The organism is Caballeronia sp. LZ065 (assembly GCF_031450975.1).
Taxonomy (GTDB): domain Bacteria; phylum Pseudomonadota; class Gammaproteobacteria; order Burkholderiales; family Burkholderiaceae; genus Caballeronia.
On the sequence record NZ_JARUXV010000003.1, the window covers coordinates 111696 to 160544 of the forward strand.

Genomic DNA, 48849 nt, shown 5'->3' on the forward strand with positions numbered 1-48849 from the left:
CGGCAGGTTGATCATCCAAGCGCCGATGAACGCGGCCATCAGGAAGCCGGTCATGATGAGCCACTTCTTGTGCTTGATGCGTGCGGAATAGCGGAAGTAGATCACGGCCATGCCGAGCGACACCATCGAAGTCAGTCCGACGAGCCGCCCCGCGTTCTCCACCGGATAACGCAAGCCGCTTTCCAGCAGACGCGAAACGAGAAAGCTCATCGCGTTGTTGATGTAATAGAACCCGATGTACAGCACGATGCCCACTTGAAACGTCTTCTCGCGCAATGCCTGGAGCCGCAGCAGCGGACGCGGATGATGCCACTGGTGCCAGACGAACCAGCCGAGCGCGAGCACGCCGGTGGCCGTCAGCACGATGAGTTCGGGCGAGCCGCTGAACAACTCGAAGCGCACTTGCTGCATGACGATCTGCAACGCGCCCTGCGCGAACGCGAAGATGATGTAAGGCCAGAAATGGGTGTCGCCGCGTTCTTCGGGCTGTACGCGTCCCGTCGAAGGCACGGCGATGAACGCTAGCAGCGCAAGCGCGACGCCGCCGACTGCCGTGCACGTGAACAACGCACGCCAGCCGAGCCACGCGACGAGATAGCCGCCGCACAGCGGTGCAAGCGCGGTGCCGAGCAGAATCATGTTGAGGAAGCGGCGCGTCGCGGGCGGACGCAGTTGCGGTGTGAAGCGTGTTTGAATCAGGATGCGCGCCGCGCTCATCATCGGGCCGATGAAATAGCCCTGGAAGCCGCGCACGAGCGCCAGTTCGAGCGCGGACTCGGCGAACGTGGCTGCGACCGCGCCCGCCGCGAACAGCAGCAGACAACCCGCGATGTACCGACGGTTGCCGATCCGTTCTATCCACCATTGCTGCTGCAGGATGCCGAGCACCGAGGCGACCGCATACGCGCTGGAAGCCCAGACGAGTTCATCGGACGATGCGTTGATGCCGCCCGCGATCGTAGTCGTGAAGAACGAGAAGACGGCGTTGTCGAAGTAGTCCAGGCCGGTTGCCAGCGCGATGGCCCACGCGAAGGAATCCGCGCGCAGGCGCTCCGCAATCCTTCCCGGCAAGCTGAACGATGCCGCACTCATGCGTCATCGTCTCCGCCGCTCGCTGTTTTGCGCGGCTTGCGCGCGGCCAGCCGCTCCTGCAACAGCGCTTCCTTGCTTTCGCCCGCGATGCGCCGCCGCAGATAGTCGAGGTCGTCGGCGAGATCCTTGCGCACCGCCTGCGCTTCCTTCAGTTCGCGCCGCACGTTCGCGATGCGCGCGTCCACCGCTTCGATCTGCTGCGACAGCGCCTGCTCGATCTCGCGCAGCGACGCGCTTGAATAACCTGTACGGCCTTCGCCGAGCGTTTCCATCGGCCGCTTGAGCATTTCGACAATGCCCTGCAACGAAAAGCCCAGCGACCGCAGCCGCAGGATGCGTGCAAAGCGTTCCAGATCCTCGTCACTGTAAAGCCGGTAACGGCCTTCGCTGCGGCTCGGCGTGACGAGCCCGCGTTCCTCGTAGTACTTGAGCGTGCGCGGGGTGACTTGCAGGCGTTCGGCGGCGTCGCGGATGGTGAGGAGCGCGGAGGGCGTAGACATGGCGAATGACAAGAAGCGATGCCTCGCAGTATAACGCAAACCTGTACGTTCACGTACAGGTTTGCCGGGCATGAGGCATGCTCGCCATCTGCCACGCGTTGAACCGGAACGCAGTGATAGACTCCAACGGCCTTCCACCGGGCCACGCGGCGCCTGCATCGGACGCTGCCCGAACGTCACGAACGTCACGAACAACCGATACGAATGAAACGATTCTCGATGATCCGCGATTTCCACCTGGCCGACTGGTTCACGCTGGGGAACGCGGTATGCGGTACGGGCGCGCTGTTCTCGGCGATGTCCTACCTCGACGACTCCGATGTCCTGCACATCTATCTCGCCTGCGCGCTGGTGTTCGCGGCGCTCGTCTTCGACGTGCTCGACGGACGCATCGCGCGGTGGCGTCAGAAGGCGTCGCTGCTCGGCAAGGAACTGGATTCGCTCGCGGACGTGATCTCGTTCGGCGTCGCGCCGGCGATCATCGCGTATGGCTTCGGCATGCGCGGCCTGTATGACCGCGTGATCCTGGCTTATTTCGTGGCGTGCGGCGTGTCACGTCTCGCACGCTATAACGTGACGACGGAAGAGATGTCGGGCGCCGCCGGCAAGGTCACGCACTTCGAAGGCACGCCCATTCCCACATCTTTCGTGATCGTGCTGCTGTTGACGGTCGGAGCGGCGCTGGGCGCGATCGGCGAGAACATGTGGTTCGGCTCGGCGCGCATCGGCGGTTTCGTGCTGCATCCGCTCGTGCTGGTCTACGCCATCTCCGGTTCGCTGATGATCAGCCGGATTCGCATTCCCAAGCCTTGAGCGCCCGACAGGCGGCGTCAGTGATGCGACGCGTGATGCCGCCCGACCAGCAGGAAATGCACGAGCGCCAGCAGCGGAAACACCGTCGCGCAGACTGCGACGAGCCGCCAGCCGCCATGTTCGTAGATCTGGCTGGCGAACGCCGAGCCGATTGCTCCGCCCACGAAGATGCTCGTCATATAGACCGCGTTCAGCCGGTTGCGGCTCGACGCATGCAGCGCATAGATCTCGCGCTGGCCGAGCACCATGTTCATCTGCACCGCGAAGTCGAGCAAGACGCCCGTCACGACCAGCGCGCCCACACCCCATGCAGGGTGAATCAGAACCGGCAGATACGCGAGCGCGGCCAGGATCAGCGCGGTGAAGGTGGCGCGCACGGTATGTCCGGCATCGGCGAGACGCCCGGCGATGGGCGCCGAGGTCGCGCCCATTGCGCCGATCAGCGCAAAGATGCCGATGGCCGTCTGCGAAAGCCCGTAATGCCGCGTGAGTTCGATGGGAATCGCGGTCCAGAACAGGCTGAACGACGCGAACATCAGCGCCTGATACAGCGAGCGATGACGCAGCACCGGCATCGTGCGGACGAGATGGCCAAGTGAGCCGATCAACTGGAAGTAGGTTGCCTGATGATTCGGCTGACGGCGCGGAATCGTGAGCGCGAGAACGATCGTGATGACGACCATCAGCACGGCGGCCGCGGCGAACATCGCGCGCCAGCCGAAGTGACCCGCGACGATGCTCGACACCGGCCGCGACAGCAGGATGCCGAGCAGCAGACCGCTCATGATGGTGCCGACCACCTTGCCACGCGATTCGTCCGGCGCGAGGTGCGCCGCGAGCGGAATCAGGATCTGCACCGCGACCGAGGAAAAGCCGATCAGCAGCGAAATCACGAGGAACCAGCCGGGCGTGTGGGTGAACGCGGCGGCCATCAGGCTCGCGATGGAGACAAGCGCCGTCGCGATCATCAGCTTGCGGTTCTCGAGCAGATCGCCGAGCGGCACGATGAAGAAGAGGCCGAGCGCATAGCCGATCTGCGTGAGCGAGACGATCAGGCTCGCCGTGCCGCCGGCCATGTGCAGGTCGGGCGCGATGAGTTCGGTGATCGGCTGCGCGTAATAGAGATTCGCGACGATGGCGCCGCAGCAGAACGCGAACAGCGCGATCAGGCCGCGCGTGAGTTCGATGTGCCGGGTGCCGTCGAGCGGGGTCGATGTGGGTGTCGACATGAATGTTCCTTGAATGGCAGAGAGGGACTATACGGTGTTGCGGCGCAACCTGCTTGAGGCGCCCAAGGCCTGAGACGAAGCGTAGTCGTTGCGCCATGACGATGGAATCCCTCTAGAATGCAAGCTTGCGTTGCGTGCGATGCAACGAGAAAAGGCGCGGAATGGACAAGCTTCAGGCACTCAATACGCTTCTCGAAGTAGCGCAATCGGGCGGCTTTGCCAAGGCCTCGCGGCGTCTGGGCGTCGCCACTTCGTCGGTGACGCGGTTGATGGACGCGCTCGAAGCATCGCTCGGCGCGGCCCTGCTCACGCGCACGCCGCGCAAGGTAAGCCTGACCGACGCGGGCGTCGCCTACGTGGAGCAGGTCGGCCGGCTGCTCGACGATCTCGCCGAAGCCGACGAAAGCGTCTTCGACAGCAGTGCTGCACCAGTCGGCGTCCTGCGCGTCGCGGTGCCTTCAACCTTCGGACGGCTGCGGCTGGCCCCGCATCTGGCCGCGTTCATGGTGGAGCATCCGCGCGTGGTCCTCGACCTCGTCGTCGCGGATCATTACGCCGACCTCGTGACCGAGCGTATCGACGTCGCTGTGCGCATCGGCGTGCCGGACCGCGACGGGACGCTCATCGTGCGCAAGCTCGCGGACAATCCGCGCATGGTCGTCGCGAGCGGCGACTATCTTCAGCAGCGCGGCACACCGGCGTCACCCGCCGACCTCGGCGCGCACGAATGTCTTCGTTTCGCGTATGGCGGCGGCCATCGCGCGCGGCAGGAATGGACCTTTCGTGCGAAAGGTGCCGAGACACGCGTGGAAGTACACGGACATCTGTTGTCGAACAACCTGGACATGCTGCTTCAAGCGGCGCTCGCCGGACGCGGCATCGCGCTGTTGCCCGCCTGGCTCGTGGATGCCGACGTGCGCGCCGGACGGCTCGTGCGGCTGTTCGACAACCATGAAGCCAGTCCGCACGAGAAGGGCGTCGTGATTCATGCCGCGTATCTGCCGAACCGGCGGCAGTCGAGCAAGGTCCGGGCGCTCGTGCGTTTCCTGGAAGCGCGCCTCGCGGGTCCGAAACTGACCTGAACCTACGTAGCGGCATCCTATACAAGCATATGATTTGCCGGCGTCCGACCGCTGCGTAAGATGGATTACATCGAGGCGGTGGCCGGTCCAGTGCCCGCCGCTCTCTTTCGCACGATTCAGGATCACGCCCTTGTCATTCCCTTCCAGAGTCTCCGTGATCGACGACGACGAATCCGTTCGCGTCGCTTCCTCCAGTCTGCTTCGGTCGCTCGGGTGGGAGGTGAGTCTGTATGCATCGGCGGAAGCGTTCATCGACACGGATCCGCTCGACGGCCTCGCCTGCGTCATCACCGATCTCAACATGCCCGGCATGTCCGGCCTGCAGTTGCAGCAACGCCTGCATGCACTCGCGCCCAACGTGCCGGTGATGTTCATCACCGCATTCGCATCCGAGGCCGCGCGGCGGCAGGCGCTCGACGGCGGCGCGGTCTGCTTCCTCAGCAAGCCTGTCGATGGAACCACCGTCGCCGATTGCCTGGATCGCATCAGGCAAGCTTTTTGAAGGGTTAGAATCGGCCGATGGTCCGGCGGCGGCTCGCCCGGATCCTTCTCAACGAACGCCTCCCCGAACGCTCATGACCATGCCAGTCGCTCCGTTCGTCGTTCGCTTCAACCCGCCGGCGCTCGCCCGGCCATGATGGAGACACTTCAGGCCGCGCCGCCCACGCTGCGTCACGACACCCGCATCGTGTCCATGCTCGCGGCGGCCATCGCGCTCGCCGTCTTTCTGATCGACGCGCTCACGCCGCTCGATATCGCCATCGCGGTGCTGTATGTCGTGGTGGTGCTGCTCGTCAGTTCCACGGGCAAGCGCCGGGCGACCATCGGCACCGCCTGGGGTTGCGTGCTGCTGACGCTCATCGGCTTCATCCTCTCGCACGATCAGACGGTTTCCGGCAGCGCGCTCGCGCGATGCGTCGTGAGCCTGCTCGCGATTTCCACGACCGCCGTGCTCGCGCTGCGCAACCAGACCGCGATCACGCAGCGCCAGCGCATGGAAGCGGAACTGGAGCGTCAGCGCGAAGAACTGCGCAATACCATCGATGCGATTCCCGGCATGGTATGGAGTTCATCGCCGGAAGGTCGGCTGATCTTCGTCAACCGGCGCTGGAACGATCTCGGCGTCTCGCTGGGAAACCCCGCAGGGGGCGACGATGTCTGGCGAACCATCGTGCATCCCGCCGACTTCGAACCGATGCAGCGCGACTGGCAAGCCGCCATCGCGACGGGCGCGCCGTTCGAAAACGTTTCGCGGATTCGCGGCAGCGACGGCGTGTACCGGTGGATGCATATCGGCGCCGAGCCGTTGCGCGACGCGTCGGGCGCGATCCGGCGCTGGTACGGCGTCAACACGGATATCGAGGCGCGCAAGCAGGCCGAGCACGCGCTGCGCCGCAGCGAAGCGTTCCTGCTGGATGCACAGCGGCTCTCGCGCACCGGCAGCATCGCGACGAGCCTGCCCGCCGGCACCATGTGGTGGTCCGACGAGGCGTATCGCATCTTCGACTATCCGCGCGAGGTTACGCCGTCCATCGACGCGATCCTGGCGCGCACGCATCCCGACGACCTCGCCATCGTGCGCGGCGCGCACACGGCCGCATTGAGCGGCGCGCGGGAGATCGATGTCGAGCATCGGCTGCTGCTGCCGGATGGAACGGTCAAGCATGTGCATTTCGTCGCGCACCGCTCGGCGGCGGAAGGCGAAGGCGACGAGACCGTCGGCGCGTTGATGGACGTCACCGAAACCAAGCGCGCGCAGGAGGCGCTCGCGCGCTCGACAGCGGAACTCGCGCACGTCACGCGCGTGACGATGCTGGGCGAACTGGCGGCGTCGATCGCGCATGAAGTGACGCAGCCGATGGCCGCCATCGTCACCAGCGGCGACGCGGGCCTGCGCTGGCTCGGCCGCGCGACGCCGGACATCGGGGAAGCGCGGCAGGCGATCACGCAAATGATCCGCGACGCCCGGCGCGCGAGCGAGGTCATCGCCCGGATTCGCGCGATGGCGCGCAAGCGCGACAGCCAGCCCGCGACGCTCGACGTCAACGAGATCGCCGGCGAAACCCTCGAACTCGTCGGGCGCGAACTGGCGCGTTATCGCGTGGACGTGCGCACCGAACTCGCCACGCCCGCGCCTACGGTGTGCTGCGACCGCGTGCAGTTGCAGCAGGTGCTCATCAATCTTTTCATGAACGCCGCGCACGCCATGTCCGGCGTGGACGGTCCGCGGATCCTGCACATCGCGACGAGCGCCAGCACGGACGCGCCGGGTCATGTCACGGTCACGGTGCAGGACACGGGCACGGGAATCAGCGACGAGAGCGCGCGCCGCCTGTTCGATGCATTTTTCACGACGAAGGCGGAAGGCATGGGCATGGGGCTGTCCATCTGCCGTTCGATCATCGAGGCACATGGCGGCAGGATCTGGGCGGAAGCGCCCGAGGAAGGCGGCGCGCGTCTGCGCTTCGAGCTGCCCGGACACGAAGGGGACGACAATGAACACTAGCGGCAACGCGGACGGCGCAATGGTCTATGTGGTCGACGACGACGAATCAATGCGCGAGGCGCTCGGCACGTTGTTGCGTTCGGTCGATCTGAACGTGACGAGCTTCGCATCGGCGCACGAGTTTCTTGCGCACGACATGCCCGACGTGCCGAGCTGCCTGATTCTCGACGTGCGCCTGAAAGGGCAAAGCGGCCTCGCGGTGCAGGAGCAGATGGCGGCGAGCCAGCTCGGCCTGCCGATCGTCTTCATGACGGCGCATGGCGATATCGCGATGACCGTGAAGGCGATGAAGGCCGGCGCCAAGGATTTTCTGGCGAAGCCGTTTCGCGATCAGGACATGCTGGACGCCGTAGCCCAGGCGCTGGAAAGCGACGCAGCGCGGCGCACCGCGAACCGTTCAGTAGCCGACTTGCGGCGGGCCTATGACCTGCTCACGCCGCGCGAGCGCGAGGTGCTGGCGTTCGTCGTGTCGGGGCTGATGAACAAGCAGATCGCGGCGGAAATGAATCTGAGCGAGATCACGGTGAAAATCCATCGCGGCCAGGCGATGAAGAAAATGGCGGCGCGTTCGCTCGCTGATCTCGTGTTGAAGGCCGAAGCGCTCGGTGTGGAGCGGCCGCAGGGCGCGGCGGCGGCATCGCGGGCGCAACGCCTCTGAGCGACGCGGCCACGCCGTTGCGTTACAACAGGCGATCGCGTTCCGCCAGCCCCGTGACGGCCTGCTGGCCATCCGGCGAGGCGAACCGGTACTCGCCTCGCGCGCACGTCTTCGCTTCGAAGAGCGCGGCGTCGGCGCGCTTCAACGCGCTCTCGAACAGCTCGCCCGGTCCGGCAAGCGCAATGCCGGCGCTCACGCTCACTTGCTCGATGATCCCGTCCATCAGGTCATAAGGCTCCGAGAGTTCGCGCAGGATCTTCTGCACGAACGCCTCGCCGGAGCGGCTCGCGATATAGGTCGCGACGATCGCGAACTCGTCGCCGCCCAGCCGCGCGGCCAGCTCGGCGCGCCGCATCGCATTGCGCAGGCGGTCGGCGACCTGGCGCAGCAATTCATCGCCGGTGTTGTGGCCGTGTGCGTCGTTGATGCGCCGGAAGCCGTCCAGATCCACATACATGACGAAGACTTTCTCGCGTCCGGCCCCGCCCGTCATCAGGCGTTCGGCGTGATCGGACAGATAGCGGCGGTTCGGCAGACCGGTCAGCGAATCGTGATGTGCCCAGTGCAGGATTTTCGCCTCGTTCCGGCGGCGCTCCGTCACGTCCTCGATGATGATAACCGTGCTGCCGTCCGGCACCGGATTGCGGATCAACTGGAGCTGGCGGCCGTCGCTGAGCGGCAAGTCGAGCGGCGCGTGGCCGTCCTTCAGCCATTGGGCACAGCGCGTGGCGAACTCGCGGCGCAAGGTCTCGCCAAACTTCGCGATGCCCACATGGCCGATGAAATCCGGCAACGACACGTTCAGGCGCAGCGTGTCGCCGCTCACACCGAACAGGTCCGCCGCCCGTCGATTCGCGATGATCACCTTGCCCGCTGCATCCACCGTGCACAGGCCGTGCGGCATATGGGCGAGCGCGGCGTCGAAGCGCGCGGCGATCTCGGCATGGCGATGCTCGGCGGTCATCATCGCGACGAGACCGCGATAGTGGCGGCGCACGACCGCGGACATCGCGGCGAGATAGAGGAAGAGCGGCGGCACCAGAATGCCGTAGCCGGCCGGCGCCAGCAGCGCGCCGATGCCGATCGGCGCGGCGCCCAGGCTGACCTGCGCGAGCGCCAGTTGCGGCGTGCCCGCATTGCGGGAACCGATACCGCCGAGCGAGCCGGCCGTCACCATGATCGCGAGTGCGGTCAGGACGGCGTCGCCGGACGCGACGCACGCCATCGTGCCGAGACCGGTCGCGAAGCACGCCGCCAGCGCGAACGGCGCATAGCGCCGGGCCCACGGAGCGGGATGCGGCGTCGCCGATCCGCGCAAGGCGCGATACCGGCACACGATCCCCAGGCGCACGGCAAGCAGCAGGACATCGCTGGCCAGCCAGACGACGTTCCAGAGCGCATGGAGCCGCATGCAGGCGATGACCGCGACGAATGTGCTCGACAGCCCGGACAGCAGCAGCGGACGCACATCGACGACGAGCGTCGACAGCAGCGCCGCGCGCATCGCAGGCGTGATCGTGCCGTCCTCTGTCGCCGGGGTGGCGAGAATCGCATCGATCAGGGACGGGGTACGTGGCATACGAAGGACCGGCGTGCCGGGAAGAGGGAAAAAAAACAGCACCGGCGGTGAGAGCACCGCCGGTGCGCGTATTTACGGCAGTGCCTGCAGAAATCTTGAGCGATGCCCGCCGCCCGGAATCGGGCGTCGCCCGCGCATTGTGCCCGTTCCGCATGATCGTTTGACGACCGCGCGCTGCAAAGCCGGCGCGGCGCGGGTTTTGCCTCATCGAAAGCTTTCGGTTCACGGACGATGATGGAAGGCGGTTCGCAGCGTGCCGGCCGGTTGCGCGCCACGCGCACTGTGATATCGATGTGAAGACAGCGTCATGAAGAAGGCCTGGGAGCCGTCAGGCGATCGATAACAAGGAGACGTCATGAACACGAATTCACGCTCATCCAGCGCACCGGACGCGTCGCACGCCGAACACCGCAAGCAGACGAGGAAGGCTACCGCGAGCGGCTGGATTGGCTCGGCGCTCGAATACTATGACTTCTTCATCTATGCGCAGGCCGCGGCGCTGATCTTCCCGCAACTGTTCTTTCCGTCCGGCAATCCGAAGGTGGCGATCGTCGCGTCGCTGGCCACTTATGGCGTCGGCTATGTCGCGCGGCCGATCGGCGCCTTCGTGCTCGGCCATTTCGGCGATACCCACGGCCGCAAGACCGTACTCGTGCTGTGCATGTTCCTGATGGGCTTCTCGACCATGGCCGTCGGCCTGCTGCCGACTTATCACAGCGTCGGCATGCTGGCGCCCGCGCTGCTCGTGATCCTGCGTCTGGTGCAGGGCTTCGCGGTGGCGGGCGAGATTTCGGGCGCGAGCTCGATGATTCTCGAACACTCGCCGTTCGGCCGGCGCGGCTATTTCGCGAGTTTCACGTTGCAGGGCGTGCAGGCCGGCCAGATTCTCGCCGCCGCCGTGTTCCTGCCGCTCGCGTACTACATGCCGGAGGACGCCTTCAATTCATGGGGCTGGCGCATCCCGTTCCTGCTCTCGGCGGTCGTGCTGATCGCGGGCTACATCATCCGGCGTGAAGTGCATGAAACGCCGGCCTTCGAGAAGGAAGGCGAGCGGGGCGCGGTGCCGCGTTCGCCGATCGTCGATGCCTTTCGCTACAACCTCGCCGACATGTTCCGCGTGGTCTGCATGGCGCTGATGAACGTGATCCCCGTCGTTGCCACCATTTTCGGCGCGGCGTATGCGGTGCAGGCGGCGTATGGCGTCGGCTTTCACAAGAGCGTGTACCTGTGGATTCCGGTGGTCGGCAACATCCTCGCGGTGGTCGTGATTCCGCTGGTCGGCAATCTCTCCGACAAGATTGGGCGCAGGCCGCCGATCATCGTCGGGGCGATTGCCTCGGGGCTGCTGTCGTACCTGTATCTGTATGCCATCAGCATTCATAGCGTCGGCATGGCGATCATCGCGTCGCTGCTGATGTGGGGCGTCGTGTACCAGGGCTATAACGCGATCTTCCCGAGTTTCTATCCGGAACTTTTCCCCACCCGCACGCGCGTTTCGGCCATGGCCATCGCGCAGAATGTCGGCACGACCATCACGGCGCTGCTGCCCGCGCTGTTCGCGACCGTCGCGCCGCCGGGATCGACCAACATCCCGCTGACCATCGGCTCGATCACGCTGGTGGTGACGATCATCGCGGCCATCGCCGCATGGAGCGCGCGCGAAACCTACCGCATTCCGCTCAACCAACTTGGCGAGGCAGATGCACGGGAAGTCGAGAAGACCGAATACGACCGGCTGCGCGCGGAGTCGGTCGCGAATGCGCGTGCTTCGTGAGCCTGCTTCATCAGACAGGTGACCTCCGATGAGTCCAGCAGCAGGCAGGACACGCATTGCCGTGGCGGGCGCGGGGTATATCGGCCAGGCGCACATGGGCGTCGCGCAGCGCAGCACGACCTGCACGCTCACCGCGATCGTCGATCCGGCGCCCGCCGCCGCAGCGATCGCGGCGCAGGCGCAGGTGCCGCTCTACGCGACGCTCGATCAACTGCTCGCCGCAGACCGTCCCGATGGCATCCTGCTCGCGACCCCCAATCAGCTTCATGTGGAGCACGCGCGCACGTGCCTGGCGGCGGGCGTGCCGGTCTTGCTGGAAAAGCCCGTCGCGCCGACGGTCGCCGAGGCGCAGGCACTCGTCCATGAAGTGGAGCGCTCGGGAGCAAGAATGCTGATCGGGCATCATCGCGCGCATAGTCCGATCATGGCGCGCGCGAAGCAGGTGATAGACGAAGGGCGGCTTGGGCCGCTCGTCGCGGTGATGGGCAGCGCCGTGTTCTTCAAGCCCGACGAGTATTACGCCGGCGCGCCGTGGCGCCGCGAGCCGGGCGGCGGTCCGATCCTGCTCAACATGATCCACGAGATCCACAACCTGCGGATGCTGTGCGGCGACATCGTCGCGGTACAGGCGTTCGCTTCGCATGCCGCCCGCGGTTTTGCCGTCGAAGACACTGTCGCGATCAATCTGCGCTTCGCCAGCGGCGCGCTCGGCAGCTTCATGCTGTCCGACACGGCGGCGTGCCCGCGCAGCTGGGAGCAGACATCGCAGGAGAACCCGGCCTATTCGACCTATCCCGACGAAGACTGTTACGTGATCGCCGGCACCTTCGGCTCGCTCTCGGTCCCGACGATGCGACTCAAGTCCTACGCCACTCTCGCCGACCGTTCCTGGTGGAAGCCCTTCGACACGGAAATCGTGACGATGCAGCGCGCCGATCCACTCGCGTTGCAGATGGAACATTTCGGCCAGGTGGCGCGCGGGGAAGCCGAGCCTATTGTCAGCGCGCGCGACGGACTGCAGAATCTGCGGATCACCGAGGCCATCGTCGAGGCCGCGCGCAGCGGCAGAATCGTCGAGACCGTCTGAATTTCCCATCCCATCGAGGACAAGTCATGGCAAAAATCCTGACGCTGCACGGCGTCAACCTCAACATGTTCGGCAAGCGCGACCCGAAGCAGTACGGCACGGCGACGCTCGCGCAGATCGATTCCGAAATGAGCGCGCTCGGCAAGAAGCTGGGCGTGGACGTGGAGGGCTATCAGACGAACATCGAGGGCGAGATGTGTTCGCGCATTCATCGCGCCTTCGAGGAAAAGGTCGACGCGATCGTCATCAACGCGGGCGCGTGGACGCATTACAGCTATGCGATCCGCGATGCGCTCGCCATTCTGACGGCGCCGGTCATCGAGGTGCACATGTCCCACGTGCATGCGCGCGAGGAGTTCCGCCACAAGTCGGTGTTCGCGGAGATCGCGAAGGGGCAGATCTCCGGCTTCGGCGTGGACAGTTATCTGCTGGGATTGCGAGCCGCTGTTTCCGCGATCGGCGCGGGGAAGTGAGGCTCAAGAAGAACGGCTTCTGAAACGTATCCGGCGTGGCGGGTGTTCAGGCCGCGCCGGTTTCGGGCCAAGGCGGCGCGGCGGGTCAGACCGTGTGGCCGAAATCCTTGTGCTTGGCGCCGGATTTGTTTTGCGTTATACGCACGCGCGCCGGTTGCTGATCGCGCCGGGTAGCGCCTCGGATGAACAGCACCGCGCACAGTGCGCTGATGGCCCAGACAGCTGCAATGATCGTCAAGTAGTTCATGTCGTTCTTCCTGATGCTTCTTTCTGCTGCCTGTGCGGTGCATCGACGCGGGCGGCGGTCCTGATGTCCAGCCCGTCCCGCGCGCTTTATCCGTCTTGTTCCAAACTCAAGCCTGCGAGGCCGGCATCGTCAGCAGACGGCCGATCAGCCGTTCCGCGATGGCGTGCTGCTCGGTGATGACGATGGCGTCGTCGTCGCTTGCAGCGTCCGGCGCGGCGCGCAGCGTGCCCGCCAGGCGCATGATGCTGTCCGACACCGACTGCAACTCTTTCAACAACTCGGCTTGCGTCGCCGACACGTTCTGCTGACTGTCCCCTGCATGCACTTCAGCCGTGCGATGCGGCCTTGCGTTACCTTCCATCGTCTGAAACATGTCGACCCCCGTGAGTGGATGATGCGATTCTCCCGCCGCCGCCCGAAAAGCAATCCTCCGAACAACACCTGATTCCAGCCTCATATCGTTTCGTGACTTGTAACGGTTGGCTTGTTGCGGTTGCAGCAGGTCCGCCCAGCAAGGCTTTGCGGCCATCGGGCGGAAACATCGCGGATTTTTCGTGGCTTCTTTTTCTGGCTGGCAGCACGAGCGTGCTGGACGGAAAGGGTGGGCCGCTCAAAAAAACAACACTTTTTACACGAAATGACGCGGCGGAGGGCGGGCGAAATGACGCAAATTTTTAGGGCTGCAAGACGTGTGCGGTAATTATTGCGTCGTTGTCAGCGCGTTGGGGGTTTCCGTGAGGCGAAGCATGGACGGAATCGGCTACTATCTCGAAACCAGAAGGCGCTCACGCACTTCGCGTCGACGGTTCTGACCCTCGCTGATCTCTCGTCCTGACACGCTCACCATGTTCGAAAAAATCGATGCCTATCCCGGCGACCCCATCTTGTCGCTGAATGAAAACTTCCAGAAGGACCCGCGCACCAGCAAGGTCAATTTGAGCATCGGCATCTACTTCGACGACGAAGGCCGTCTGCCCGTCATGAAGGCGGTCCGCGAGGCGGAACTGTCGATCTTGCAGGATCTCGGTCCCAAGCCCTATCTGCCGATGGCCGGCTTTGCCCATTACCGCGATGCCGTGCAGGCGCTCGTGTTCGGCAACGACAACCCCGCGCGCGCCGCTGGCCGTATTGCCAGCGTGCAGACGCTCGGCGGCTCGGGCGCGCTGAAAGTGGGCGCGGACTTCATCAAGCGCTATTTCCCGCAGTCGAAGGTCTGGGTGAGCGACCCGACGTGGGAGAACCACCGGTTCATCTTCGAGCGCGCGGGCTTCGACGTGAACACCTACCCGTACTACGACGAGGCCAGCGGCGGCCTGCTGTTCGACGCGATGCTCGCCGCCATCGACACGCTGCCGGCGAAAAGCGTCGTGCTGCTGCACGCGTGCTGCCACAACCCGACGGGCGTCGATCTCGACGATAGCCAGTGGGTCAAGGTCATCGACGTGTTGCAGAAGCGCGATCTGCTGCCGTTCGTCGACATGGCCTATCAGGGCTTCGGTTCCGGTCTGGACGAAGACGCCTTCGCTGTGCGCGAACTCGCGCGCCGTGGCGTGCCGGGCTTCGTCGCCAATTCGTTCTCGAAGAATTTCTCGCTGTACGGCGAGCGCTGCGGCGGCCTGCACGTGATCTGCGACGACTCCGCCGCCGCCGACCGCGTGCTCGGCCAGTTGACGAGCGCGGTGCGTTCGAACTACAGCAATCCGCCGACGCACGGCGCGAAGATCGTCACGCAGGTGCTGAACACGCCCGAGCTCAGGCAGTCGTGGCAGGACGAACTGGCGTCGATGTGCCAGCGCATCGCGCGCATGCGTCAGGCCATCCACGACGGCCTCAAGGATCACGTGCGCGGCGAGATGCTGACGCGCTACGTCAAGCAGCGCGGCATGTTCACCTACACCGGACTCGTGGCGGAACAGGCTGACCGTCTGAAAGAGGAATTCGGCGTCTATATCCTGCGTTCGGGACGCATGTGCGTCGCGGGCCTGAACGACAGCAACGTGCAGATCGTCGCCGATGCGATCGGCAAGGTGCTGGCGGCGAAGTAAGCCTTCACCACGGACCGGTCTGGCCGCTACATCGCGGGACAGGACAGCACTTTCTGCGGCGGCAGGCTGCCCGGTCCCGTGTCCACTTTCGAGCCGCGTGTCGGCGTCAGGATGAGCCGCACGCTGTTCGTGCCTTCATTCGCGAGTACGTAGGCGTCGCCGCTTCCCTCCGGCTGCCAGTACACGCGATACACCTCCCCTTCCTTGTACACATGCAGCGCGCCATGCCGCACGGCGCCGCCGCGCCAGAAGTTCACGCTTTCGCCCTCGCGCAGTGTGATCGGCGCGTCCTGCCCGCCGGTCGCGCTTTCGAGCGTGCCGCAGACGGTGTCGTCGGCGCGGGCGGACAGGCAGACGGCGAGCGCCACGAGCGCGCCAGCGCAGGTCGTCAGGGATGAGCGTTTCATCGTCGTGCGGCTCCTTTTGAAAAGCAGCGGCGCGCGTGCGCCGTGCCGCGCTGTCCGCAAGATACGCGCCGCCGTTCTTTTTCCCGTGTGCTAATTTGAATGAAGCAGGCGGACCCGGAAGCGCAATGCGGTCGGGCCGGCAGGCGGCGTTCGATCATGGAGGCCCCATGTCAGTGATCGCACCGGACGAAAGAGCGGAGTTCCTGGCCATCCTGACGCGTCATCGGCTCGACGAGCAGGATTTCCTCGTGCAAGAGGGCGGTCAGAACGACGTCGTCGATGACGTGTATCCGTTACAAGGACTCGTCACCATCACGCGGCGCTCCACGCTCAAGGAGCGCGAATATCGCGTCGGACACGGCACGCACTGGACCGCCGCGTTCGAGAAGGATCTGAACAAGGGCGTGTTCCGTTGAGCAGCACGCCTGTAGGAAGTGAGCTTGAGCAGTCTTCCATCACGCATCTTTCGACGCGGAGCTGGCGATGAGACCCACCGAATTCAAGTCGTTCAAGGCGCATGTCGCGATGATGCTGCGCGATCTGCCGCGCGGCGTGACCGCCGATCTGACCGACGTCGCCGTCGCGTACTGGAACGGGACTCAGGTCGTGGGCGTCTACCTGCGCGACCACGGCCGCCTCGACGAGGACTTCGACTTCGACGAAAACGCCTGGGGCAACTGGCGCGAAGAATTCCTGATGTGGCTGGAAGCGCCGCGCTTCACTGAGCGCGCCGATCTGAAGGCGGCCTTTGCCACTGGCGCGGTCGAAGCGGTGCCGCCCGGCGGGCGCTGGCCTGCATCGTAAGTCATCTGTAAAACGTGCCCATCACGTGCTTTCATCCGCCGAAACGGCACGTTGATTGCTCCTGACGACGACGCGACAGCGTCCGAACCACGACCGCCCGCCGGCCGTGTCTCGCCATTCATCGTCATAGAGGGAGTTCAGCATGGCTGGCAACGGAAGACTTCATTCGCTCACGTTCTTCACGGCCATTGTGTTCGTCGTCATCGGCCTGTTGCTCGGGATCGGCGGGGCATACCTCGTGGCGGTGAAAGGCTCGTGGTACTACGTCGTCACGGGCGTCGCCATCGTCCTGACGGGACTGCTGCTGCTGATCCGGCGGCGCTCGGCGCTGCTGCTGTTCGCGCTCGTACTGTTCGGTTCGACCCTGTGGGCCGTGTTCGAAGTGCATTTCGATTTCTGGCAACTGATGCCGCGGTTGTGGGTCTGGCTCGTGCTTGCCATCTGGCTGCTGATTCCGTTCGTGCATCGCGGCGCGCTGTTCGGGCCGCCCTCCACGGCGCGGGCCGCGCGCACGCCGCTGGCGGCGGCGATTGTTCTCACATTGCTGCTCGGCGCCGGCACCTGGCTCCGCGATCCGCATGACTTGTCCGGCCGGATCGACGTGGAAGCCGCCGCCGACGCCAATCAACCCGACGCCAACGCCGGCACTGGACGCAAGCCCGGCGACTGGACCGATTACGGCGGCTCGCCGCTCGCGCAGCGCTACGTGCCGCTGACGCAGATCACGCCGGAGAATGCGCATCAGCTGAAAGTGGCCTGGACCTATCGGACCGGCGACATGCCCGGCTCCGGCGATCCCACCGAGACCACCGACGAGAACACGCCGATCAAGGTCGGCGACACGATTTTCCTGTGTACGCCGCACAGCAAGGTGATCGCGCTGGATGCCGCGTCGGGCAAGGAGAAATGGCGCTTCGATCCGCAGATTCAGAGCCCGGTCGGCTTCAAGCATTGGGAGCATATGACTTGCCGGGGCGTCGCTTATTACGATCCGGCGATGCATGCCGCCGCGGCTCCTTCGGATGCGGCCGCTTCCGCGCCTTCAGACGCGGCCGCCTCCGCTCCGGCCGATGCCGCCGCAGCGTCAGTACCCGCCGCACCCGCGCCCGTCACGACGCCTGCGCAGACCACCGCGCTCGCCGAGTGTCCGCGCCGCCTGTTCCTGCCCACCGCCGACGCCCGCCTGATCGCGCTCGACGCCGACACCGGCAAGCCCTGCGCGAGTTTCGGCAAGGACGGCGCGATCGATCTGCGCGCCAACGTCGGCCCGTTCACACCGGGCGGCTATTACTCGACTTCGCCGCCGGCGCTGTTCCACAACCTCGTGATCGTCGGCGGCCACGTGACCGACAACGAATCGAACAACGAACCCTCCGGCGTGATCCGCGCGTTCGATGTGAACGACGGCCATCTGGTCTGGAACTGGGATCCGGGCAATCCGGACGCCACCGAGCCGATCGCGGCGGGCGGCACCTACGTCCGCAATTCGCCGAACATGTGGTCGATGTTCAGCGTCGACGAGAAGCGCGGCTTGATCTATCTGCCGATGGGCAACCAGACGCCGGATCAATGGGGCGGCCAACGCACGCCGCAGGCGGAGAAGTTCGGGGCGGGACTCGTCGCGCTGGACGCCGCGACGGGCAAGCTGCGCTGGAACTACCAGTTCACGCATCACGACCTGTGGGACATGGACGTGGGCGGCCAGCCGACGCTCATCGACCTGCAGACGGCGCAGGGTACGCAGCCGGCGATCATCGCGTCGACGAAGCAGGGCAGTCTCTACGTGCTGAATCGCGAGACCGGCCAGCCGATCGTGCCGATCAACGAAGTGCCCGTGCCGCAGGGCGCGGCCAAGGGCGACCATACATCGCCGACGCAGGCGGTGTCCGCGCTCAACTTCAATCCGCCGCGCATCCGGGAGGCGGACATGTGGGGCACCACGCCGTTCGATCAGCTCTGGTGCCGCATCAAGTTCAAGAGCTTGCGTTATGACGGGCCGTTCACGCCGCCGTCGGAGCAGGGCACGCTGGTGTTTCCTGGCAACTTCGGCGTGTTCGACTGGGGCGGCATTTCAGTCGATCCGGTTCGGCAGATCCTGATCGCGAATCCGGACTATATGGCGTTCGTGTCGAAGCTGATTCCGCGCGAGAAGATCCAGAAAGGCAAGAGCAATGGCGTGGTCAGTGAGACCAGCGGCATCAAGCTGGCGCGCGGTACGCCGTTCGGCTTTGAGATCAACGCGTTTCTTTCGCCGCTCGGCATTCCTTGCCAGGCACCGCCGTGGGGCTACATGGCGGGCGTCGATCTGCGCACGAACAAGATTGCGTGGCAGCACAAGAACGGCACGATCGTCGACAGCGCGCCCCTGCCCATTCCGATGCCGCTCGGCGTGCCGAGTCTGGGCGGAACGATTGTGACGGCGGGCGGCGTGGCGTTCCTGACCGGCACGCTCGATCAATACGTGCGCGCCTACGACGTTCACGACGGCCGCAAGCTGTGGGAAGCGCGGCTGCCGGCGGGCGGGCAATCGACGCCCATGAGCTATGCGGACGCGAGCGGCAAGCAGTATCTGCTCGTGACCGCAGGCGGACATGGCTCGCTCGGGACGAAGGCCGGCGATTACGTCATTGCCTACACGTTGCAATGACGCATGAGACGCGAGATTACTGCGCGCGCCGGTAGGCTTCGGCCATCAGCGCGCTGACCTTGGCGCGGGCGTAAAGCGCGTCGCGCGTGGCGGCGCGAAGCTTGGCGGCAAGGAAGGAAACGAGGGCGATCGGGGTGGCGGCGATGATTCCCATGACGGACTCCAAACTAGGGGTAACTAACTAGGTAATAACCCTAGGTTAGCATATTTTGACGCGGCGCAATAAAAGCCTTTCAAAAAGCTGCTTCGGCGTGGGCATTCCGTATGCTCAATGGCAGCGTCGGCATCGCGTTGACAGCTCATGCGCGATTGCTCTGGATGGTCCTGTCTCTCCGTCAAGGAGTTGCACATGAAAGCGCTCGTTCCTGCTTATGCCGCTGTTGTCGGCGCCGCGCTGCTCGCGGTCATCATCGGCGCATGCAGCGGGGGCGGTTCCGGTGCGAACTCGAGCGCGTCGGCTGCGGGCGGCGGAGCGGCTTCGGGTGCATCGAGTCCGGCGGGGGCGTCGGGTGCAGGAGGCGCATCGAGTCCTGCGGGCGCATCGAGTCCATCAGGCGCCTCAGGCGCTTCCGGCAGCAACGGCAACGGCAACGGCTCGACCACCGCCGTCAGCAACCCGATGGACGTCGCCACCTGGCATAACGACATCGCCCGAACCGGTCAGCAACTGGCTGAAACGGTCCTGACGCCGTCGAACGTCAATACGACGACATTCGGCAAGGTCGGCGTCTTCAACGTGGACGGCGCCGTCGATGCCCAGCCGCTCTTTTTGGCAGGCGTACCGGTCGCGGGCGGCACGCGCAATGTGCTGTACGTCGCGACCGAGAATGCGAACGTCTATGCCTTCGATGCCGACAGCGGCGCCGTGCTCTGGAAAGTCTCGACGCTCGGCAACGGCGAGTCGCCCAGCGACGACCACGGCTGCGCGCAGATCACGCCGAACATCGGCGTCACGGCGACGCCGGTCATCGACCGTTCGCGCGGGCCGCATGGCGCGATGTACGTGGTCGGCATGTCGAAGGACGGGTCGGGCGGCTATCACCAGCGCATCCACGCGCTCGACGTCACCACGGGCGCCGAACTCTTCAACGGTCCGTCGGAGATCACCGCGAGCTATCCGGGCAACGGCGCGGGCACCCAGAACGGCCAGGTGCCGTTCACGCCGGGCCAGTACGCCGAACGCGCCGCGCTGCTGCTGCTGAACGGCGTCGTGTACACGTCCTGGACTTCGCACTGCGATTTCATGCCGTACACCGGCTGGGTCATCGGCTATAACGCCGACACGCTTCAGCAGGCAAGCGTGCTCAACCTGACGCCGAACGGCCAGATGGGCGCGATCTGGATGAGCGGCGCGGGGCCGGCATCGGACGGGCAGGGCATCTATCTGCTCGATGCCAACGGCACCTTCGACCCGACGCAAAACGCCCAGGAGATGCCGATCAACGGCAACTACGGCAATGGCTTCCTGCGGATCGACCCGAATCCGCTGCGGGTGCAGGATTACTTCCAAGCGTCGAACACGGTGCAGGAGTCGAACGAAGACGAGGATCTCGGCTCGGGCGGTGCGATGGTGCTGCCCGATTTCACCGATGCAAACGGCGTCGTCCAGCATCTTGCGGTGGGCGCGGGCAAGAACTCGACGATCTACGTGGTCAACCGCGTGTCGATGGGCAAGTTCGATTCGAACGCCGACCACATCTATCAGGAACTCGTCGGGCAGATCACCGGGCCGATGTTCGCCGGGCCTGCCTACTTCAACAACACGGTCTACTTCGGCTCGATCGGCGACAGCATCAAGGCGTTTGCGATATCGAACGCCGCGTTGTCCGCGACGCCCACGAGCAAGACCGCAAACACCTTCGGCGCGCCGGGCGCGACGCCGAGCATCTCGGCCAATGGCAACGCGAACGGCATCTTGTGGGCGGCGGAAAACGGCACGATCGCCGGGCTGCGCGCCTACGACGCAGGCAACCTGTCACGCCAGCTCTACAACAGCGGCGACACCAGCGGACGCGACCAGTTCGGCCAGGGCAACAAGTTCATCACGCCGACCGTCGCGAACGGCAAGGTGTATGTGGGTACGAAGAGCGGCGTCGGCGTGTTCGGGTTGCTGGCGAAGTAAGCGCGTTGACTCACCGCGCCGGATGCGCCGCGACGAATGACTTTCGGCGGCGGGGCGGCGGGGCGGCGGGGCGTCTGGCCGGTGCACGCACCGTTCTGCGGAGGGGGCAGGAAGAGGCCGCGAAGGCCTTGTTTGGCGAAACTGCGGGAACGTGTGGGAGCGTGCGTAGATGACTATAGATGCGGGTTCCGCCCGAAATCATGCCGTGGCGTCGTCCGGCAAACGCACGGCACACCACCCCTGCGTCGATTCGGCCGAACAGTCGGCATGCCGTGTCAGGGACAGATGCGCTATATTTTAAAATACATAACGCGTCGCGTTCGGCGCGAAAAACCTGTCACCGGCCAGCATGTTGACCCGTACACGATCCTCATCATCCGCCACGCCCGCCGCAGCCGATTCCAGCCTGGGCGCCAGCAACATCACCGTGCAGGCCGCGCGCGATCGCGAACGCGCGGAGCCACTGCGGGATCTCGTCGATGCTCATCGGCGCTTGCAGGGCAGCGTGTTGCGCTTTCTCTCGTTGTTCGTGGAGAGCGTGGAGCCTGCGCCGCTGGATCAATTGGTGGCTTGTCTGGAGAAGAAGGCGCGCGCGGCAGGCTTTGCGCGCATGCCGGAATTGAGCGAAGCCGTGCAGGCGACGCGCGAAGCAGCCCGGCAGCGCGAGTGGCTGTTCTCTGATTCCTTCGGCACCGATGCCGCCGCGCTTCGTGAAGCCGCTCGCGCGCTGGAGCGCCTGGACGCGACGCTCGTCGGCTTGTGCGTTGAACATGTGGTGCGGCAGACCGCCTCGCGCGGCATGAAGGGCAAGGCGCGGCGCGCCTGAGCTTCAACCCGTGACAGCGTTCAGGGCGATGGCCTGATCCCGGACGGCACCGCGTCCAACTGGCGGAATACGCTGAGCCAGTCTTCGAGATGCCAGGTTTTCGATACGCGATCGCCGCGGATTTCGTGGAAGGAGTGAATCGCGAAACGAAGCGGCTTGCGGGTGGCGGCGATGCCCATCAGCGGTCCGGCCTGCGTCCCGCTCACTTCGGCGCGCACGCCCACGCGATTATCCTGCACCAGCATGTCCAGAATCTCGATGCGCATGTCGGGCAGCGCAATGGCGAGATCGGCGAAGATGGGGATCATCTGGTCGGGACCGGGACGTTGACCGGGCGGTTCGGGAAGATACGCCCAGTCCGGTGTGACGGCCTCGCGCAGCAGCATGAGATCGTGCGTGGCGAATGCGCGATAGAGCCGTTCGACTGCGTCTCTCGCGGCCGTGTGAGTGAGCTGGCCTGCCTGCATGGCGCCTCCGTCATGAGCGGTTGGCATGAGGTGGAAACTGCGGCATAACGCACCCACTGTACCGCAACCCGTCCGCAACACGCAGGGACGGCCCGGGAGTCATGTTAAGCTGACGTCTCTTCGCTGGGGAGTAGCCGGCTTTTCCGTTCGGGAAAGCGTCCATGTCAACACGCTCGGTCGTTCGGACCGTGGCATGGACAACCGTCAAGGGTTGGCAAGACCATCGACAGAATCCGCGACCGGTCGGGCGCGCGTTCTGTCGTTCCGTCTTGCCCGACCAGAGCGCTACTCGATGAACCTCGCCTCCACACTATTTCTTGCCTTCGCCATGTCCACGGACGCCTTCGCGGCCGCCGTCGGCAAAGGCGCCACCTTGCACAAGCCTCGCATTGCCGAGGCCCTGAAGACCGGCGTGATCTTCGGTGTGATCGAGGCGCTGACGCCGCTCGTCGGCTGGGCGCTCGGCAAGGCAGCCGCGCAGTATGTCACCGCATGGGACCACTGGATTGCGTTCGCGCTGCTGGGTCTGCTCGGCGCCCGCATGATCCGCGAAGGCCTGCGCGCCGTGGAGCACGAAGAAGAAAAGCCCAATTCCCACTCGTTCTGGGTGCTCGCGCTCACCGGCTTCGCCACCAGTATCGATGCCATGGCGGTCGGCGCGGGCCTCGCGTTCATCGATGTCGATATCTTCTCCACCGCCGCGACCATCGGCTTCGCGACCATGCTGATGGTGACCATCGGCGTGATGGTCGGCCGGGTCGTGGGTGCGACCATCGGCAAGCGGGCGGAGATCGCCGGCGGGCTGATACTTATTGGCGTCGGCTGCGTGATTCTGGCCGAGCACCTTGGGTATCTCAGCTGAGCGGGCCTGTTTGTCTGCCGCGCGGCGTAAAGTAGGCGAGCGCGGCCGCCACGATGAACAGCGCCGGCACGTCGCCCGCCAGATGTCCGATATGCGCGTGAGACTGCGCCCCGCCGAATGACTGCACCGCCATGATGGCGCCGTGCACGACGCTCGACCACACCGCGAACCAGATGAGACTCAGGTGTCGCAGCGGATCGCGCGAGGCGATCAGCAGGAACACGCCAAGCGTCGCATAGAGGCCGACGATCATCAGCGCATACTCCGAGCGGCCTCCGGGCGCGCCTTCCCAGGCCCAGCCGGAAGGCCAGAGCAGCATCAAGGGATAGAGGCCAAATAGCGCGATCAGCCCGACGATCACGAGCACGATGCGCAGGCAGGCAAGACGATGGGTGTCGGTCATGGCGGATTCCTTCCCGGGCGGCGAGAGAACACAAGATACGCCTCGACGACTTCCCCGAGCGAGCGATTTCAGTCCGCGAAGCGCATTTTCAACAGGCTGACTGATTGCAGCAAGGCGCAAAGCGATAATGGCTTTACAAGCGGAAGTATTGGATTGGCGAAACAAATCGCAATACCGGCGACACGGGTTGAAGCGCGCTGAAAGTTATCCGCAGATAATGCTAAGCTGCCCATGATCATGGAGGGAGAACATCCATGTATTCACGCGCGAAAGCAATCACGAAACTTCAAGCAAAGCCTTCAATTGCAAATCAGCAAAGCTTGAGGAAAAATGAAGCATTGACCGATGAAGAGGATTATTACGGAAACTGGTTTCTCCAGCAGGTCAGATACAACCGGACGCGCCGGGTGCTGAACCGGATGCAAGCCAATGCAGTATAAATGCACCAGGAATTTTTGAATTCTTGCGGGAAGAGTTGGAACGACGAATATCTCGCGCAGGGCTTTCCCTCGAGCGAGTTGATGCAGTTATTTGCGAACCGCCTGCGAAAAGGGCGCAACGTTCCGGTGGAGGTCGGTGATCTCGATGCTGAAGAAACAGCTTTCATGAAGGTTATTTTTGCGAAAGATCTTTACGTAACTCATGCAACCGAAAGAAAAGTATCGAGCAAAAGCGGTGACCTGGTCCTCTTTTCAAGGAAAGACTGATTGACGAAGGGATTGCTTTTCCGGATTATCATTCGATGGATGAGGATATCGAAGGGCTGGGAAACGATGACTGCGTATTTTTCTCGCTTGAAGTCGGGGAGAAATCGAAAAGAAAGAAAGTCGATTTGGCGGATTGTTTTACAGGGTGAATTACAGCCATCCGATGTTTGATTTTTCGTCGATGTCGCTTTTCGATCAGATGAACATGCAGATCCCTCAACCTTCCATAACGCGCCTGAGTGACAAAGCGAGAGCAAGGCTCCGCGCCCGAAAATATGCGCGATTGAACATCTTGTTTCATGGAAGGGAGGACAGCATGAGCGGACTGGCGTACTCAATCATCGAGGTGAAGAGAATGCTGCCGGACCGCGACAAGCGGACTATCCTGAGCGCCAGGTCTGATGACGAAGTCATCCGGGTGAACAACTGGATTTTCAGGCCCGAAATCAGGGTTCCAAGGATCTTCGCGGTTCGCAACGGACACTATTCAGTCTCCGGTTACTCGGATGACTGAGCCGTCCGCGCGAGGACGTGCGCACCTGCAGCCAATCACCCGCAACGCCTTCCACCAAAAACTGCCTTCACGCCGATGCGATTCGTCATTCGACTGCCTAATTCAAAAAAGTACAGTCAAAAAATACAGCATGGAGTGTCTTTCAAGGACGACCCTGCCCAAGAGCACGCATGCCACGTCCGATCGCCGCACGCATTCATCTCGATGCCATCCGTCACAACCTGCGGCTCGTCAAGCGGACGGCGCCCACCTCGCGCGTAGGGAGCAAGGCCAATGCGTATGGGCATAGCATCGAGCGCATTTAACCGGCGCGGGCGGAAGCAGACGGCATCGCGCTACTGGACCTCGACGAAGCCGTGCGCGTGCGCGAACTCGGCTGGAACAGGCCGGTGCTGTTGCTGGAAGGCGTGTTCGAGCCGGACGATCTGGCGGTCGCGGACCGCCACCGGCTGACCGTCAGCGTGCATTGCGACGAACAGCTCGACATGCTCGCAGCAGCGCGCCCGCGCGAGCGGATCGACATTCAGTTGAAGATGAATTCGGGCATCCCGTCTGATTCGCGCTGATTCGCGCGTCAGTGAGTGAATGTCAAATTCAGTCGAGGACGCGGCGTGTTGCAGTCACGCCGTTTTGCAGCGGGATAATCGTCGGATCCCATCTTCGAATGGAGGATCCATGTATCCGTATGCGAAGGCGTCGGTGCGGCTGCTTGTCAGGCAGGACAGACGGCCGCTGAAGAAAAGGCCTGTGCGCACGTTGGAGGCGGGTGAACCGGAAAGCGACAAGACCCGAGACGTGGCATGCAGGCTTTTGCAGCGCGTCAGATTCAAGCGGGCGAGAAATGCCCTGCGCAGAATGGGTCGCAACGGTTATCTGTTCCGCAAGAACGCCACGCCTGAACAGGACGACGACTGGGTGTACGTCGGAGGGCCGTTGGTTCCGCAATTCCAGCGCTCTTCCGCGCTGTTTTCGAAGTCGATCAAGAACGTGGATGACGTCATCGCATCCAATGGCGCACTGGACGCTCAGGAAGAGTCATTCGCGGACAATTTCCTCGGCATGCCGTTTTACGCCACGCACGCGACGCAATCCAGAGTGTTGAGTCCAGGCGGCGACCTGGTGCTGTATTCCAGAAAGCGCCTGAGGGAGAAGGCAATCGCGTTCTCAGAAAAGAATTCAACCAGTCTGGATGTCAACGGTTTGGGGAATGACGACTACGTGTTTTTTTCGCTGGAGGTGGGCGAGCAGCCGTCGAAGGATTGGAGCCGTTTCGGGAGCCGGATGTACAAGGTGAAATATGATCATCCGGCGTTCGCTCATTCGAGCATGTCGCTTGTGGATCAACTGGAACTCGAGGCTCCTTTGCCCGGGGCCTTGAACTTGAGCGACCAGGCGAACGATATCCTCTACGGAAGGTGCTTCGACCGACCCGATGTGATGTTCCATGGACGAGAGCGCAGTATCGTCGGCCTGCTTCATTCGATCATTCATGCGGCAAGAGAACTTCCGCCGGCTGACAGGCAGATCATTCTGAACGCGCGCTCCGAGACCGAGATCAACAACATCATCAACTACATCTTCAGGCCGGAGATCCGGGTGCCGGGGATGATTGCCGTGTGTCAGGACGATTTCGGATCGTATCGCTTGAAGGACGAGTGAAGAGGTCCGTGTTCGACGACCCGAGGCGGCGCGCTGCCGCCTCGACCTGGCGCCGGAGCGAGTTGCGTCAGCGCGTGGCCGCCATGTAGAACGCGGTAGAACGCTGCGGCGTTACGCCGACGATGCTCATCTGATTGTTCACGACGGTCGCCTCGACCGGCATCGTCACGCCGCTGCCGGTGGCGCAGGCGGCGCTGGTGAAGTTGAGCGAGCCGTCGAGAATATGCTTGCCGGTCGCGCGCGGCTTGAAGTTGCCGGTGAACGTGCAGGCGCCCTGCGAACCGGTGATTGCGCCGTCTGCGGCGAACGTGATCGTCGAGACCGTCGTGATGCTGGCCGGGTTGCTCCACGTTCCCACGACGTCGCCAAGGGCAAGCGGTGTGTCGTAGGTCGCGCTGTAGTTGCCGTTGAAGTTGAGCGCGGTGGTGTTCGGTTTTGTGTTGATCGAACTCGTCGCCGAGAACACGCTTTTCGCCGTGAACGTGCCGCTGAGCGTGCCCGCGATGATCTCGCCGGTGTAGTGCAGCGCGACGACGGCCGGATCGGTGAATGCGCCATTGGTGGCGGTGAGGAAGCCTTCGGTCATCCAGACCAGATCCTGATTCGACGTATAGATGCTGAAGTACTGCCCGGTTTCGAGCACGATGGTTTGCGCCGCCAGGCCCGTGTCCGTCGCGCCGAACCAGATGCCTTCGGGAATCGCATGCGACGTCTTGGCGACGCAGCTCTTCGTCAGGTCTCCGTTCGTGACGCAGGTTTCGTCGCTTCCTCCGCCTCCGCAGGCAGCGAGAACGGGCAGGGCGAGCAGCATCACTTTCGGGAGCAGTTTCATGGGAACGGTAGAAGTTGTTCTTGTCGATGAGCGTTGAGGACGCGCGGGAGGAGCGCGCCTGCAATGCGTTATCGGATCGTTCGGACGAAACTTGAGATGGGATGGGTATCCGGGCTGCTATGCCATCACGGACCAGCACGCTGTGACCTTGATTAGCGGGGCATGCCTCACCACTTCCCCTCCGCCGCCCCCGGCCTGACCGACTCCCGCGCATACCCCGCCGGCGTGCGCGCCAGTTGCGCGCTCGGCGTCACCGCCATCAGCTCGCCAAAGCCCGACGCATACCGCGTCATGAAGGGTGCGACATCCGGCGCCGGCGCGGTGAGGCCGTTTTCCACGCGCCCCAGTCCACGCAGCCAATGCCCTGTTTGCGCGAGCGAGACCTGCACATGCCAGCTCCCGCCTTCGCGCTGCTGCCGCCATAGCGCCGCCGCTGCGCCGAAAGCCATCAAAAAGCCGCTCGCCATGTCGAGCATCTGCATGGGCAAGGGGCGCGGCTTGCCGTCGCCAGCCGCTTCGCCTTCCGCCGCGTTGAAACCCATGGCCGTCTGCACGAGCGAATCGAACCCGCGCCGTTGCGCCCACGACCCTTGCGTGCCATACGCCGTCAGCGAGACATAGACGATGCCGGGCCGTCGCGCCGCCAGCGCATCCGGCCCGAAACCGAGCGCCGCGAGCCCTCCCGGCCGATACCCCTGCGAGAACACATGCGCATCGTCGATCAACTGCCCGAGCGCCGCGCGATCCCGCTCCGTGCGCAAGTCGAGCAGCGCCGAACGCTTGCCGCGACTCGTGTCCGCAATCGCCGGAATGTTCGGCAGATGCGGCGCGTTCACCAGCATCACGTCCGCGCCGAACGCGGCCAGCGCGCGCCCGCCGACCGGTCCCGCAAGAATGCGCGTGAAGTCGAGCACCCGGATGCCATCGAGCGGCCGCGCAGGTTCAGCCAGCGAAGGCAGCGCGCGCGGCGGCGCATCGCCGATGCGGGTCATCGTCATCAACGGTTGCGCGGCGATCGCATGCGCGTGAGGCGTGGCGTCCCATTCGTCGAAGGTGCGCAGCATCGTGACGACAAGCCCTTGCGCCGCCGCGGCATCCTCGAAGTCGCGGCCGCGCCAGGCCAGCATTGCGCGCTCGGCGTCCATGCGCGTCGCCGTCTTCGGATCGAGACCGAGCAGGCGCAGCGCGCCATCCTGATGATGTTCGAAGTTCGCGTGAATGCGCACGTAGCCATCGGCGCAGCGATACAGGCCGGAGAAGCGTCCCCATGTCTCGGGCGCTTGTCCATCGACGGTGAAGGCGCCCGTGCATTCTACGGCGGCATGCGTCATGTCCACCGACACGCGCTGCCGCCCGACGCCCCGCGCATGCGCCAGCTCGCACGCGGCGAGCGCCGCTGCGGCGACGGTCGCCTGCGCCGCCGTGCCGATGGCGAAGCTCGATGGAAAGACCGGCTCGCGGCCCGGGAGATCGATGAAAGAAAGCGCATCGCCGGGCAAGCCGGCGATGCGCCAGAGTGCGTGAAGCGTGTCGTAAGCTGAAGCGGATGTGTGAGCGGACATGATGGATGGGCGCGCGTGCTTCGTGGAAAAGAAGCCCATTGTCGCGCCGACCGCGCTCGCTCGCTCAGTGACGTAACTCAGTGACGTAGCTCAGTGACGTAGCTCAGTGACGTAACTCAGTGACGTAGCTCAGTGACGACGCTCAGTGACGACGCTCAGTGACGCCGCGTCGCCAGTTCCGCGCCTTGCCGCAGCGCTTCGAGCATGCTGCCTTCATCGGCGATCCCCTTGCCGGCGATATCGAATGCCGTGCCATGATCCACCGACGTGCGGATCACCTCCAGCCCGACCGTCACGTTGACGCCCGCTTCGAGACCCAGCACCTTCACGGGACCGTGCCCCTGGTCGTGGTACATCGCGACGACGAGATCGAAATCGCCACGTCCTGCGCGATAAAACAGGGTATCGGCGGGCAGCGGGCCGGTCACGTCGAGACCGCGTTCCTGCAGCACCTTGACGGCCGGAATGATCTTCTCTTCTTCCTCGCCATAACCGAACAGACCGTTCTCGCCCGCATGCGGATTGATCCCGCACACGCCGATGCGCGGCTTGCTGATCCCCGCCTTGATGAGCGTCGCGTTGCCGCGCTCGATGGTGCGCTGGACCAGACCGGGTTCGATCTTGCGGATGGCGTCGATGATGCCGATGTGCGTCGTCACGTGGATCACGCGCAGTTGCGGCGCGACCAGCATCATCGAGACTTCGTCGACGCCCGTCAGGTGCGCCAGCATTTCCGTGTGGCCGGGAAACTTGTGGCCGCCGGCATGCAGCGCTTCCTTGTTCAGCGGCGCGGTGCAGATTGCGTCGATCTGGCCGGCCTGCGCCAGTTCCACCGCACGCGCAATGTACTGATACGCGGCATCGCCCGCGACGGCGGACAACTGGCCGAACGGCAGGTCATCGGGAATCAGACCGAGGTCGATGCAATCGATCGTGCCGCGCTCATATTGCGCTTCCGGCGCGCCCTGGATGCGTCGCACGCTGGCGCTGACGCCGGTGAGTTCGATCGCGCGTTCGAGGCGGCGCGCATCGCCGATCACGAGCGGACGGCACTGTTGATAGACCGCCTCGTGCGCGAGGCTTTTGACGACGACTTCCGGTCCGACGCCGCTTGCGTCGCCCATCGTGATGCCGATTACGGGGAGGTAGTTGCTCATGATATTTCGTCTGGATTCTGGGTAAATTCGGTTACTGGCGCGCGACGGGAAGATCCGCGCCGCGCAAGTGCAGGTAGGCGCCAAGCAGCGCATGCTCGCTGCCGAACGCGCCTGCCTTGGTGACGATGGCCGGCCCCGCGCCGTTCGCAGGCCTGCCGAGCGCGACGCCGGCTTCCACCTCGCGCAACAGTTCGAGACTGCCGACGCGGGCGGCGGCGAGCATCGCGCGGGCCGTTTCGCCGCCGGTCGCGATGAGACCGCCCAACTGGTCGAAGTGCGGCGCGACGAGCGCGGCAAGGGCGTTCGACAGAAGCGCGCCTTCGGCCGGATCGAAGGCGTCGTCGCGGCCGATGCGCACGATCGCGTCCTCGCGATCCCGCACCGTTCGGCCGATGCGTTCATGCCACGCCGTCCACTCCGGATGACGCGCGCCGTCGCGCAGCACGGCGGGCGGCACGATCATCTCGCGGACGCCGGCTTCGGCGCCGAGCAGCGCGCACTGGCGCTCCGAGATTGCCGAGAGACTGCCGACCAGCGCGAGGATCGGGCCTTGCGTTCCATCGAACGGGCGGGTGATGTGAGTATCGGCTTCGGTGGCGAAGAGATCGGGCAAGGCGGCGAGTTCGCGCGCGAGTCCGCCCGAGCCGACCCAGAAGAACGACGCATCGAGCGCCGCCGTCACGCGGGCAAGCGAGGCGAGATCCTCGATGGTCTCGGCATCGACGACGATCGCATCGACGCCGTCCGCCGAAGCCGCCGCCGAGATCACCATCGCCGCGACATCCTGGGGCGCAGCGCGAAACGCTTCGAGCGACACATGCGCGACGCGCAGTCCCACCTTGTCGAGCATCGCGCGCAGTTCGGGGTTCTGGCCGGCGTGCTCCAGTTGCCAGGTTTCGGTTTCCTCAAGCGGCACGCCGCGCACGATCACGCGGCCATCGCGCACCGCGCGGCCGGTGGCGGGGAAGGCCGGCGCGACGATGGCCGGTCCCGCGAGCCGCGCGAGGGCCGCCACTTCGGCGGTCCAGTTGCCGCGCAAGGTCGAATCGATCTTCTTATAAAGCCGCCGGCCCGGCGCGCGCAGCGCTTGCCACGCAGCAGCCACGCGCTGCGCGGCTTCGGCGGGCGCGAGGCGGCGCGTGTCGGTATCGGCGGCGATCACGGCCGCATCCTGAGGCGGCGCGTCCGCGTCGAGCGACACGACCGTCCTGCGGCCCGCCGCCGCGAACGCAATGGCGCAGTCGGCGGCGCCCGAGAGATCGTCGGCGACGATCAGCAAGCTGTTCATTGCGTGGCCTCGCGTGTCTTCGCGGTGGCGCGCGCCTGATCCCGGGCGTTGGCGCGTTTCGCGATCGACGCCGTCAGGATCGGCGAGACGATGGCCGTCACCACCACGCAGGCCGCCACCAGCAGCGTCGCCGATTTGGCGGCTTCGTTATAGACCGGATTGGCCGCCGCGATCAACGCCGGCACCGCTGCCGCATTGCCCGCGGTATTCGCTGCCGCCGCGCCGGCGACTCCCGTGCCGCCACTGAGACGGTCGGCGAAATACAGCGGAATGCCCGTCACGATCACGACCGCGAAACCCAAGCCGATGCCGAGCAGTCCCGCCTGCCACACCTTATGGAGATCGAGGCTTGCACCGAGCGCCAGCGCGAAGAACGGAATCATCACCGGCACGGCGCGGCCGAGGAACTCGCGCATCTCACGATCGAGATTGCCGAGCAGCATGCCGACGACGAGCGGCAGGAGGCGGCCGACGAGCGTCGGCCACGGAAACGCCGAAAGGCCCGCGACGCCCAGCGTGACCATGGTCAGGAACGGACCGGATTCGAGCGACATGATGGTGTACGCGCCCACGTCCTCCGAGCGGCCGTACTGGCCCATCAGCGCCATGTAGAGACCGCCGTTGGTGTCGTTCATCGCGGCGACGACGGCCAGCGTCGAAATGCCCGCGAACAGCCCCGAACTGACCGGCTGCTCACCGAGGAAATGCCCGAGCACGATGCCCGCAACGATCGCCGTCCCGACCTTGGTCGCGAACAGCGCGCCGCCCTTGCGCAGCAGATAAGGCGTCGCCTTCACGTCGATGCCCGCGCCCATGCAGACATAGAACACGGCGAGAATCGGCAGCGAACCGGTGAATAGCGCGTTCGTGAACGAGCCGAAGAACTTCGGCATGCCCGGCGCGAAAGTCGCGATCAGCGAGCCGATCAGCAGCGGGACGATCATCATCCCGCCGGGCACGCGCTCGACGGCGCGCTTGATGTGAATCTGAGCCATACATGTCTCCAAGTGGTTTCTGGCCGAATCACGCAAATTATGATTGATTCGATCATTTTGGAGTGTAGCGCTATCGTTCGTCTCGCGCAATTTGTGCGGCATGGGGGTTTCTACTGATCGTTTCGATCATTTCCCTTGGAAGAAGATGATCGGAACGATCAATCAGCAAGCATGCAACGAGCCCGACGGGTTCGCTACACTGTGCGTCCCGCCGGGAAGCCATCGAATCAGGGAACAGGATGAAAGTAGAAAAACGCCGCGAAGCGATGCTCAAGGCCGTGCTGTCCGGCATGAACGACGTCGCCGCGCTGTGCGAGCACTTTGGCATGTCCGAGGCGACCGTGCGCCGCGACCTGAGCGCGCTGGCCGGCGAGCGGCGGCTCGTGCGCACTTACGGCGGCGCGGCGTCGGTGGGCATGCACGAGCCCGAGGAATCGCTCGACACGCGCCGCGAGAGTTTCCGGGAACAGAAGGAAGCGATCGCCCGCGCGGCGGTGCGTCACGTACAGGACGGCGACACCATTTTCCTCGACGGCGGTACCACGACCGCCGCGCTGGCACGCCTGCTTGCCGGACGCACGGCGATTCATGTGGTGACCAACAATCTGCTCGCAGTGGGCGCGCTCGCGGCGGCGGACGTGCGCGTGACGCTGATCGGCGGCGATGTGCGGCCGTCCAGCATGAGCACGCTCGGAGCCATCGCGCAGGTGGGCTTGACGCGCGTTACGTTCGACAAGGCGTTCCTCGGCGCGGACGGCGTCGTGGCGGGCCGCGGGCTGTGTGAGGCGACGGCGGAGCAGGCGTATCTGAAGGAATGCATCGTGGCGCAGGCGGCGAGTGTGTTCGTGCTGGTCACGTCGAACAAGCTCGAACGCGCAAGCCAGCAGCACTGGACGCCGCTGGACCGGAACTGGACGCTCGTCACCGATGCGCTGGCCGAAGCGCCGCTGCTCGCCCGTTTTAGCGAGCGCGGCAATGTGACGGTGGAACGGGCGGCGCTTACGTCGAAAGAAGCGTGACCAGCGCGACCGCCGAGTCGCCCGCAAGCTGACCGCCATTGTTCTCCGCGAGCGCGACCTTGGCGCCCGGCCGCTGCCGCGCGCCGGCCTGGCCGCGCAACTGGTGGGTCAGCTCGACGATCTGCGCCACGCCCGTCGCCCCGACCGGATGGCCGCGCGACAGCAGACCGCCGCTCGGATTCACCGAAATCCTTCCGCCGATGCCCGTATCGCCCGAACGGATCAGCTTCGGTGCATCGCCGGGCGCGCACAGGCCGAGGTTCTCGTAGTGGATCAGCTCGGCGGGAGCCGAGGCATCGTGCAGTTCCACCACATGAACGTCCTGCGGGCCGATGCCGGCCTGTTCATACGCCTCACGCGCGGCGCGCACCGCGACCAGCTCACCCGTGCCGTCCGCTTTCGCCGACACGATCGAACTCGCGCGGATGAACACCGGGCGGATGTCGTGCCGCGCCGCGAAAGACTCGGAGCAGATGAACACGGCCGCGCCGCCATCGCCGATGGACGAGCACATGAACAGCGTCAGCGGATCGCTCACCATGCGGCTCGACAGCACTTCCTCGACGCTCGTCTCCTTGCGGAACTGCGCATGCGGATTGAGCGAGCCCGCATGACGGCTCTTCACGACGACCCGCGCGAAATCGCTGGCCTCGGCGCCGGTCTTGGCCATCCATTTGCGCGCCTTCGCTGCGTACAGATCCATGAACAGCGAGCCGGTGCCGGCCGTCACGCCTTCGGGCAGCGGCTCTTCGAGATCGACGGCCTTGGCGAACGCGCCGAACGATACCGCCTTGTCCTCGTGCGAAAGCTTCTCCACGCCGACGACCAGCGCCGTTTCCGATTGCCCCGACGCCACCGAGAGCCACGCGAGATGCAGCGCCGAACTGCCGGACGCGCAGGCGTTCTCGACGTTGAACATCGGCTTGCCGTCGAGTCCGGTATGGCGCAGCGACGATTGCGCCCGGATCATCTCCTGTCCCGTGACGACGCCCGCCGCCGCATTGCCGAAGAACACGCGGTCCACGTCATCGACGCTCACATGCGCGTCCTTCAGCGCGAGCGACACCGCCTCTTCCGAAAGCGACTTGAGATTGCGTTCGAGAAACTTGCCGAATGACGTCATGCCGACGCCGCCAATCACCACGTTGCGCATCATTGCCTCCATTGCATTGAGATAAGGGAATCGAGTAAGCGAGTAAGCGAGTAAGCGAGTAAGCGAGTAAGCGAGTAAGCGAGTAAGCGAGTCTCAGTCGAGCGTCTTGCCGCGCGTTTCCGGCATGCGCGCATAGACGATGCAGCCCAGCACGCACACGGCGGCCACGTAGATCCACAGGTAATCGACGATGCCGGCGTTCGCCATCGCGGTGACGATGGTGGGCAGCGTGCCGCCGAAGAGCGCTGCCGAGAGCGCATAGGGCAGCGCGACGCCGGTGGCGCGGACGTGCGCCGGGAACTGTTCGGCCATCACGGTGGCGCAGGTCGCGGCGAACCCGGACGAAAGCAGCATGCCGAGCGTGACGATGACGGTCGCGCTCCAGTAGTCGTTCGAGAGGAAGTGCAGCGCGGGCCACGCGAACAGCGCGGAACCCGCTGCGAACACGAGCAGCACGGGCTTGCGGCCGATGCGGTCCGACAGCATGCCGAGCAGCGGAATCGCGACGAGCGACACGACAATCGACACCACGCTGGCACTGAAGGCATCGCGCAGCGGCAGGCCGCGCATGTGGGCGAGGGTCGGAAACAGCACGAGCCACAGATAGATGCAGAGGTTGCCCGCCATGGCGATACCGATCACGCGCAGCGCCGCGCGCCGATGCTCGCGGATGATCGTGACGAACGGATGCCGCGTGTGCTGCCGGGCGGATGCGGTCTTCTTGAAGGCATCGGTTTCGGCGACGGCGAGGCGCACCCACAGCGCCACGAAACCCATCAGGCCCGCGATCGCGAAGCCGATGCGCCAGCCCCACGCGGCCATCGCGGGGGCGTCGATGATCGACGTGAGCAGCGCGCCGATGGAGGCCGCCACGAGCACGCCCGCGTTGACCGCGAAGTGCTGCCACGAGCCCGCGAAGCCGCGTCGCGCGGGCGCCGCCGATTCCATCAGGAAGGTCGAAGCCGAGCCGAACTCGCCGCCGGCTGCGAAGCCCTGAACGAGCCGCGCGGCGACCAGCACGAGCGGCGCCGCGACGCCGATCGACGCATGGCCCGGACACAGGGCGATCACGAGCGAACTGCCCGCCATCAGCGCGACCGAGAGCGCGAGGCCGTTCTTGCGGCCGTGCCGGTCGGCATAGGCGCCGAGCAGCGCGCCGCCGATGGGCCGCATCACGAAGCCGACCGCGAACACGGCGAAGGCCGCGAGCAGCGCGATGCCGGGGTTATGCGCGGGAAAGAACTGCCGCGAGAACAACGACGCGAAGGTCGCGTAGATGATCCAGTCCGTGAACTCGACGATGGTGCCCAGCGTGGCCGCGACGATCGCTTTTTTCTGCGTTCGGTTAAGCGGCGTCGCGGCGGGCTCCGCGACTTGGGGCAAGGTGGTGTGCATGGCGGCGTCTCCGTTTGGGTATGTGTTGGACGCATCCTAGGTTCGGCCCGCCGCGCACTCAAACGACATTTTTTGCGCTGTCGATTGACTTTCTCTCAATCGAAAACGCCATCACGAAAACTCAATCAAGCGCGCAAAAAATGTCGTTTGAGCGCATGACAGGCCGCAGCCTACGATCGGGGCATTCGTTCAAGGAGACAGCAATGAATGCTTCAACAAACGAGGTCGCCATCGTGACGGGCGGCGCGAAGGGAATCGGCTTCGGTATCGCACAGGGACTGGCGCGCGACGGCAGGCGCATCGCGCTGTTCGACCGCGATCGTGCGGCGCTCGACGAGGCGGCCACGACGCTCGATGCGGCCGGCGTCGACGTCATGGCGCTGGCCGTCGACGTGACCAACGGCGACTCGGTCCGGCAAGCCGTGGAGAGCGTGATGGAACGCCATGGACGCATCGACGTGCTGGTGAACAACGCGGGCATCGTGCGCGACAAGCGCATCACCCGCATGAGCGACGACGACTGGGACGCCGTGATCGACGTCAATCTCAAGTCGCAGTTTCTGTGCTGCCGCGCGGTGCTCGGACACATGAGCGCGGCGCGTCATGGGCGCATCGTCAACATCTCGTCGCGTGCATGGCTCGGCGGCGTGGGGCAGGTGAACTATTCGGCGGCGAAGGGGGGCGTCGTGAGTCTCACGCGCAGTCTCGCGCTCGAATGGGCGCGCGACTGCGTGACCGTCAATGCAGTGGCGCCCGGTATCGTCGATACGCCGCTGTTCCAGGCCTTCGATCCCGCGCTTCAGGAGAAGCTGAAGCAGTCGGTGCCGGTGCAGCGTATCGGCACGCCGGAGGACATCGCCGAGGCCGTGCGCTTCTTTGCGCGGCGCGAGGCGTCGTACATCACCGGCCAGACGCTCTACGTGTGCGGCGGGCGCTCGCTGGCGTCGCCAAGCGTTTGAGACACGGAGGCCATCATGACGATTCGCTATAGCGTGTCCGCGCACGTCGCCACGCTGACACTCGACCGCCCCGAAGCGCTCAATGCGCTCGATCTCGATACGCTCGTCGAACTGCGCGCGCGTCTCGCCAATGCCCGCGACGACGATGACGTGCGCGTGATCGTGATCACCGGCGCGGGGACGAAGTCGTTCTGTGTCGGCGCGGATCTCAAGCGCAGCTTGCCGCCTTCGACCTCGTTCGGCGCGTCCTTCGTGAAGCCGCTCGAACGCGCCGGCGCGGAAGGCATCTACGTGCGCCTGATGGAACTCGGCTCGCTGCGCATCTTCAAGCCGCTGATCGCCGCGATCAACGGCTATTGCCTCGGCGGCGGCCTCGAACTGGCGCTGCAATGCGATCTGCGCATCGCGTCGACGAGCGCGGTGTTCGGCTTGCCGGAAGCGGTGGTCGCCAGCATTCCCGGTGTGTGCGGCATCCAGGCGCTGCAACGCGCCGTGCCGTCCGCCATCGCGATGAAGATGCTGCTCACCGGCGGCAGGATCGACGCGGCCTATGCGCATCGAGTCGGTCTCGTAAGCGACCTGACGGAACCCGAGGCGCTTCTGGAAGAGAGCCTGCAACTCGCGCGGACGATCGCCGCGAACGGACCGCTCGCCGTGCAGATGATCAAGAAGGTCATCGAGACCAGCGCCAACGTGCCGCTGGCGCAGGCGCTCGAATTCACGGAGATGGCGTGGGGCGCGCTGCGCGATTCGGAAGACCGCATAGAGGGGCGCAAGGCGTTCGCCGAAAAGCGCGCGCCGCGCTATGCCGGACGCTGATGCGTCAGCTTTGCGCGTCGTCGCCGCTGGACAGCAGCCAGGTGCGGAACGCGGCGAACTCCGGACTCGAAAGATGGGCGGGCGGATAGATCAGGTAGTAGGTGAACGCGCCGAGATCGAGCACGAACGAAAACGGCATGACAAGCGTGCCCGCGCGCAGTTGATCGGCGACCAGCACGCGCTGCGCCATCGCGATGCCATGCCCCTGCGTCGCGGCGAAGTACGCAAGGATCGAGCTTTCGTAGGAGAGCCCGCCCAGCGGATTCACGCCGCGCACGCCGGCCGCGTCGAGCCACTTGGCCCAGTCCTCCGGACGCGCGAGCGAATGCAAGAGCGGCACGTGACGCAGCGCTTCGGGCGTGGCGTCGTCGAGGTCCGGATGCGCGCGCAGGAACGCCGGGCTGCATACCGGCACCAGTTCGTTCGGTACCAACCGGTCGAAGCCGAACTCGGAGGACGGCGCGTGGGAAAGGCGGATCGCGGCATCGACGTCCTCGGTGTTGAAGTCCACCGGCTGCAACGAGGTGGTCAGACTCACTTCGATATCCGGATGGTCGCGATGAAACGTCGACAGGCGCGGCAGCAGCCAGTTCATCGAGAACGTTGTATAGGCGCGGATCTTGAGCGTGCGTCGCCGCCGCGCCTCGGTGAGATTCACGGTCGCGGTGCGCAGCGTTTCGAAGCTGCGTATGACGTCGGCGAGATAGCGCGAACCCATGGGCGTCAGCGTGATCGCGCGATGACCCCGCTCGAACAGCAGCACGCCGAGCTGGTCTTCCAGCAGCTTGATCTGGCGGCTGACGGCGGCAGGCGTGACGTTCAGCTCGTCGGCGGCGAGCTGGATGCTGAGCAGCCTTCCGCAGACTTCGAAGGCGCGCAGGGCGTTGAGTGACGGAAGGGTTCGCATCGAAAAATGGTAGCAATGTGCGCGCGGGCGCGCCAGCCGTGAAGACACGGAGAAGGAGACGATCATGCTGGACGGTTTGCGGGTTCTCGCGCGCGGCGCGCGCGATGCGGTGCGCTTGTGCGCGGTCCTGCTCGAACAGGCGGGCGCGTGTGTCGAGTTCGACGGCGCCGATGGGACGGGTTACGACGTCATCGTGGTTTCGTCGGATAGCGGCGAGACGGACGGCGTTGCTGGATGGAAGGCAGGGGGCGCGCACATCGTGTGCGATATCACCGCGACCGGACCGCAGGATTCGCGCGCCGGCACGTCGTGGACCGACGCGCAGATCCAGGCGATGAGCGGCCTGATGGACACCACCGGTTTCACGCAGGGCGCGCCGGTGCGGATCGGCATTCCGCTGACGGAGATTTCGGCGGCGCTGTACGCGGCGGCGGCGATTGCAGCAGCGGTGCGCGTGAAGCGGCTGGGCGGCGGGGTGCAGAACATCGATGTCACGTTGAGCGGCTGTGCGGCCAACGCGCTCACCACGTTCCTGCCCGCGGCCTTTGCGCGCCGCACGGCGGGACGCGTGGGCAACCGGCATCCGGCGAGCGCGCCGTGGAACGCGTATCGCACGCGCGACGGCTGGATTCTCATCTGCACCAGCACGGATGAGCAGTGGCGCAAGCTCAGGTTGGCCGCGAACATGCCGCCGCTCGACGACGCGCGCTTCGCGACGCTCGCGGGCCGCGTGCTTTACGTCGACGAACTCGACGCGCTGCTCGAAACCTGGACCATGACGCTCGACACCGACGCGTGCGTGCGTGTGTGCGAGCGTATCGGCGTGGCGGCGGGACCGATTACCGGCATGCACGAGCTGGCGGCCGAGCCGAATTTCCGCCTGCGTCACGCGGAGGCGGCACGGGCTATCGATACGGCGGGCGTCGATGCGCAGACGTATCGGCGGGTGCCGGTCTTCGCGGCGTCGCGATTGAGCGAGGCGCGCGGCATCGCACGGCCGGAGCGGTCCGCAAGCGGCAATACGGCGCCGCTCGCGGGCGTGAAGGTGATCGAGATCGGTCAGTACACGACGGCGCCACTCGTCGGCAAGCATCTGGCGGCGCTCGGCGCGGATGTCGTGAAAATCGAGCCGCCCGATGGCGAAGCCGCGCGCGCATGGGCGCCGGGACAAGGCGGCACGAGCTATTTCTTCGCGCTGAACAACACGGACAAGCAGACGCTCGCGCTCGATCTCAAGCAGGACAGCGACCGCGCTCACTTGCGTGAACTGCTTGCGGACGCCGACGTGCTCGTCGAAAACCTGCGGCCCGGCGCGCTCGCCAAACTCGGCTTCACGCGCGAGACGCTCGGCGCCATCAATCCGGCGCTCGTTTATTGCTCGATCTCGGGTTTCGGGATGAGGTCGGCGTATCCGTCGCGGCCCGCATTCGACACGGTCATCCAGGCGATGAGCGCCCTGATGGACCTGACCCGCAGCGACGGCGTACCGGTCAAGATCGGCGCGTCGGGCGCGGACATTCTCGGCGGCCAGGCCGCGTTGTTCGCGATCCTCGCACGGCTCGCGGGGCGGGCATCCGGTACGGGCGCATTCATCGAAATCTCGATGCAGGACGTCGCTGCGTGGTGCGCGTTGTTCGCGGCGGGCCGTTCGCCCGTGCATGGCGAAGTGCTCGCCTGTCTGGACGGCCATGTCTGGATCGAACGCGAAGCCTCGGATGCCGAGCGCTCAATGTGCGCCGCGCTGCCGAAGGCGCTGGCCGCGCAGCAGATGGCGTGCGCCGTGCCGGTGGTGCGCGTCGACGAATTGCTGCAGGACGGCAACTTTCTCGCCGACGTGCTCTCCGCCGCGCGCGATGAGCACGGCGCGTTCTGGCCGGTGCTGAAGCCGCCTTATCGACTGACGAAGACGCCTGCCTGCGTGCGCGCCATTCCGGGCGCGCCGCGTCATGTGAGCAACGTCAACCCCGTCCCGCCAGCGCCAGCACGCGTTCCAGTTCCGGAAGATCGACCGGCTTGACGAGATGCGCGTCGAAGCCCGCAGCGCGGGTGCGCGCGCGGTCTTCATCCGAGCCGAGGCCGGTCATCGCCGCGACGACCACGCGCGCGCCTTCGTCGCGCATGCGGCGGATCACGTCGAAACCCGTCAGACCGGGCATCGAGAGATCGAGCAGCACGACCTGCGGCCGCTCCGTCCCGAACGAAGCCAGCGCCTCGGACCCGTCGTAGGCAGGACGCGCGCGATGGCCGAGCATGTCCACGAGCAGCGTCATGCTGTCGGCGGAGTCGCGGTTGTCGTCGACCACGAGCACGTCGAGCTGACGCGTCGCGGCTGTGCCGGGCGTCGTGCTCGCGGGCGCGCCCGCGGCCGGCGGCTCCGCGAGTGGCAGCCACAGCGAGAACGCGCTGCCCTGGCCCGTGCCGCCGCTCTTCGCTTCCACATGCCCGCCGTGCAGCTCCGCGATCGCCCGCACGAGCGTCAGGCCGATGCCCAGTCCGCCTTCGTCCGGATGCGCGCCCGGCGGATGTTCCTGCACGAACAGGTCGAACACGATGGCGAGCGCTTCCGGTGAAATGCCGCGTCCGTGGTCGATCACGCGCACCATCACCGAGCCGCCGCGCGGGCCCACTTCGAGCGTGATGGTCGAGGCGGGCGGGCTGAACTTCGATGCGTTGTTGAGCAGATTGTTGAGCGCCTGCACGAGGCGCGTGGGATCGCCGTTGACGTAAAGCGGCTGCCCGCTGTCCTTCACGACGATGCGCTGGCCGCGTGCGTCGATCAGCGGCTGGCTGGCCTCGACGCTCAGATGCACGACCGTGGCGATGTCGATGAGGTCGGTGCTGAGGCGGATCTTGCCCGAGCTCACGCGGCCTGCTTCGAGGAGATCGTCGACGAGCCGCGTCAGGTGCGCGAGCTGCCGGTCGACGATCTGGCGGCTGCGGATCACTTCTTCGTCGCTGGTGGCCTTGAGCTTCAGGATACTGACCGCGTTGCGGATGGGCGCGAGCGGATTACGTAACTCGTGGCCCAGCAGCGCGAGGAATTCATTCATGCGCCGGCTCGACGCCTCCAGTTCCTCCAGCCGCCGCCGCGCCGTCATGTCGCGCGTGATCTTGACGAAACTTCGTTCGCCACCCGAACCGTTCGGCAGCGCGCTCAACATCACGTGCGCCCAGAATTCCGAGCCGTCGCGGCGGATGTGCCAGTCTTCATGTTCCACCCGGCCGCGTTCGGCGGCCAGCACGAGGTCGTCCATGGGACGGTCGCGGCCGTGTTCGTCCGATGTGTAGAACAGCGCGAAATGCCGGCCGATCGCCTCGTTGGCCGTGAAGCCGTAGATGGCGCGCGCGCCCTCGTTCCACGAGCGCACGTAGCCGTTCTGGTCGAGCATGCAGATGGCGTAATCGCTGACCGAATCGATCAGCAGCCGCAGGCGCTCGTTTGCCTCGCTCGCGCGCCGCCGGTCGGTGATGTCGTGCACGAAGCAGGCGAACTGGCGCTGGCCTTCGTACCAGACTTCGCTGATGGTCAGTTCGGCGGCGAATTCGCTGCCGTCGCGGCGCAGCGCGGGCAACTCGACGCGCCGGTTGATCATGCGCGCCTCGCCGGTGGCGAGATAGCGCGTGAGCCCGGCACGGTGCCCGTCGCGCAGACGTTCCGGCACGATCAGCGCCGCCAGCTCCCGGCCCGCCGCTTCGTGCGCCTTCCAGCCGAACAGCAGTGCGGCGGCCCCGTTCCAGTCGACGATCATGCCCGCTTCGTCCATCGACACGAATGCAACGTGGGCGTTGTCGAGCACGGTCTGGCGGCGGCGCATGGCGTCGGCGAGTTTCTTTTCGTATTCGAGCCGCAGCGACGACTCCACCGTGAGATCCGCCGCGACGCTCGCGTTTTCCTTGAGCAGCTTGCGATTTTCCTGTGCGATGTCCTCGCGCGCGATGGTCTCCGCGATGCATGCGCAAAACGCATTCAGAATGCTGATGTCGGACGCGCCGAAGAAATCCGTTTGTCCGGAAATCAGTTTCAGGACGGCGACCGAACGGCTTTCGTAGATGACCGGCGCGACGACCATCGACACCGCGCCGACGGCTTTGCAGGCGGCGCGATCCACGCGATGATCCGTGGCCGTATCGCGGCAGACAAGCGCCTGCTGCCGTGTGATGCACAAGCCGGACAGGCTCCCGGCGGTGGGCAGGCGCACGCCGATGTGCGCGGCCGCCGCGCCGCTCGCCGCCTGGTAGACGAGTTCCTCGCCCTCAATCCATTCCACCACCGCCGATGCGACGCCTGCGACTTCCCTCAAGGTATCCGTGACTTTCTGCAGATAGGCGGACAGCGGCAGCCGCGAATGCGCGAGGCTGGCGAAGGTGGCGAACCAGCGCTGGAAATGCGCCTGACGCCCGTCTTCTGCCGTGTTGCGCGTTTCTGAAGTCGATGCCTCGGATTGAGTCCGCATGAGCTGAATATCCAATCGATGATTCGCGACGGTAATCGCGAAAGTATCGTGGGGGTTTAAACAGATAATCAGACCAATTGGAACACAAAACGGCAGCCAAACGTTTGCTCTTTCAGGGTTTTTATTAAAGGTGAATCGGAACCGGACATTCTCGAAAATAATCGAGGCGCTTGCATGCCCCTATTTCTGAATGCCCGCGTCGAGACCCTTTTATTCGGTCGCCCATTGTGCCCATTGTTGCGCGCATTCGGCCGCGAAATCGCGATAGGTACGGGGCTTACGTCCGAGCAGATGGGAAAAACGTTCAATTTCATGCGCGTTCGCCACTGCGCCGTCCTGCTGGTAACGCTGCATCATGAGCCGCATGTCATAGGCGAGCCAATCAGGTCCAGCGCCTTTCATCCGTGTCTCGAGCGCGTCGAGGTCGTCGCCGCCGTAGCGGATCTCACGATGCAGCGCGGAGCTCCAGATAGCCGCGATGCTGTCCGCCGTCAGCGCATCTGGTCCGACGAGCTCGTAAGCGACGCGCGGCAGCGGTTCCGCGCTGCGTTCGCGCCGCAGCAGTTCCCGCGCGGCGGCGTCGCCGATATCGCGCACATCGACCATCGAAATGCCTTTTGCGCCGATCGGCATGCCGTAGACGCCGTGCTTCACCAGCGCCTCCTTCATGCGCGCGTCGTTCTGCATGAAGTACGCGGGGCGCAGGACGGTCGCGGGCAGGCCAACCTGTTCGATCATGCGTTCCACCGCGTGCTTGCTCGTGAAATGCGGCACGTCCGCATACGCCTCGCCCTTGAACACCGACAGGTACACGATGCCTCGCACACCGGCCTCGCGCGCAATGCTCAGCGCCTGCAATGCCTGCGTGAGTTCGTCTGCCGCGTTGGGCGCGAGCAGGAAGAGGGTGTCGACGTCCTGCAATGCGTCGCGCAGCCCGCCGATATCGCCGAGTTCGCCCTTTGTGGATTCCACTCCGACGGGGAACTGCGCCCGCTCCGGCGAGCGCGTCAACGCCCGCACGCTCGCGCCGCTGCCTTGAAGATGGCTGAGAACCTGGGTGCCGATCACGCCGGTGCTGCCCGTCACGAGAATGGTCATGTCGAAGCTCCTTACTGATTGGGTTGGGACGCTGCTACGATAATCGTTCCGAGTCGGCATCGATAGACCTCGGTTCGAGACGCTTCGTCTCGTCAATGGAACGGACATGGACCTGATCGCACTCGTTGACTTCAATGCCGTCGCGCTGCACGGTGGTTTTGGTCCGGCGGCGCGCCAGACCGGCCGGCCGAAGGCCACGTTGTCGCGGCACGTCGCCGAGCTGGAGCTGAGTCTGGGCGTGCGGCTGATCGAGCGCGGGGCGCGCACGCTGCGCCTCACCGAAGAGGGCCGGGCGCTGCATGAACGCACGCGCGGCCTGCTGGCCGAGATCGACGACGCCGGCGCCGCGCTCGCCGCGCGCGCGCCCGTGCCGCGCGGACGCTTGCGCGTGAGCGCGCCGATCGTGTTCGCGCACGTGAAGTTGCCGGGCGTGGCGGCGCGCTTCGCGCGGGCCTATCCGCAGGTCGAACTGGAGATCGTGGCTGAGGATCGCGTGGCGGATCCCGTGCAGGACGGCTATGACCTCGTGATCCGAGTCAATCCAGACGCCGATGAATGGCTCGTCGGACGCTGCGTCGCGACCGACCGGCGCGCGCTCGTCGCGCCGCGCGGCTTCGTGACGGAACCGGACGCGGCGACACTGCCTGCGGTGGTGCTGGCGCGCACGGCGCACGAAGCGTGGCGGATCGAGCAACCGGATGGCGGCGCGCGCGCGATCAAGCCCGAACCGGTGTTGCGGCTGTCATCGTTGCTGATGGCGCGTGAGGCCGTGCTCCAGGGCGTGGGGGCGGCGTTGCTGCCGGGCATGCTCGTCGAATCCGACCTGGCGGCGGGCCGCCTCGACCTGCTTGGATATGAGGCGGGAGCGCCCGTGGAGCTTTGGGTGCTCTATAGTTCGCGGCGTCTGTTGAGCGCAAAGGTTCGCGCGTTCATCGACGTGTTGAAAGCGGGTCAGGACGCTTGAGTTTGCGTCTTGTGAGCAGTGGTGTAGCGCTTTGAATTTGATCAAAGCAGTGTGATCCGGATTAATGATGCTTATCGGCATTGATTAATTCGGATACCTGTTCTTGACAGCGTGCGCACTCTGAAGAATTAAGAATAGTCGCGTTCAAACGCAGGCAGTCTCGGGGATACATTGACAGTCGGTCGAATACGCAATCCGCGTGTTCCGCTCCAGATCGATTGTCGAGGTTTCATTGTGTCGAATGCCGGGTTACTGAATAGTGGAATGCTTGAGCGCGGCGCGGCGGACATTGCCGGGGCGGCGCTCGGCTCGAAGCGCACGATTACGCTGAGCGGGGCGGCGCTGCCTGTGGCTGCGACGGGTGAACCTGCTTTGCGCTTGCGGTCGATCAATGGCGAGGAAGCGCTTTCCCGGCTGTATGCCTACACCATCGAGTGCGCCACACCGCTCAATTCGGTGATGCCGGATCTGGCAGCGGCGAATCTCGACCGGAACGCGATGATCGGCAAGGAGCTGACCGTGTCCATCGAACTGGAGGGCATGGGGCTTGGCAGCGTGGTGAATATCGGCGCGGGCGTGCGCGAGATCAGCGGCCTCGTCACGCATGCGGATTACGTGAGCCAGTCTGACCGGCAAAGCCTCTATCGGCTCGTCCTGCAACCCTGGCTGGTGCTGCTCGAACAGCGCTCCGACTACCGGATCTTCCAGCGCAAGACCGTGGTGGAAATCATCGAGGAGGTGTTCGAGAACTACCTGTACTCGTATGAAATGCGGCTGTCGGAATCCTATCCGGTGCTGGACTACCAGGTTCAGTATGGCGAAACGGATTTCGAGTTCGTCCAGCGGCTGATGGCGGAGCACGGCATCTACTGGTTTTTCGAGCACAGCCAGTCTTTTCATCGCATGGTGCTGGTGGATCAGGTGGGGGCGCATCGGCCTGTCCAGAGCGCGGCGTATCAGACGCTGCCGTACTTTCCTCCGGGGCACAAGACCGACGCCGAGCACATCAGCAAGTTCGAAGTCAACGGCAGTCTGCAACCGGGGCGCGTCACCACCAACGACTTCGATTTCAAGAAGCCGCGCGCCACACTGATCAAGCAGAACGAGCTGCCGCTGGAGACCGATCACAACCGTCTGGAGCGCTACGAGTGGCCGGGCGACTACACCGATCCCTCACACGGTGAACAGTTCGCGCGGTTGCGCATGGAGGAGTGGCGCGCGCAGGGAGAACGGGCTTCCGGGTCGGGCAATGTGCGCGATATCGTCTGCGGGACAACCTTCACGCTTGAAGGCTTTCCGCACGAGGCGGCGAACCGGGAATATCTGGTCATCGCATCGAAGGTCATCGCTTCGGAACCGGACCAAACGAGCAACTCGGGCCACTATCTGTTTGTGGCCTCATTCGTCGTGCAGCCGGCTACGGTCGCGTATCGACCTTCGCGCAAGGACTATCCCAAGCCGCGCACCAGCGGCCCGCAGACCGCCATCGTCACGGGACCGGCCGGCCAGGAAATCTGGACGGATCAATACGGCCGGGTGAAGCTGAGTTTTCACTGGGACCGCTCGGGCGTGAAGGACCAGAACTCGTCGTGCTGGGTGCGCGTGTCGTATCCCTGGGCAGGCGGCGGCTATGGCGGCGTGAATATTCCGCGTATTGGAAGCGAGGTGATCGTCGACTTTGAAAACGGCGATCCGGACCGGCCGATCGTCGTGGGACGGGTCTATAACGCAGAGTCGATGCCGCCTTGGCCGCTGCCGGCCAACGCGACGCAGAGCGGAATGCTGTCCCGCTCGATGAAAGGGGGTGTCGAAACTGCGAACGGCATCCGCATGGAGGACAAGCAGGGCGGCGAGGAACTCTGGGTGCAAGCCCAGAAGGACATGAACACGACGGTCAAGAACAACGAGACGCACAAGGTGGCGGCGGATCGCGAGAAGTCGGTGGGCGGAAACGAGACCACCACGGTCACCGGCACCCGCACCGAGACCGTGACGAAGGACGAGACGATCACGCTCAAGGCCAACCGCAAGCGAGAGGTGACGGATAACGACACGTTGACCATCGGCGGAGACCAGAAAACCGACATCACCGGCAAGCAGACGCACACGGTCAACAAGGATCGTGAATCGACTGTCGTGGGCATGGATACCTTCACGGTTAGCAAGAATCGCACGGCCAAGGTCATCGGCACGGAGCATGAAACGGTTCATCTGGCCAAGACGTCGATATTTGAAAACGACCACACGGTGACCGTCACCGGGCATCAGAAGATCAGTGTCGGAAAAGGTCGGGACGTTCTGGTTACGGGTGACCTGCTGGTCACGTCCACGACGAAGATCACACTGCAGTGCGGCGCGTCCAGCATCACGATGAAGAAGGACGGCACCATCACGATATCGGGCGTCAAGATTACATCGACTGGCTCGAGCAGTCATGCAATCAACGGCTCGACCGTCACGTTCGACGGCTCGACCATCACCAGTAGCGCAACGGGCGAACACACGGTTCAGGGCGCCAAGCTGAAGCTCAATCCTTGATGCCCGCGCCATGCAAGACTGGAAACCCACCAATCCGGTAGAGCGCCGGCTGATGGCCGCGCATGATGACTGGCTTCGCTTCGCCCAAAACCCCGGCGCGCGTTTGCTCTACTGGCATGCCAGTCCGGCCGATGTCGAACTGCTGAAGACCTTCTTTCAGGGGCAACGGGAACTGTCGAATGCCGTGCTGGAATTGAGCGCGCCGTTCGAAGACGCGGATCAATACGTCACTGCGCTGACCGAAGAAGTCATGCGGTTCTATGACGAGCGACGTGAAGGGTCTGCGACGTCGGGCATCGTCGCTGACTGGCAGCCTCCCGTGAGGAATCGTGAGCCGGCGGCGGCTTATTTTCTCGCGATGCTTGGCAGTCTGATGCGGCATCACCCGGATGTGTTTCCCGGCGTGGTGCTCGTGCTCGTTCCTGAGCGCGTCAACAAACCCAAAGCGTTCGAGGCATGTCTCGAAAAACTGGTGCTCTTGCTGGAGGGCTCCTACGCCGAACTGTCGCGGCGGCTCAGGTTGGCGCTCTACGGATCCGAGCCGACCTTGCTCGACGGATTCGCGCAACGGCAAGCTCATGCCGTGCACGTGATCCATGGACGTTATCAGATGGATGCGTTGCCTAGGGAACTCGCCGCACAATCGGGCGAGCGCGGAGCGTCGGGGCAGTTCAGGCGGCTGTTCGTCGAACTCTCGGAAAGCCTGTCACACGAGGATCCTGCGCGCCTCGAACGCCTGCGTGCGGCCGCGCTTGCGGTAAGCAACGGCCGTCAATGGTTCGATCAGAGTGCGACCGTGCATTTGCTGGCGGGCTCGGCGTATCTCAAATGGGATGACGCCGAGCGGGCGTTGCATGCGTATCGCGAAGCAGCTGCTTCCGGGCAGCAGGCCCGCGCAGTGGCGGCTCCCGCTGGGAACACGCTCGTGCTCAACGGCTTGTTCGGCGAAGCGAGCGTGCATGTCATGGGCGAGCGCTATCTCGATGCCGCGCGCTGCTACGCCGGCGCGGCGCCGTATGCGCAGGCGGAGAACGACGCCATCATGCTGGTCGAGGCCTATCGAATGCAGGCGTGGTGTCTCGATCGCAAGCGCGAACGCGCGGCGGCGCTCGAAGCAAGCTTCAACGCCCTGAACGCCGGCATGGGCATCGATCCGGCATTACGCGCGAACAGCAACCTGCAACTCGTGGTCGCCTGGATGCTGGC

The 48849-nt window shown here is 64.8% G+C and carries 46 protein-coding genes, 1 pseudogene and 1 riboswitch (1 of these 48 cut by a window edge); of the genes and pseudogenes, 27 read left to right on the forward strand and 20 right to left on the reverse strand.

Features of this window, described 5'->3' with window-relative positions:
• Both QCE63_RS20825 and QCE63_RS20830 read right to left on the reverse strand, forming a co-directional pair.
• Positions 1 to 1092, reverse strand: partial view of an MFS transporter gene (locus tag QCE63_RS20825; RefSeq protein ID WP_309835685.1) — the 5' portion only. Its footprint begins 465 nt before the window's first position; the window shows 1092 of its 1557 coding nt (coding positions 1–1092); it begins with the start codon at positions 1090 to 1092; the stop codon falls past the left edge of the window.
• Complete coding sequence (locus tag QCE63_RS20830; RefSeq protein ID WP_309835687.1) at positions 1089 to 1592, reverse strand: MerR family transcriptional regulator; 504 nt, start codon at positions 1590 to 1592, stop codon at positions 1089 to 1091. Before QCE63_RS20830 ends, QCE63_RS20825 begins: the two co-directional genes overlap by 4 nt.
• A 204-nt stretch (positions 1593 to 1796) precedes the next feature.
• Between QCE63_RS20830 and pssA the strand changes: the two genes are divergently transcribed.
• Positions 1797 to 2405, forward strand: a complete 609-nt coding sequence (gene pssA, locus QCE63_RS20835; protein WP_309835689.1) for a CDP-diacylglycerol--serine O-phosphatidyltransferase — start codon at positions 1797 to 1799, stop codon at positions 2403 to 2405.
• A 17-nt stretch (positions 2406 to 2422) separates the two neighbouring features.
• Here pssA and QCE63_RS20840 read toward each other — a convergent pair whose 3' ends face one another.
• Positions 2423 to 3634, reverse strand: coding sequence for an MFS transporter (locus tag QCE63_RS20840; RefSeq protein WP_309835690.1), 1212 nt, complete (start codon positions 3632 to 3634; stop codon positions 2423 to 2425).
• A 161-nt stretch (positions 3635 to 3795) separates the two neighbouring features.
• Between QCE63_RS20840 and QCE63_RS20845 the strand changes: the two genes are divergently transcribed.
• From QCE63_RS20845 to QCE63_RS20860, 4 genes are all read left to right on the forward strand, one after another.
• The gene (locus tag QCE63_RS20845; protein ID WP_309835692.1) at positions 3796 to 4716 is read left to right on the forward strand and encodes a LysR family transcriptional regulator; all 921 of its coding nucleotides are present in this window, start codon (positions 3796 to 3798) and stop codon (positions 4714 to 4716) included.
• A gap of 130 nt (positions 4717 to 4846) precedes the next feature.
• Positions 4847 to 5218: a response regulator gene (locus tag QCE63_RS20850; protein ID WP_309835693.1), complete on the forward strand. Its 372-nt coding sequence runs from the start codon at positions 4847 to 4849 to the stop codon at positions 5216 to 5218.
• 132 nt (positions 5219 to 5350) lie between these two features.
• Positions 5351 to 7222, forward strand: a complete 1872-nt coding sequence (locus tag QCE63_RS20855; RefSeq protein WP_309835694.1) for a PAS domain-containing protein — start codon at positions 5351 to 5353, stop codon at positions 7220 to 7222.
• Positions 7212 to 7880, forward strand: a complete 669-nt coding sequence (locus QCE63_RS20860; protein ID WP_309835695.1) for a response regulator transcription factor — start codon at positions 7212 to 7214, stop codon at positions 7878 to 7880. The genes QCE63_RS20855 and QCE63_RS20860 overlap by 11 nt, the downstream gene beginning before the upstream one ends.
• Positions 7881 to 7902: 22 nt before the next feature.
• Here the strand turns inward: QCE63_RS20860 and QCE63_RS20865 are convergent, their stop codons facing one another.
• Positions 7903 to 9459 carry a diguanylate cyclase domain-containing protein gene (locus QCE63_RS20865; protein ID WP_309835696.1) on the reverse strand — a complete coding sequence of 519 codons (1557 nt, stop codon included), beginning with the start codon at positions 9457 to 9459 and terminating at the stop codon, positions 7903 to 7905.
• 355 nt (positions 9460 to 9814) lie between these two features.
• On the opposite strand from QCE63_RS20865, the gene QCE63_RS20870 reads away from it, so the two are divergent.
• Genes QCE63_RS20870 through aroQ form a run of 3 tightly spaced genes read left to right on the forward strand, consistent with a single transcriptional unit; the run spans position 9815 to position 12793 of the window.
• Entirely contained in the window at positions 9815 to 11233 is a 1419-nt protein-coding gene (locus QCE63_RS20870) for an MFS transporter (protein ID WP_309835697.1), read from the forward strand.
• A gap of 28 nt (positions 11234 to 11261) precedes the next feature.
• Positions 11262 to 12320, forward strand: a complete 1059-nt coding sequence (locus tag QCE63_RS20875; protein WP_309835698.1) for a Gfo/Idh/MocA family oxidoreductase — start codon at positions 11262 to 11264, stop codon at positions 12318 to 12320.
• A 26-nt stretch (positions 12321 to 12346) separates the two neighbouring features.
• Positions 12347 to 12793 (forward strand): type II 3-dehydroquinate dehydratase, encoded by a 447-nt coding sequence (aroQ, locus tag QCE63_RS20880; protein ID WP_309835699.1) that lies wholly within the window; start codon positions 12347 to 12349, stop codon positions 12791 to 12793.
• An 85-nt stretch (positions 12794 to 12878) separates the two neighbouring features.
• On the opposite strand, the gene QCE63_RS20885 is transcribed toward aroQ, so the two are convergent.
• Both QCE63_RS20885 and QCE63_RS20890 read right to left on the reverse strand, forming a co-directional pair.
• Positions 12879 to 13040, reverse strand: coding sequence for a hypothetical protein (locus QCE63_RS20885; RefSeq protein ID WP_309835700.1), 162 nt, complete (start codon positions 13038 to 13040; stop codon positions 12879 to 12881).
• A 106-nt stretch (positions 13041 to 13146) separates the two neighbouring features.
• A complete protein-coding gene (locus QCE63_RS20890) occupies positions 13147 to 13413 on the reverse strand; it encodes a hypothetical protein (protein ID WP_309835702.1) in 267 nt (88 codons plus the stop codon).
• 472 nt (positions 13414 to 13885) lie between these two features.
• On the opposite strand from QCE63_RS20890, the gene QCE63_RS20895 reads away from it, so the two are divergent.
• Positions 13886 to 15085, forward strand: a complete 1200-nt coding sequence (locus QCE63_RS20895) for an amino acid aminotransferase (RefSeq protein WP_309835703.1) — start codon at positions 13886 to 13888, stop codon at positions 15083 to 15085.
• Positions 15086 to 15111: 26 nt separating this feature from the next.
• Here QCE63_RS20895 and QCE63_RS20900 read toward each other — a convergent pair whose 3' ends face one another.
• On the reverse strand, positions 15112 to 15492 hold the full coding sequence (locus tag QCE63_RS20900) for a hypothetical protein (RefSeq protein WP_309835705.1): 381 nt from the start codon (positions 15490 to 15492) through the stop codon (positions 15112 to 15114).
• Between the two features lie 167 nt (positions 15493 to 15659).
• Here QCE63_RS20900 and QCE63_RS20905 point away from each other — a divergent pair, with 167 nt between their 5' ends.
• The 3 genes from QCE63_RS20905 (at position 15660) to QCE63_RS20915 (ending at position 18943) form a co-directional block, all read left to right on the forward strand.
• Positions 15660 to 15908, forward strand: coding sequence for a hypothetical protein (locus tag QCE63_RS20905; RefSeq protein ID WP_309835706.1), 249 nt, complete (start codon positions 15660 to 15662; stop codon positions 15906 to 15908).
• A 67-nt stretch (positions 15909 to 15975) separates the two neighbouring features.
• Positions 15976 to 16296, forward strand: coding sequence for a hypothetical protein (locus QCE63_RS20910; protein WP_309835707.1), 321 nt, complete (start codon positions 15976 to 15978; stop codon positions 16294 to 16296).
• A 142-nt stretch (positions 16297 to 16438) separates the two neighbouring features.
• Positions 16439 to 18943, forward strand: a complete 2505-nt coding sequence (locus tag QCE63_RS20915) for a glucose/quinate/shikimate family membrane-bound PQQ-dependent dehydrogenase (protein ID WP_309835708.1) — start codon at positions 16439 to 16441, stop codon at positions 18941 to 18943.
• Positions 18944 to 18959: 16 nt separating this feature from the next.
• Here the strand turns inward: QCE63_RS20915 and QCE63_RS20920 are convergent, their stop codons facing one another.
• Positions 18960 to 19097 carry a hypothetical protein gene (locus QCE63_RS20920; protein ID WP_309835709.1) on the reverse strand — a complete coding sequence of 46 codons (138 nt, stop codon included), beginning with the start codon at positions 19095 to 19097 and terminating at the stop codon, positions 18960 to 18962.
• Positions 19098 to 19292: 195 nt separating this feature from the next.
• Here QCE63_RS20920 and QCE63_RS20925 point away from each other — a divergent pair, with 195 nt between their 5' ends.
• Entirely contained in the window at positions 19293 to 21065 is a 1773-nt protein-coding gene (locus QCE63_RS20925; protein ID WP_309835710.1) for a PQQ-binding-like beta-propeller repeat protein, read from the forward strand.
• Between the two features lie 349 nt (positions 21066 to 21414).
• Entirely contained in the window at positions 21415 to 21891 is a 477-nt protein-coding gene (locus QCE63_RS20930; protein ID WP_309835711.1) for a hypothetical protein, read from the forward strand.
• Positions 21892 to 21911: 20 nt separating this feature from the next.
• Here QCE63_RS20930 and QCE63_RS20935 read toward each other — a convergent pair whose 3' ends face one another.
• Positions 21912 to 22358, reverse strand: a complete 447-nt coding sequence (locus QCE63_RS20935) for an ester cyclase (protein ID WP_309835713.1) — start codon at positions 22356 to 22358, stop codon at positions 21912 to 21914.
• A gap of 113 nt (positions 22359 to 22471) precedes the next feature.
• Positions 22472 to 22641, forward strand: a riboswitch (yybP-ykoY riboswitch).
• Between the two features lie 9 nt (positions 22642 to 22650).
• Here QCE63_RS20935 and mntP point away from each other — a divergent pair.
• Positions 22651 to 23220 carry a manganese efflux pump MntP gene (mntP, locus tag QCE63_RS20940; protein WP_309835714.1) on the forward strand — a complete coding sequence of 190 codons (570 nt, stop codon included), beginning with the start codon at positions 22651 to 22653 and terminating at the stop codon, positions 23218 to 23220.
• Here mntP and QCE63_RS20945 read toward each other — a convergent pair.
• Positions 23213 to 23623: a DUF6632 domain-containing protein gene (locus QCE63_RS20945; RefSeq protein ID WP_309835715.1), complete on the reverse strand. Its 411-nt coding sequence runs from the start codon at positions 23621 to 23623 to the stop codon at positions 23213 to 23215. The two genes, mntP and QCE63_RS20945, sit on opposite strands and share 8 nt — an antisense overlap.
• 254 nt (positions 23624 to 23877) lie before the next feature.
• Here QCE63_RS20945 and QCE63_RS20950 point away from each other — a divergent pair, with 254 nt between their 5' ends.
• The 5 genes and pseudogenes from QCE63_RS20950 (at position 23878) to QCE63_RS20970 (ending at position 26503) form a co-directional block, all read left to right on the forward strand.
• Complete coding sequence (locus QCE63_RS20950; protein ID WP_309835716.1) at positions 23878 to 24063, forward strand: hypothetical protein; 186 nt, start codon at positions 23878 to 23880, stop codon at positions 24061 to 24063.
• On the forward strand, positions 24064 to 24330 hold the full coding sequence (locus QCE63_RS20955; RefSeq protein WP_309835717.1) for a hypothetical protein: 267 nt from the start codon (positions 24064 to 24066) through the stop codon (positions 24328 to 24330). It begins immediately after the preceding gene.
• Positions 24331 to 24475: 145 nt separating this feature from the next.
• On the forward strand, positions 24476 to 24844 hold the full coding sequence (locus QCE63_RS20960) for a hypothetical protein (protein ID WP_309835719.1): 369 nt from the start codon (positions 24476 to 24478) through the stop codon (positions 24842 to 24844).
• A gap of 170 nt (positions 24845 to 25014) precedes the next feature.
• Positions 25015 to 25392: pseudogene (locus tag QCE63_RS20965) on the forward strand (alanine racemase); the annotation flags it as partial.
• 127 nt (positions 25393 to 25519) lie between these two features.
• On the forward strand, positions 25520 to 26503 hold the full coding sequence (locus tag QCE63_RS20970; protein ID WP_309835720.1) for a hypothetical protein: 984 nt from the start codon (positions 25520 to 25522) through the stop codon (positions 26501 to 26503).
• Positions 26504 to 26570: 67 nt separating this feature from the next.
• Here the strand turns inward: QCE63_RS20970 and QCE63_RS20975 are convergent, their stop codons facing one another.
• From QCE63_RS20975 to QCE63_RS20995, 5 genes are all read right to left on the reverse strand, one after another.
• Positions 26571 to 27335, reverse strand: coding sequence for a hypothetical protein (locus tag QCE63_RS20975; protein WP_309835721.1), 765 nt, complete (start codon positions 27333 to 27335; stop codon positions 26571 to 26573).
• 167 nt (positions 27336 to 27502) lie between these two features.
• Positions 27503 to 28936 (reverse strand): CoA transferase, encoded by a 1434-nt coding sequence (locus QCE63_RS20980; RefSeq protein WP_404990160.1) that lies wholly within the window; start codon positions 28934 to 28936, stop codon positions 27503 to 27505.
• 116 nt (positions 28937 to 29052) lie between these two features.
• Positions 29053 to 30054 (reverse strand): 4-hydroxythreonine-4-phosphate dehydrogenase PdxA, encoded by a 1002-nt coding sequence (gene pdxA, locus QCE63_RS20985; protein ID WP_309835724.1) that lies wholly within the window; start codon positions 30052 to 30054, stop codon positions 29053 to 29055.
• 31 nt (positions 30055 to 30085) lie between these two features.
• Positions 30086 to 31342: a four-carbon acid sugar kinase family protein gene (locus QCE63_RS20990; RefSeq protein WP_309835725.1), complete on the reverse strand. Its 1257-nt coding sequence runs from the start codon at positions 31340 to 31342 to the stop codon at positions 30086 to 30088.
• On the reverse strand, positions 31339 to 32337 hold the full coding sequence (locus QCE63_RS20995; RefSeq protein WP_309835727.1) for a 2-keto-3-deoxygluconate permease: 999 nt from the start codon (positions 32335 to 32337) through the stop codon (positions 31339 to 31341). Before QCE63_RS20995 ends, QCE63_RS20990 begins: the two co-directional genes overlap by 4 nt.
• A gap of 239 nt (positions 32338 to 32576) precedes the next feature.
• Between QCE63_RS20995 and QCE63_RS21000 the strand changes: the two genes are divergently transcribed.
• Complete coding sequence (locus QCE63_RS21000) at positions 32577 to 33356, forward strand: DeoR/GlpR family DNA-binding transcription regulator (protein WP_309835729.1); 780 nt, start codon at positions 32577 to 32579, stop codon at positions 33354 to 33356.
• On the opposite strand, the gene QCE63_RS21005 is transcribed toward QCE63_RS21000, so the two are convergent.
• Together QCE63_RS21005 and QCE63_RS21010 are read right to left on the reverse strand one after the other, a co-directional pair.
• Positions 33337 to 34512, reverse strand: a complete 1176-nt coding sequence (locus QCE63_RS21005; RefSeq protein ID WP_404990161.1) for a thiolase family protein — start codon at positions 34510 to 34512, stop codon at positions 33337 to 33339. The genes QCE63_RS21000 and QCE63_RS21005 overlap by 20 nt on opposite strands.
• A 90-nt stretch (positions 34513 to 34602) precedes the next feature.
• On the reverse strand, positions 34603 to 35904 hold the full coding sequence (locus QCE63_RS21010) for an MFS transporter (RefSeq protein ID WP_309835730.1): 1302 nt from the start codon (positions 35902 to 35904) through the stop codon (positions 34603 to 34605).
• A 203-nt stretch (positions 35905 to 36107) separates the two neighbouring features.
• On the opposite strand from QCE63_RS21010, the gene QCE63_RS21015 reads away from it, so the two are divergent.
• On the forward strand, positions 36108 to 36863 hold the full coding sequence (locus QCE63_RS21015) for an SDR family NAD(P)-dependent oxidoreductase (RefSeq protein ID WP_309835731.1): 756 nt from the start codon (positions 36108 to 36110) through the stop codon (positions 36861 to 36863).
• 15 nt (positions 36864 to 36878) lie between these two features.
• Positions 36879 to 37682, forward strand: coding sequence for an enoyl-CoA hydratase-related protein (locus QCE63_RS21020; protein ID WP_309835734.1), 804 nt, complete (start codon positions 36879 to 36881; stop codon positions 37680 to 37682).
• A gap of 4 nt (positions 37683 to 37686) precedes the next feature.
• Here the strand turns inward: QCE63_RS21020 and QCE63_RS21025 are convergent, their stop codons facing one another.
• Positions 37687 to 38589: a LysR substrate-binding domain-containing protein gene (locus QCE63_RS21025; RefSeq protein WP_309835736.1), complete on the reverse strand. Its 903-nt coding sequence runs from the start codon at positions 38587 to 38589 to the stop codon at positions 37687 to 37689.
• 64 nt (positions 38590 to 38653) lie between these two features.
• On the opposite strand from QCE63_RS21025, the gene QCE63_RS21030 reads away from it, so the two are divergent.
• Positions 38654 to 40606: a CoA transferase gene (locus QCE63_RS21030; protein WP_309835737.1), complete on the forward strand. Its 1953-nt coding sequence runs from the start codon at positions 38654 to 38656 to the stop codon at positions 40604 to 40606.
• On the opposite strand, the gene QCE63_RS21035 is transcribed toward QCE63_RS21030, so the two are convergent.
• Both QCE63_RS21035 and QCE63_RS21040 read right to left on the reverse strand, forming a co-directional pair.
• The gene (locus QCE63_RS21035; protein ID WP_309835738.1) at positions 40548 to 43043 is read right to left on the reverse strand and encodes a PAS domain S-box protein; all 2496 of its coding nucleotides are present in this window, start codon (positions 43041 to 43043) and stop codon (positions 40548 to 40550) included. The genes QCE63_RS21030 and QCE63_RS21035 overlap by 59 nt on opposite strands.
• 210 nt (positions 43044 to 43253) lie before the next feature.
• On the reverse strand, positions 43254 to 44141 hold the full coding sequence (locus QCE63_RS21040; protein ID WP_309835739.1) for an NmrA family NAD(P)-binding protein: 888 nt from the start codon (positions 44139 to 44141) through the stop codon (positions 43254 to 43256).
• Positions 44142 to 44247: 106 nt separating this feature from the next.
• On the opposite strand from QCE63_RS21040, the gene QCE63_RS21045 reads away from it, so the two are divergent.
• The 3 genes from QCE63_RS21045 to QCE63_RS21055 all read left to right on the forward strand — a co-directional run.
• Positions 44248 to 45105: a LysR family transcriptional regulator gene (locus tag QCE63_RS21045; RefSeq protein WP_309835741.1), complete on the forward strand. Its 858-nt coding sequence runs from the start codon at positions 44248 to 44250 to the stop codon at positions 45103 to 45105.
• A gap of 264 nt (positions 45106 to 45369) precedes the next feature.
• The gene (locus QCE63_RS21050; RefSeq protein WP_309835743.1) at positions 45370 to 47643 is read left to right on the forward strand and encodes a type VI secretion system tip protein TssI/VgrG; all 2274 of its coding nucleotides are present in this window, start codon (positions 45370 to 45372) and stop codon (positions 47641 to 47643) included.
• A gap of 10 nt (positions 47644 to 47653) precedes the next feature.
• The coding region (locus QCE63_RS21055) for a hypothetical protein (RefSeq protein WP_309835745.1) at positions 47654 to 48849 on the forward strand (1196 nt) is incomplete at its 3' end.

Excerpts from the sequence above, each read along its gene's own strand:
- QCE63_RS20860 (WP_309835695.1), top strand. The coding sequence starts at position 7,212 with ATGAACACTAGCGGCAACGCGGACGGCGCAATGGTCTATGTGGTCGAC.
- QCE63_RS20830 (WP_309835687.1), bottom strand. The coding sequence starts at position 1,592 with ATGTCTACGCCCTCCGCGCTCCTCACCATCCGCGACGCCGCCGAACGC.
- QCE63_RS20845 (WP_309835692.1), top strand. The coding sequence starts at position 3,796 with ATGGACAAGCTTCAGGCACTCAATACGCTTCTCGAAGTAGCGCAATCG.
- QCE63_RS20855 (WP_309835694.1), top strand. The coding sequence starts at position 5,351 with ATGATGGAGACACTTCAGGCCGCGCCGCCCACGCTGCGTCACGACACC.
- QCE63_RS21040 (WP_309835739.1), bottom strand. The coding sequence starts at position 44,141 with ATGACCATTCTCGTGACGGGCAGCACCGGCGTGATCGGCACCCAGGTT.
- QCE63_RS20910 (WP_309835707.1), top strand. The coding sequence starts at position 15,976 with ATGAGACCCACCGAATTCAAGTCGTTCAAGGCGCATGTCGCGATGATG.
- QCE63_RS20890 (WP_309835702.1), bottom strand. The coding sequence starts at position 13,413 with ATGTTTCAGACGATGGAAGGTAACGCAAGGCCGCATCGCACGGCTGAA.
- QCE63_RS20980 (WP_404990160.1), bottom strand. The coding sequence starts at position 28,936 with ATGGGCTTCTTTTCCACGAAGCACGCGCGCCCATCCATCATGTCCGCT.
- QCE63_RS21035 (WP_309835738.1), bottom strand. The coding sequence starts at position 43,043 with ATGCGGACTCAATCCGAGGCATCGACTTCAGAAACGCGCAACACGGCA.
- QCE63_RS20885 (WP_309835700.1), bottom strand. The coding sequence starts at position 13,040 with ATGAACTACTTGACGATCATTGCAGCTGTCTGGGCCATCAGCGCACTG.
- mntP (WP_309835714.1), top strand. The coding sequence starts at position 22,651 with ATGAACCTCGCCTCCACACTATTTCTTGCCTTCGCCATGTCCACGGAC.
- QCE63_RS20915 (WP_309835708.1), top strand. The coding sequence starts at position 16,439 with ATGGCTGGCAACGGAAGACTTCATTCGCTCACGTTCTTCACGGCCATT.
- QCE63_RS20990 (WP_309835725.1), bottom strand. The coding sequence starts at position 31,342 with ATGAACAGCTTGCTGATCGTCGCCGACGATCTCTCGGGCGCCGCCGAC.
- QCE63_RS20995 (WP_309835727.1), bottom strand. The coding sequence starts at position 32,337 with ATGGCTCAGATTCACATCAAGCGCGCCGTCGAGCGCGTGCCCGGCGGG.
- QCE63_RS20840 (WP_309835690.1), bottom strand. The coding sequence starts at position 3,634 with ATGTCGACACCCACATCGACCCCGCTCGACGGCACCCGGCACATCGAA.
- QCE63_RS20955 (WP_309835717.1), top strand. The coding sequence starts at position 24,064 with ATGCACCAGGAATTTTTGAATTCTTGCGGGAAGAGTTGGAACGACGAA.
- QCE63_RS21025 (WP_309835736.1), bottom strand. The coding sequence starts at position 38,589 with ATGCGAACCCTTCCGTCACTCAACGCCCTGCGCGCCTTCGAAGTCTGC.
- QCE63_RS21050 (WP_309835743.1), top strand. The coding sequence starts at position 45,370 with ATGCTTGAGCGCGGCGCGGCGGACATTGCCGGGGCGGCGCTCGGCTCG.
- QCE63_RS21010 (WP_309835730.1), bottom strand. The coding sequence starts at position 35,904 with ATGCACACCACCTTGCCCCAAGTCGCGGAGCCCGCCGCGACGCCGCTT.
- QCE63_RS20900 (WP_309835705.1), bottom strand. The coding sequence starts at position 15,492 with ATGAAACGCTCATCCCTGACGACCTGCGCTGGCGCGCTCGTGGCGCTC.
- QCE63_RS20905 (WP_309835706.1), top strand. The coding sequence starts at position 15,660 with ATGTCAGTGATCGCACCGGACGAAAGAGCGGAGTTCCTGGCCATCCTG.
- pdxA (WP_309835724.1), bottom strand. The coding sequence starts at position 30,054 with ATGAGCAACTACCTCCCCGTAATCGGCATCACGATGGGCGACGCAAGC.
- QCE63_RS21015 (WP_309835731.1), top strand. The coding sequence starts at position 36,108 with ATGAATGCTTCAACAAACGAGGTCGCCATCGTGACGGGCGGCGCGAAG.
- QCE63_RS20950 (WP_309835716.1), top strand. The coding sequence starts at position 23,878 with ATGTATTCACGCGCGAAAGCAATCACGAAACTTCAAGCAAAGCCTTCA.
- QCE63_RS21045 (WP_309835741.1), top strand. The coding sequence starts at position 44,248 with ATGGACCTGATCGCACTCGTTGACTTCAATGCCGTCGCGCTGCACGGT.
- QCE63_RS20920 (WP_309835709.1), bottom strand. The coding sequence starts at position 19,097 with ATGGGAATCATCGCCGCCACCCCGATCGCCCTCGTTTCCTTCCTTGCC.
- QCE63_RS20930 (WP_309835711.1), top strand. The coding sequence starts at position 21,415 with ATGTTGACCCGTACACGATCCTCATCATCCGCCACGCCCGCCGCAGCC.
- QCE63_RS20925 (WP_309835710.1), top strand. The coding sequence starts at position 19,293 with ATGAAAGCGCTCGTTCCTGCTTATGCCGCTGTTGTCGGCGCCGCGCTG.
- QCE63_RS20895 (WP_309835703.1), top strand. The coding sequence starts at position 13,886 with ATGTTCGAAAAAATCGATGCCTATCCCGGCGACCCCATCTTGTCGCTG.
- QCE63_RS20870 (WP_309835697.1), top strand. The coding sequence starts at position 9,815 with ATGAACACGAATTCACGCTCATCCAGCGCACCGGACGCGTCGCACGCC.
- pssA (WP_309835689.1), top strand. The coding sequence starts at position 1,797 with ATGAAACGATTCTCGATGATCCGCGATTTCCACCTGGCCGACTGGTTC.
- QCE63_RS20875 (WP_309835698.1), top strand. The coding sequence starts at position 11,262 with ATGAGTCCAGCAGCAGGCAGGACACGCATTGCCGTGGCGGGCGCGGGG.
- QCE63_RS21000 (WP_309835729.1), top strand. The coding sequence starts at position 32,577 with ATGAAAGTAGAAAAACGCCGCGAAGCGATGCTCAAGGCCGTGCTGTCC.
- QCE63_RS20935 (WP_309835713.1), bottom strand. The coding sequence starts at position 22,358 with ATGCAGGCAGGCCAGCTCACTCACACGGCCGCGAGAGACGCAGTCGAA.
- QCE63_RS21005 (WP_404990161.1), bottom strand. The coding sequence starts at position 34,512 with ATGATGCGCAACGTGGTGATTGGCGGCGTCGGCATGACGTCATTCGGC.
- QCE63_RS20865 (WP_309835696.1), bottom strand. The coding sequence starts at position 9,459 with ATGCCACGTACCCCGTCCCTGATCGATGCGATTCTCGCCACCCCGGCG.
- QCE63_RS21020 (WP_309835734.1), top strand. The coding sequence starts at position 36,879 with ATGACGATTCGCTATAGCGTGTCCGCGCACGTCGCCACGCTGACACTC.
- QCE63_RS20970 (WP_309835720.1), top strand. The coding sequence starts at position 25,520 with ATGTATCCGTATGCGAAGGCGTCGGTGCGGCTGCTTGTCAGGCAGGAC.
- QCE63_RS20975 (WP_309835721.1), bottom strand. The coding sequence starts at position 27,335 with ATGAAACTGCTCCCGAAAGTGATGCTGCTCGCCCTGCCCGTTCTCGCT.
- QCE63_RS21030 (WP_309835737.1), top strand. The coding sequence starts at position 38,654 with ATGCTGGACGGTTTGCGGGTTCTCGCGCGCGGCGCGCGCGATGCGGTG.
- QCE63_RS20945 (WP_309835715.1), bottom strand. The coding sequence starts at position 23,623 with ATGACCGACACCCATCGTCTTGCCTGCCTGCGCATCGTGCTCGTGATC.
- aroQ (WP_309835699.1), top strand. The coding sequence starts at position 12,347 with ATGGCAAAAATCCTGACGCTGCACGGCGTCAACCTCAACATGTTCGGC.